We start from the raw sequence: 54,808 nt of genomic DNA, 5'->3' as shown, positions 1-54,808 counted from the left end.
CTTCGAGGGTCGCGCGGCGATCGAGGCGGAGCTGACGGGGCAGACTCTGCTCGGTCGCACGGCGACCCTCGCCGACGTCGGGCACGTGGCGGTCTTCGCCGCCTCGGACTGGGCCCGCACGATGACCGGCGCCGCCCTCAACATGACGTGCGGCGCCGTCCTCGACTAGACCGCCGGACCGCTCCGGTCAGGCCGCCTGGATCAGCGACACCGCGAAGAGGTCCGCCGGGTCGGTCCAGAAGTGCCGCAGGGCGAAGCCGGCCGCGGCCAGCTCGGCGGAGAGCCCGTCCCGGCGGAACTTCGCCGAGATCTCGGTGCGCAGTTCCTCCCCGGCGGCGAACTCCACGGTCAGGTCCAGATCGCGGATGTGCACCCGCTGGGCCGAGCCGGCCCGCAGCCGCATCTCGATCCACTCCTGCTCGGCGTTCCAGAGCGCGACGTGGGCGAACGCGTCCACGTCGAAGTCGGCGCCGAGCCGGTGGTTGACCACCCGCAGCACGTTGCGGTTGAACTCGGCGGTGACCCCGGCCGCGTCGTCGTACGCGGGCACCACGACCGCCGGATCCTTGACCAGGTCGGTGCCGAGCAGCAGCCATTCGCCGGGTTGCAGCACGGCCCGCAACCGGGACAGGAACTCGGCGCGTTCGGCCGGGATCAGGTTGCCGATGGTGCCGCCGAGGAACGCCACCATCCGGTTGTCGCCGTCCGGGATGTGGGCCAGGTGCCGGGTCAGGTCGCCGACCACGCCGCGGACCGCCAGCCCGGGGTAGCGCACGGCGAGCCGGTCGACGGCCTCGCCCAGCGCGGACGCCGACACGTCGAGCGGGACGAAAGCGCCCAGCGTGCCGTGCGCGAGCAGCGCGTCGAGCAGCAGCACTGTCTTCTCCGAGGAGCCCGACCCCAGCTCGACCAGGGTCTTTGCCTCGGTGATGCGGGCGATCGCGGCGGCGTGCTTGGTGAGGATCGCGCGTTCGGTACGGGTCGGGTAGTACTCGGGCAGCCGGGTGATGTCCTCGAACAGCTCGCTGCCCCGGGCGTCGTAGAACCACTTCGGGGGCAGCCACTTCGGGGTCGCGGTCAGCCCGGCGGCCACGTCGCCGCGCAGCGTACGGTCGAGGTCCTGATCGTCGAGATGGATCTCCAGCGCGCTCATGATCTCCCTAAGACGGTGATGTCCAGACCGGACGGGGTGGCGACGAGCAGACTGCCGTCCGGCACGGCTCGCCAGGCCGGGCCGGGATCAAGGGGTTCGGAGCTGACCAGCACCGACGCGGGGCCGGTGCGCACGGACAGGGCGTGGCCGGCCGTGCTGGCGATGATCTGCTGCCCGTCGGTGAGCAGCAGGTTGAGCCGGGAGCCGGGCGCGGCCGCCGAGACCTCCACGACCGTCTCGGCCAGCGCCCGCGCGGCCGGCACCCCGGACCGCAGCCGGTCGCGGACCAGCGCCCAGAGCAGTGCCGCGTCGGTCGGGGCGTCCAGGGTCAGCAGGTCGCGCACCGGCAGCCGGGCGGCCGGCCCGGCCACCGAGTCCGGCCAGCCCCGCACGACCCCGTTGTGGCTGAACAGCCACGGCCCTTCGGCGAACGGCGCGGCGGCCGTCTCGACCACCGGCATGCCGACCGTGGCCGAGCGGACCGCCGCGAGCACACCGCCCGCCACGGTGTGGGTGGCGAGCGCCGGCAGAGCGGCGTCCGACCACAGCGGGGCCGCGCTGCGGTACCGCACCGGCTCGGCGCCGCCGCCCGGATACCAGGCCACGCCGAAGCCGTCGGCGTTGATCGTGCCGCCGCCGCGCATGTCCTGCGGCGCCCACGCCTGCCGGGCCAGGGCGTGCGGCGCCTCGAACAGCAGCTCCGCCAGCGGTACGGGTGATCCGAGATAGGCCAGGTGCCGGCACATCAGTGGGTGCCGGGCCCGGCGTCGCGGGCACAGCGGAAGCCGCTGAAGATCTGCCGCCGGATCGGGTGGTCCCAGTTGCGGAAGGTGCCCCGGCAGGCGGCCCGGTCGGTGCCGAACGAGCCACCGCGCAGCACCCGGTAGTCGCCGCCGAAGAACACCTGCGAATACTCCTCGTACGGGAACACGGCGAAGCCCGGGTACGGGTCGAAACCGGAACTCGTCCACTCCCACACGTCACCGATGAGCTGGTGCACACCCAACGGCGAGGCACCGTCCGGATAGGCACCGACGGGCGCGGGCGACAAATGACGCTGGCCGAGGTTGGCGTGCCGTGCCTCCGGCGCCTCGTCGCCCCACGGGAAGCGCCGGGACCGACCGGTCGCCGGGTCGTGCCGGGCCGCCTTCTCCCACTCGGCCTCGGTGGGCAGCCGGCGCCCGGCCCAGGCCGCGTACGCCTCCGCCTCGAAGAAGCACACGTGCACCACCGGCTCGTCCGGCACGATCCGCTCGGTACGCCCGAACGCCGTGGCCGCCCAGCCGTCCCCGTCACGTTGCCAGTGCAGCGGCGCGGTCAGCCCGGCCGTCTGCCGGTGCGCCCAGCCCCGCTCGCTCCACCAACGTGGATCGTCGTAGCCGCCCGCCTCGATGAACTCCGCGTACCGGCCGTTGGTCACCGGGGCGGCGTCGATGAAGAAGGCGGGCACGTCCACGGTGTGCGCGGGCCGTTCGTTGTCCAGCGCCCACGGCTCGGTGTCGGTGCCCATGGCGAACGGGCCGCCCGGGATCAGCACCTCTCCGGCGACGGGCACCCGGGCCGGTGGCGGCGGATCGGCCGTCAGCACCGGCGCGCCGGTCCGCAGCTGGTGGGTGGCCAGCATCGTCTCGTCGTGCTGCTGCTCGTGCTGCACGATCATGCCGAAGGCGAACCCGTCGGCCAGCAACGGCCGGCTCTCGTCCAGCCGGACCCGGTCCAGCACGTCGAGGGCCTTGTCCCGCACCTGCTCCACGTAGGCGCGGGCCTCGGCCGGACCGAGCAGCGGCAATGCGGGCCGGTCGCTGCGCGGGTGCTTGAACGCGTCGTAGAGCTCGTCGATGTCGCGGCGTACCGGCTCGCGGCCGCCGACGTCGCGGACCAGCCAGAGCTCCTCCTGGTTGCCCACGTGCGCGAGGTCCCAGACGAGCGGCGACATGATCGGTGAGTGCTGCCGTACGAGATCGGCGTCGTCCACGGCGTCGGTCAGCAGCGCCGTGCGGGCGCGGGCGCGCTCCAGCTCGGCGGCGACGGCGAGGCGCAGGTCCTGAGTCATCGGTGCGCGTCCTTCCGGGAGCCGGCGCGGTGCAGGCGCCGGTCGACGATGTCGGTGACCCGGTCCCGCAACGCGGGAGGCAGGCCGGTGCTGTCGAGGTTGCGGCAGGCGAGATCCAGCAGGTCGGTGGCGGTGCGCCGGATGTCGGGGTCGGCCAGCCCGGCGCGGGCGGCGGTCAACCACTGGCCGGCGGTGGCGGCCGCGACGGCCCGCGCGGCGTCGGTGGTCACGTCGTCGGTGAGCAGGGCCGCCACGACCGCGGCCGGGGCGATCCACTCCGTGCCGGGCTGGGTGTCGAGGTAGCGGACCTCGAGATAGCCGCGCGGGCGGACCGGCGGGAACAGCGTGCTGAGGTGATAGTCGAGGTCGTCCACCCGCGGCGGGCCGGGCAGGGCGCCGTCGATCCAGTCGGCGAAGGTCACCCTTGCCGGCACGTCCCACGACTGCTCGCCGCGGCGGACACACAGCAGGGGAGCGGCGAGGGCGTAGTCGGCCCAGCCGGTGGCCAGATCACCGGGGGTGCTGACCGGTCTGGTGCGGCGCGGGTCGATGCCGTACCAGGTGGCCATCCGGGCCGAGGCCCAGCCGGTGTCGCGGCCCGCGTGCCGGCCCGAGGTGGCGAAGGCGGCCAGCAACGCCGGCCCCATCTCGTGCAGGGCTCCCCAGCGGTGCGGTAGTTGTTGCTCGGTGCCGGCGTCGAGACAGATCTGCAGGCCCGCGGTGCTGCACATCATGGTCCGGCCGTGCCGGCCGCGGGCGTCGAAGCTGCGCTGCATGGCGGCGTACCGCGGGGTCTGCAGCATGCGCCGGGGAGCCCGGTGCGGATCGAGGCCGGTGTCGCCCAGGACCAGGCCGGAACGGGCCAGCTGGGCGGTGAGGTGCGCCTGGTCGGCGCTGAGGGATTCGTACAACTCGGTGAGGGAGCCGGCCGGCGCCGAGGAGATCTCGAGCTGGCCGCCGGGCTCGACGGTCACCGCGCCACCGCCGGGTAACAAAGCGCCGGGGTGGGGATTGCCGAGTGCGGGTGGTGCGTACGTGCCTAGGGCTGTGCGGAGGTCCGCGGCTTCCAGATAGGCCGCCGGGGCGTCCGAGCGATGAACGGTCCATTCCAGCTCGACACCGATGCGCCGAGGTGGCCCGGTCTTGAAGCAGATGCCGGAGATGTGGTCGGCGGCCTGGGCGAGCTGCCGCAGGACGCCGTCGGACAACGGACTCTTCGTACCGAAGGTAGCCATGCCCCTCCCCCGAGTAGTCAACCATCCGGACATTACCCACAACGGATCAGTCCGGGTAGGTGGGCTGCGCCACTTTCACCGGAAGTTCAGGGGCGGGTCGCCTGCACCAGAAACCGGTGAGCGATGGCGGTGTAGTGGCCGTGGGTGCGGATCATCGCGTCGATCCGGCGCAGGGCGCGCTCGTACCGCTGGGGAGTGAAATCGCGGATCTGCCACGGCACCGCGCGCAGCTGATAGACCAGTGCGCCGATGTCGTGGAAGGTCAGTGGGGGGCGTTCCTCGCGGACGTCGGTCACGATCAGCCCGGCCGCCTCCAGCGCCGCGACCGCCTCCGTCGCCGTCCAGCTCGTCGCGTACGGCGGCGGCGCGCCCAGCTCGGCGTTCAGATCCCGCAGATCGTCGCTGCCGACCTGCTGGCTCAACAGCGTCCCACCGGGCTTGAGCAGGCGCGCGATGTCCTCGGTGGGCAACCGGCCGTGCCGGCTCAGCACCACGTCGAACTCGTTCTCCCCGCCCGGCAGCTCGGTGACCACCGACACCCCGAACGGCGCCAGCCGGTCCCGGGCAACCGGCACATTCGGCGCCCAGCCTTCCACCGCGACGGTGTGCGCGGGCAGCGGGGCCAGCTCCACGAGCAGCTCACCACCGCCGGTGTCCAGGTCCAGCAGGCTGCCCGCCTGCCGCAGCAGGGGACGGGCCAGCTCCGGATAGGACCAGGACGGATCCGAGCCGACCGCGCGGCCGTCGAGCCAAGCGAACTCCCACCCGGTGATCGGCACCCCGGCGGCCTCGCCGACGAGGTGGTCGTACTCCGCAGAAGAGCGCATGCCCGACGGTAACCGGGTGGCTCCGGCCCGCGCGACCGGGATACGCCCGGTCTACGATCCGGACATGGTGCGCCTCGGCGGTCGGACGGAAGTTGCAGCGATCGATGCGCGACCGTTCCTCGCCGCCCTGCCCGAGCTGCTGGCCGGGTGGCGGGCGCTGGTCTTCGTCGACGGCGTGGTCCGGCACCCGGTCACCGAGCGGGCCCACGGCGGGCTGCGGGTGGTCGACGGCCGGCATCCGTACCCGGGCGTGGCCTACCGGCTGGTGCTGCGCGAGGACGAAGTGCCGGCGCCGACGGCCGAGGAGGCGGCGGTCGCGGCCCGGCTGGTGCACGCCGACGCGATGGCCGCGACCGAGTGGGAGCGCGGGCGGATCGCGGCGGCCCGGGCCACCGGGCGGGTGGCGACAACCTGGCACACGTACGCGATCACGCTCGAAGCCGACGAGCGGGAACGGACCTGCTTCACGGTGCACCACACCGACACGGACACCCGGGCTCGGGTCGAGTTGTCCCCGGGGCCGGTCGGCGTGCTGCTCGAGGTGCCGGACTGGCTCGGGGTCCGGGGGCTGCTCAGTGGGGTGGTGACCGTGCGGATGTCGGTCGATACGAGCCGGCTGCCGCCGTACGGGAACGAGGAGCCGCAGCTGGTCGCGACGGTGACCCACCCCCGGGCCGTGGCGAGCGGCGAGCTGACCGTGGCCGCGGCCGAGCTGGGCCGCTGGTCGGTGACCACCGGGGCGAGTGCTCGCGGGGTGGGGTGGCTGCGGCCGCTCGTCGGGCTGCTCGTGCCGCTGATGAAGGGGCCGGTGCAGCGCGGGCTGGACGACTTCCTGGCCGCGCTGCCGGCGCGGTTCGAGGCATTGAACAGGGAGATCACGGCCCGCTATCCGACGCCGCCGGACCCGCGCACGCTGGCCGGGCAGGTCCTGGCCGACCTCGTCTCCGCCGTCCCGACAACCGTCCCGGCGCCGGCTTGACCGCGCCGTTCTTGACCGCGCCGGCCTGGCCGTGCCGGACTGACCGCCCGGCCTTGCCCGATCGCGGCGGCTCAGGGCAGGGCGGGCTCGATCCGCCGGAGCAGGCCGGGCCAGCCGCTGCCCATGCCCTTGAGCGAGATGCTGCCCGGGACAAAACCGGCATGCCGGAGGAACAGCCGGGTCCCGGAGCCCTCGGGCTCGAGCCGCCACGTGATCGTGGTGTCGAGGCTGCCCTCGGCGAACGTGTACACCAGCAGCCGTTCCGGCTCGACCTCCAGCACCTCGCACGGCTGCTGCCCCCAGCTGCCCATGTCCATGGTGAAGCGATGGCCCACGACCGGCTTGATGTCGCCCGCGGCCCACCAGCGGGCCAGCAGCTCCGGCTCGGTCAGCGCGCGCCAGACGGCGGCCGGCTCCCGGGCGATGAACTGATCCAGCTCGATGTCGGTCTTGTCGGTCACCGGTCGTCTCCCTCTTCCTCGACGAGATCGCGCAGCGCGACCAGGCGGTCCCGCCAGTAGCGCTCGAACGGATGCAGCCACTCCTGGACGTCGGCCAGCGGCTCGGCGGCCAGGTGGTAGTAGCGGTGCCGGCCGCGCGGCTCCTCGCGGACGAGGCCGGCCTGGCGCAGGACCGCGAGGTGCTCGGAGACGGCGGGGCGGCTCAGCGCGAAGTGCCCGGCCAGCTCCCCGGCGGCGCGGGGGCCGTCCCGGAGGGCAACCAGCAGCCGGCGCCGGACCGGGTTGGCCAGCGCTGCGAACACGTCACCGTCAGGCATGCCGCCCATGATGCGTCGGAGATCCCCGACATGTCAACAATCTCCGACGCATTGCTCTTCTGCGGTCGCGCCCCGGCGTCGGTGGCGGCCGAGATCAGCGCCGCCGCGGGGGGTCACTCGCTGATGGTGTCCAGGATTTTGCGGGCGTCGTCGTCCAGGCGGACCCGGCCGGACGTCATGTTGTCGATCAGGTGACCCAGCGACGAGGTGCCGGGGATCAGCAGCACGTTCGGGGCCAGCTCGAGCAGCCAGGCCAGCGCCACCTGGGAGGGCTGGGCCTCCAGTCGTTCCGCGACAGCGATCAGGTCCGGGTGGGTGAGCAGCCGGTTGACCCCGCCGAAGGCCGAGCCGAGCGGGAAGAACGGGACGAACGCGATGCCGAGCTCCTGGCACTCCCGCAGCAGCGGCAGCGAGTCCCGGGCCAGCAGATTCAGCGAGTTCTGCACGCAGACGATCTCGGTGCGCTGGACCGCGTGCACGAGCTGCTCGCGGGTCACGTTGCTCAGCCCGATGCCGGCGATCAGACCCTCGTCCCGCAGGGCGATCATCGCGTCGAGCTGCTCGTCGAACGCGCCGCCGCCGTCCATCAGCCGCAGGTTGACCGCGTCGAGCCGGTCGACGCCCAGCGAGCGCAGGTTGTCCAGCACGCCGGCCCGCAGCTGCTCCGGCTCCATCGCGGGCAGCCAGCGCCCGGTGTCGTCCCGGGCCGCACCGACCTTACTGACCAGAACCAGATCCTCCGGGTACGGCCGCAGCGCCTCCCGGATCAGGTCGTTGACCACGTCCGGCCCGTAGTACTGCGCGGTGTCGATGTGGTTGGCGCCCAGCTCCACAGCCTTGCGGAGCACGTCGAGGGCGGTGTCGCGGTCACGCGGCGGCCCGAAGGCCCCGGGCCCGGCGAGCTGCATCGCGCCGAAGCCGATCCGTCGCACCGAACGGTCGCCGAGCGGAAAGGTGTCGTCAGTCACGACCCTCACTCTACGATTCCCACCCGATTCCGCCAGGCGACGCCGAAATGCCCGACCCGTGCCTCAGCCGCAGAGGCCGGCCAGGATCTCCGTGATCGTCTCGGGCTTGTGCCGCAGGGTCGCCCGCCCGACGGACAGCTCGCAGCGCACCACCTCCGGGTCACCGGTCTCGACCGCGTTCGGCCACAGCCACAGCCCGGTCTCCTCGGAGATCCGCCTGGCGTTCATCCGGAAGCGTTCCGCCGTGGTCGCGAACAGCAGATGCATCATCGGCGTCTGCGGCGGATCCGGCACCACCCGCACCTCGGGCACCCCGGCCAGTGCCGCCGCGATGGCCCGGGCGTGCGCCAGCCGGACCGGCATCTCGGCCAGCGTCGCGTCGAGCAGCCCGAGCGCCGACGACGCCGCCGGCCACATCGCGAACAACGTCCCGCCCAGCCGCCCCCGCCACTCGCGCACCTGGGCGATGTCATCCTCCGGCCCGGCGACGCAGCAGCCCGGCAGCGCCCCGACGCCCTTGTAGAACGAGACGTACACGGTGTCGAACAGCTCGGCGATCTCGGCGGGCGACCGTTCGTACCCGGCCGCGGCCTCCCAGAGGCGGGCCCCGTCGAGGTGCACGGCAGCGCCCCGGTCGCGGGCCCACGAGGTCTGCGCGACCAGCTCGTCCCACGGCGGCAGCGTCCCGCCGAGATCCCGCTGCGGCAACTCCAGCACGAGCGCCGCCACCGGCTCGGCCACGCTCTGCAGGTCGGTACGCCGGATCAGCCGTTCGAAGTCGCCGACCGGCCGCCCGACGAGCTGGTGCAGTCGCGCATAGGCCTGACCCTCGTGCCGTTCGAGGTGCGAGTACGGATGCCAGACGATCGTCCGGCTGGTGCGCTGATCGGCGTGCACCCGTAGGACGGCGCCCTGGGCCATCGTGCCGCTGGGCAGGAACACGGCGGCCGGCTTACCCAGCAGCGCGGCGACGTGCTCCTCGAGCTCGGCCACCACGCCACCCTCGCCGTACAGGTCAGGGCGGGCTTCGGGGTCGATCGAGGCGAGCAGCTCCGGCGGCCGCACCAGCCCGTTGCCGAGCAGGGAGTCGGTGCAGGCGGCACGCCGGGCGCTGATGTCGTCATCCACCGGGCCAGTGTGTCGTGTTCCCGGGCTCGTGTCAGGCGGGTCAGCGGCGCACCGGCATGAGGATCGAGAAGGTGCCGCTGCCGCGCACGGCGAGGGGTTTGATCGGTCCGTCGAGCTCGAGGACCAGCTGGCCCGCGCCGCCGGCGTCGAGGGCCTGGAGCAGGAACTCGCGGTTGACCGCCACGTGCGCCTCCTCGTCGGCGGCCCACTCCGCCTCAGCCGCCACCCGCAGCGAACCGGCCGGGTCCACGGCCAGGACGGTCAGGTCGAACGGCTTGCCGTTGTGCTCACGCGAGACGGCCGGCATCTCTGCCACCGCCGCGCGCAGGGCCGCCACGTCGACCGTGACCTGGCGGCTGCCGGCCGCGCCGAGGTCGACCAGGCGGTGGTGGTCGGGGAAGCCGACGTCCAGCGGCTTGCCCTCGATGCGCCGCCCGCCGGCCTCGGCACCCAGCTGCTCAGGGGTCAGCAACAGCACCACCTCGTCGTCGCGGGTGAGCAGCCGGCGCAGCTCGTCGACGAACGGCAGCGGAGCGACGAGTCTGGCCGGTGGTCCGGAGACGGCGGCGGCAGCCTCGGCGACAGCCAGCCGGTAGCGGTCCGTCGTCACCACGGTCAGCGCGGCGGCCTCGGTCTCGAACAGCACGCCGCCGAGGACGGGCAGCTCGGGGTCGGTGCAGGCGGCGAAGCGGACCGCGTCGAGCGCGGCGGCCAGGGCGGCGGCGGGCAGGGTGATCCGGGTCATGGTGGTCTCCTCGGGATCCAGCAGGGCGTGGACGCGGGAGAGCTCACGACGGGCGTCGGCGAGGCCGTCCTCCAGCCGGCGCAGGTGCTCGTCGAGCAGTTTGCGGACGGCCGGGGGATGGGACAGCTCGGCGACCGCGCGGGTGATCCCGGCGACCGGCATCCCCACCCGGCGCAGACCGGCCACCAGGCGGGCGGCCCGCAGCTGCTCGTCGCTGTAGCGGCGGTAGCCGGTCGCGGCGTCGACCTCGGCCGGCACCAGGACACCGGCGCCGTCGTAGAACCGCAGCGCGCTGATGCTCAGCCCGCTGGCCCGCGAGATCTCCCCGATGCCGTACATGTCGTCGCTCTCCACACCTGGAACCCTGCTGCCTCGACCTGCTCGAGGGTCAAGCGCCTGTGCGATCGTGCAGGCATGGCGCGTGACGTGGTGATGGTGAACGGTCTGCCGGGATCGGGCAAGAGCAGCCTGGCCCCCCGGCTCGCGGCCGCGCTCGACGCCGCCTGCCTCGGCAAGGACCGCATCAAAGAAGCCCTGGCCGACGCGGTGGTGACCGAGGTGCCGCAGCTCGGCGCGGTGGCGATGGACACGGTGTGGACGCTGGCCGCGGCGGTGAGCGGCATGGTCGTCGTGGACTCGTGGTGGTTCCGGCCGCGCGACCTCGAGCAGGCCCGGGCCGGCCTCGCCCGCTCGGGCGCGAAGGCGACGGTCGAGATCTGGTGCGACGTGCCCGCCGAGCTGGCCCGCTCCCGTTACATCGCGCGTAAGCGGCACGTGGTGCACGCCGACGCGGAGAAGCTCGCCACGGAGTGGACCGGCTGGGCGACGACCGCCGGACCGCTGGCCCTGGGCCCGGTCATCCGGGTCGACACCGCTCGTACGGTGGACATCCGCGCCCTGGCCGACGACGTACGGGCGGCCCTGTGGACGAGCTGAGCCGGCTCCGCCGCGCCCGCGACGGTGGCTCACGCCGGCCGCGCCCGGGCAGCCGGTGGAGATCGGGGTCCGTGACTGCGCCTTCCGCTACCCCTCGGGGAACATGGTCAGGTTCTCCGAGGGGTAGCGGAACGGGCGTCAGTCGGTGACTGTTCCGGTCACCGTGCCCAGTTCGGGCGCTTCCTCTTCCCAGCCGAACACCGTCGGGTGCAGCTGCACCACCTCGTCCGGCTCGTCCGCGGAGTCGGTGATAGTCGGGATGGTCAGGTCGGCGGTCAGCTCACCGGCCTGCACCCCGGTCCACGGCAGCAGGTAGGTCTCCGACAGCGGCCGCGACGGCAGCGGGTCCTCGCCCGAGTTGTCGGTGAACCAGGTCGGGTCGACGTCCGTGCTGGACAGCTCGGTCCCGGTGGCCGGCGGCTCGACGTCGGCCTCGACCCAGATCGGGGTCTCGGCCACGGTGGAGAGCCGGATCCGCCAGGCGAGCGTTCCGCCTTCGGCGACCCGGTCGGCGACCGGCTCGACGGTGATCTTCGGGGCCGGGTCGTCGTTGGCGGCGATGACCGCGCCCTGGTAGTCGCCGATCACCGTGCCGCGGACGGCCTTGGCGTTGAGGGTGGTGGCGTCGCCGGTGCCGAAGAGCGTGTCCCCGGTGACCTTGACCGGCACCCGGATCGTGCTGCTGCCGGGACGGACGGTGGCCAGCCAGGACTTCGTCTCGTACGTGGCCGAGTCGGTGAGGAACAGCCGCACCTGACCGTTGCCGCGCCCGGTCACCTTGACCGGCACCTGGTACGTGCGGCTGCCCGAGTCGCCCTCGACGACGTTCAGCTCGCCGATGTCGATCCGGGGCAGGGCGACGGGCCGCGCCGCCGGAGTGCCCGGCCGCCAGCCCCACGCGTCGATCAGCCAGGCCTGGCCGGTGGCACTGCGCGGGACAAGCTCCAGCTTCGTCACGCCGCGGACCTTCTTGAGCGGCACGCGCACCTCCTGGCCCCAGTACGAGGTCGTGTTCTCACTGCCGGGCAGGCCGTCGAGGCTCACCTCGCCGAGTGAGGTGCGGCGGCCGGCGGCGTCGGTGACGGCCACGCCGAACCGGTTGCCGGTGGTGTTGGGCGGCACCACGAGCCGCAGGGCCAGCTCACGTGAGCCGGAGACGCTGACCGGCCGGCTGGGCCGCAGCGTGACCGCCTTGCCGGGGGCGGACCACTTCAGGTCGACGGCGTAGCGGCCCGGCTCCCGGGCGAAGCCGAACGGGACGAAGTGCGGCGACGGGCTGAACCAGCTCTCGGTGGTCAGGCACGCTTTGGTGGCATCGTCGGTGACCTGCTCGCAGAGCCGGCCGCCGGTGACCTTGACGGACTCGTCGGGGATCAGCGCTGCCGTGCGTCCGGCGCCGATGGCGTGGCTGAGCACCCGGGCGGGGTCGGCCGACGGGGCGCGTACGCCGGTGCCGTCGAGCAGTGGCCGGACCCGGTCGTCCCCGCCGACGAAGAGCCGCGCGGCCGCCGCGATGTACGTCGCACCGACCGTCTGCTCCTGCTGGGCCGTGAGCCGCGTGGGCGTGCCGGGCGAGCACACCGGGTCGGGCTGGTCGCCGGTGAAGAAGTCGTCGAAGGACGGTGCCTTCGACTGTCCCGGTGTCCACTCGGTGTTGAAGAAGTTGTGGTTGGCGCCGATCGCGTACAGGGAGCTGTGCAGGGCCTTGCCGCGGCTGACGCCGCGGGTGGCGTCGACGAACATCTGTCCCTGCAGGTCGGAGACGTCACCGTCGCAGCCGGGCAGGATCGTCGCGGACGGCACGTCCGGCACCGGGTTCTGGCCGAAGATCGTCGGGCCGATCAGCAACAGGCCGCGGATCGTCCAGCGGACCTTGCCGTGGTAGCCGTCGGCGGCCGCCGGGGGCGGGGTCAGGCTGTCCATCGCGGCGCGGCTGACGCCCTCGCCGCCCCGGGAGTGACCCATCAGGAACACCTTGGACAGGTCGGCCCGCGGCGCGGACTTCACGACGGCGGGGGCGTTCGCGCGTCCGGCGCCGGCCCAGTCGGCCCAGCGGGCGAGGTGCTGGCGGACCAGTGAGGAGCGGGCCTGGGCGCCGCCGTCGGCGGCGGCGAAGTCCTGGCCGTTGATGCCGTTGGCCGAGATCGAGACGGTGACGTAGCCCTGTGAGGCCAGCAGCTGCTGGGCCTGGAGGTAGCCGCGATGGCTGGGCACCGGCTCGGTGCCCTTGCCGCACGGCCAGTCGCCGGTCAGGGCTTCCTCGTCGGCGCCCTTGAAGCAGGTGTAGTGCCGTCCGTGCAGGAACAGCGCGAGCGGACGCTTGCCGGGCGCTCCCTGCGGGGCGACCACGACGCCCTGCATCTCCACGGGCTCCGGGAAGTCCGGCAGCTTGACCCCGGCCAGCGAGTACTCGCCGGTGACAGTCCGGTACGGCCCCTTGACGCCGGGATCGACCTTGTTCGGGGGCAGCGCCCGGGGTGCCGGCACCGCGGCCGCCCGTTTGCGCGCCGGTGCCGGGGTGTCCCCGTCGAGCCGCCGGCCACCCGCGCGGACCTGCAGGTCACGCAGGTCCTTGGCGTGTTCCAGGGGCAGCCGGAACGTACGGTCGTCGGCCGCCGCGTGCGGCCGGCCCAGCAGCCGGTCGCCGGCGTAGAACTCGACCGCCGCGTCGCCCATCGGGATCCGGTCACCGGACCGCCAGGTCAGCTGGCCGTCGGTCACGGACCAGCCGTCGCCGGCTGCCGGAGCGGGTGGCGCGGCCCAGGCCTGCCCCGCCCCGCTCACCACTAATGCCGCGGCCAGCGCCGCCGATACGAGGAGTCTTCGCATGCCCCGTGTATACCGAATACATGCAAATGGTTCGATTGATGGCTAAACAAGCAGGGTGGTGGCGACGCCGACCATCACCACGGCGATCAGGCCATCCAGCACTCGCCAGGCCGCCGGCCGGGACAGCACCGGGGCCAGCCGGTGGGCGCCCAGGCCCAGCGCGGAGAACCACACCGCGCTGGCCACCGCGGCGCCGATCCCGAACAGCCACCGGTGCGGGTGCTGCTGGGCCACCGAGCCGAGCAGCAGCACGGTGTCGAGGTAGACGTGCGGGTTCAGGTAGGTCAACGCGAGGCAGGTCAGCAGGGTCGCGCGCAGGGTGGCCGGGGCCCGGCCGGTCGGCTTCAGCGTGCCGGGCCGCCACGCCCGCTTCGCGGCCAGGGCGGCGTAGGTGAACAGGAACGCGGCCCCGGCCCAGCGGATGACGGTCACGGCCGTCGGCCGCGCGGTCACCACCGCGCCGAGCCCGGCGATCCCGGCCGCGATCAACATCAGGTCCGAGACGGCACAGGTCAGGACCACCGGGAGTACGTGCTCGCGGCGCAGACCCTGGCGCAGGACGAACGCGTTCTGGGCGCCGATGGCGACGATGAGGACGAGGGAGGCAGCGAAGCCGGCGACGGTGGAGGTGAGCACACCACCGACGCTAGGACGCGAGCGTGATGTACTCCAGCTAAAGATTCTTCACGAAGATAAGGAAATCTGTTCTTGGACGCGGTGCAGCTGGCGACGTTCCAGGCGGTGATCGAGGGCGGCAGCTTCGAGGCCGCCGCCCGTACGCTGCACGTCACCCCGTCCGCGGTCAGCCAGCGGATCAAGGCCCTCGAGCAGGCCGTCGGGCAGGTCCTGGTGCGCCGGGCCAGACCGTGCGAAGCGACCGAGGCGGGACAGGCGCTGGTCCGGCTGGCCGGCCAGATCGCGCTGCTCGAACGCGAAGCGCTGGCGGCGGCCCGGGGCGGGCCGGGCGGCGACGGCCGGACCCGGATCTCGGTGGTGGTCAACGCCGACTCGCTGCACACCTGGTTCCTGCCGGCGCTGGCCGCGCTGCCGGCCGAGCCGGCGCTGAGCTTCGAAGTGCACCAGGACGACCAGGACCACACCGAGGAGCTGCTGCGCGCCGGTACGGCGATGGCCGCGGTGACCGCACAACACGTGGCCGTCCAGGGTTGCCGGGTCGAGAAGCTCGGCGCGATGCGCTACCTGGCGGTGGCCGCTCCCGGCCGCTTCACCAGTTTCGCCACCACGCCGATGCTGGTCTTCAACCGCAAGGACCGCCTCCAGCACCGTTTTCTGGAGGCGCTGGGCCACGGCGACCTGGAACCGCCGATCACCTACATCCCGGCGACGAACGCCTTCGTCGAGGCGATCCGGCTCGGCCTGGGCTGGGGCATGGTCCCGGAGCAGACGGCCCGCGAGGACATCGCGGCGGGCCGGGGCGTGGACCTGGCGCCGGGCCGGCACCTGGACATCCCGCTCTACTGGCAGTACTGGCGGATGGAGTCGACGGTGCTGACGGCCCTGACCACCGCGGTCAAGGCCGTCGCGGCCGGGGCGTTGCGTTAGTCGTTGGCGTGCAGGGCGGCGTTGAGCTCGATGCCCGTGCCCTTGCGCGGCCGGGCCTCCAGGGCGCCGGTCACCGAGTTGCGCCAGAAGAGCAGGCCGTTGACGCCCGACAGCTCGCGGGCCTTGACCACCCGGCCGTCCGGCAGCGTCAGCTTCGACCCCGCGGTGATGTAGCACCCGGCCTCGACCACACAGTCGTCACCGAGCGAGATGCCGATGCCGGCGTTGGCCCCGAGCAGGCTGCGCTCACCGATGGACACCTTGTCCTTGCCGCCGCCGGAGAGCGTCCCCATGATCGACGAGCCGGCGCCGACGTCGGAACTGTCACCGACGACGACACCCTGCACGATGCGGCCCTCGACCATCGAGGTGCCGAGCGTGCCGGCGTTGAAGTTGCAGAAGCCCTCGTGCATGACGGTGGTGCCGTTGGCGAGATGCGCGCCGAGCCGTACCCGGTCGGCGTCGGCGATCCGCACGCCGGAAGGCGTCACGTAGTCGGTCATCCGCGGGAACTTGTCGACCCCGTAGACGGCGAGGTGCCGGCCGGCGGCCCGCTCCAGGAAGCGCAGCTCGTCCACCCGGTCGGGCGGGCACGGCCCGGCCGACGTCCAGGCGACGTTGGCCAGCAGGCCGAAGATGCCGTCGAGATTCTGCTCATTCGGCCGCACCAGCCGGTGCGACAACAGGTGCAACCGCAGGTACGCGTCCGAGGCGTCCTTGATCGGGTCGGCCAGCGAACCGACCTCCACCCGCACCTCGACCGTGGCCAGGCCGGCCAGCGCCTTCAGCCCGGTGAGACCGGCGGGCAGCGTCGGCGCCTCATCGGGAACGGTGCCGAGACCGAGGAAACCGCTCGGGAACCAGGTGTCGAGCACCTGACCCTCGGCGGTGACGGTGGCGAGGCCGATGCCCCAGGCAGGCGAGGTCGAAATCGCGGTACTCACGCAGCGAACCCTACTAGGAGGGGGCAGCGCCCGTGGCGCCGGTTCAGTAGGGTCCGGCCGGTGAGAAGGGTGTTGTCGTGGTCGCTCGCCGTAGCGATTGTGCTGGCCGCCGCCGTCTGGGGCGGCCTGGCCCTGCACGAGCGCGCGACCTTCGGCACCAAGATCACCGAGAAACACCTGACCGTCGAGGTCGACAAGGGCGACCGCTTCTCCCTGGCGGTCCCGGACCGCGGCGCCTCCGTCGGCGACGCGTGGTCGGCGACCGTCACGCCAGACGGTGTCGTGGCTGCCGTCGAGGACCGCAAGGTCATGAGCAACGTCTGGGACCGCGTCTTCGGCCCGCAGGCAGGCGGCGGCGCCGGGACCCGCTACTTCATCTACACCGCCGAGACGCCGGGCACGGTGCGGGTGACGCTGGCGAACTGCTTTCAGGGCTGTCGCGATGGCTATTCGCGGGGCCTCTCCCGCGAGGTGACCTGGACGGTCACGGTCGGCTGAGCCGGGCCGCGATGATCGCCGCGACGGCGTCGAGCCAGCCGGCGAAGAGCTGATCGTCGCCGTGGGCGACCACCAGCCAGGGCCGGACCACCTCGGACTGCGCCGGCGTGGGCATCGGCTCGGGCAGACCGGCGGCGAAGGCGATGCCACCGCGCCGCACGACCTCGGCCAGGAAACGCACGGACGCCGGTTGCCCGCCCGCCCGGGCGACCTGCACGGCGGCCGGAACGGCCGCGCCGATCAGCAGCTGCCGGGCCGGATCGCCCGTGCGCAGGGCCGCGGCCACCGCCTCGGCGACGTCGACGGTCAGCAGGTCGTCATCGGTCCGCACTCCGGCGCGTCTCATCGGCCGGCCGCCGCGGGCAGGCGCACGGCGGTCGGTTCGCGCGGGATCTCGGGGTCGATGGCGTCGACATGACCGTCGGTGAACTCCCGCTCGGTGATCCAGTAGGTGTAGCCCCAGGGGTTGTAGATCTGCAGCTGATTGCCCGAATGCCCGATGACCAGCAGCTGGTGGCCCTCCGGCCCCTCGTCGACCGACAGCGGCACCGGGCGGCCCTCGTCGACCGCGCGCTCGATCTGCGGCAGGACGCTCGCCCGGGACTCGGCATCCCGGGTCTGCACGTCCTCGTAGCGAGTGCCTGTGCGCGGCGCGATCTCCTCGTTGGCGATCGTCTCGGACTGCTCGTCGGTCATGCCCTCGCTGTGGAACGTCTCCTGCCACCAGCCGCGGCCTTCGTCGTAGACCTGAACCTGTTCGGCGCGCAGCCGGTCCGCGAACGCGGCGGGATTGTCGAACTGCGGGTCGCCGGGATGACCACCGGTGGTGAGCTGCAGGGCGTAGAGCGGGTCGACCTGGGCCCGGGCCGTCACCGTCGACGAGGCCACGCAGGTCGGCAGCGGACCCTGTTGCCATTCCGCGGCACCGAAGCGGTTGGCCTGCGTTCCGGGGGTCGGGTTCTCGACGTCCAGGGACAGCGGACTCAGATGCTCCCGCAGCCACCCCGGGTCGTGACCGTGCCCGGCGATCAACTGGTCGAATCCCGCCACTTCAGCCACCGAATACCCCGCCGCCAACGTCTTCAGCAGGTACGCCCGGTGCTCCGGCGAGTAGGCCGTCGCCAGCAGCCCGGTCATCCGTTCCCGGTCCTCGTCGTTCAGCGCGGCCAGGGCCTCGGCCGCCCGCTGGTCCATCGCCGGGGTCAGCACCGGCGTCAGCGGCACCATGGTCCGGGTCCAGCCGGCGCCCGCGATCACCACCTCGTCGACCGCCGACAGCGGGGAGTCGCTGAGCCGGCCGGTGCGGGCCTGCGTCTCGATCTCGTGCATGGCCGTCGCGAAGTCCTCCGCGGCGTTGCGCATCGCGATGTGCTTGTCGACCCGGCCGTCGATGTGCGCGATCGCCTGCGCGTGCTGGTCGCGCATGATGTCGCCCTCGTACTCGAGGTTGGGCACCGGGCCCCAGCTCATCGCCCCGACCGTGGTGGCGATCTCGGCCAGCGCGGCGGCGTTGCCACGGTCGCCGGGCTCCTGCTGGACCAGGTCGGCGTGCTGGCGTACCTGATCGCTGATCTGCCGGAACGCCGTCAGCGCGCGGAACATGTCGTCGGCGAGGGCCCGCAGCGCGTCGTTCGCGGTGACGTGGGTGTCGCCGGCCCACACGTCGCTGATGCCCTGCTCGCGCAGCACGTCGGCCGCGTCCAGCGCCTTCTCCACCGACTGCGTCACCGTCCGGCAGTCGTCCGCGATCAGGCCCAGCGCGTCGGCGTCGCCACCGAAGGTCGGCACGGCCGCGGCGGCGGCGCAGGCCTCCGCGAGCTCGTTCGCACCCCACACGCCGTGCGCGTCGTGGATGTCGTCCTGGAGGTCCTGCAGCCGGTCCAGCTCGTCGCTCATCGGCTGCCGGCCAGCCGGCCGGCGCCGCGGGCGTCCGACGCGTCGTAGTCGGCGGCGGCCGCGTCGAGCGCGTCGGCCAGCTGCCGGGCCGCCTCGGCCAGGACTTCCGTCTCCTTCTCCCAGGCGGCGATCGCCGACCGGTACGGGGCCGCCGTCGTGTACGTGTCGAAGGCCCCGGCGACCCGGAAGTCGCGTTCGGGTCCGCCGGCCTGGATCCCGGCCCGGCGCAGGTGCTCGGCCACCTCGTCCCGCAGCTTCGTCGCGGCTGCCCGTAGCTGTGTCGTGTCGACCTGCATCGTCCGTGCGCCTCCCCAGGTTCCGGACCCGAAAGCCTAGTGGGAAAACACCGCCCGTGTCCGTCCGGTCTCGCTCCGCGCATCGGCGTACGGCTTCATCTCCGGGCGGTAATGTGCCGCTCATGGCGAACCCGCTCACCCCTGACGTGCTCGTCGACCCCGTGGTGCTCACCCGCACCCTGGTCGACATCGAGTCCGTCTCCCGCGACGAGAAGGCCATCGCCGACTGCGTCGAGGACGTCCTGCGGCAGTCGCCGCACCTGCACACCGAGCGGTACGGCAACACGGTCATGGCCCGCACCGGGCTGGGCCGCGACCAGCGGGTCATCCTGGCCGGCCACCTGGACACCGTGCCGATCAACGGCAACTTCCCGTCCACCGTGGTCGACGACCTGATCTACGGCTGCGGCACCTCCGACATGAAGTCCGGCGTGGCCCTGGCCCTGCACCTGGCGGCGACCCTGCCCGAGCCCGGCTACGACGTCACCTACCTCTTCTACGAGGCGGAGGAGATCGAGTCGCAGTTCAACGGCCTGCACCTGGTCTCGCAGGAGCATCCGGAGTGGCTGCGGGCCGACTTCGCGGTGCTGCTGGAGCCCACGTACGGCGTGGTCGAGGCCGGCTGCCAGGGCACGATGCGGGCGCGGATTCGCACCCACGGCCGGCGGGCGCACACCGCGCGGGCGTGGCGCGGAGTGAACGCCATCCACGCGGCCGGAGAAGTGCTGCGCCGGCTCGACGACTACCGGCCGCGCACGGTGACCATCGACGGATGCACATACCGTGAGGGGCTGAACGCCGTACGGATCTCCGGCGGCGTGGCCGGCAACGTGGTCCCGGACGAGTGTGAGGTCGAGGTCAACCTGCGCTTCGCGCCGGACCGTTCCGAGCAGCAGGCGCTCGATCACGTGCATGAGGTCTTCGCGGATTTCGACATCGAGGTGACCGACTCGGCGCCCGGGGCCCTGCCGGGGCTCGATGCGGCGCCGGCGCGGGAATTCCTCACCGCCGTCGGTGCGGAGCCGGCCGCGAAGCTGGGCTGGACCGACGTGTCCCGGTTCGCCGCGCTGGGCATCCCGGCGCTGAACTACGGGCCCGGTGACCCGGCGCTGGCCCATGCGCCGGACGAGCATGTCGAGATCGGCAGGATCCGCGACGGTGCGGCCACGCTGCACCGATGGCTGACCGCGTATGAGTAGGGGTCAGGCCGGGTCGGCGGCGGGCCGGGGTATCTCCACGGTGGTCTCCGGGTCGAAAGCCGGGTCCGCCCCCGGCGGGGGCAGGGCGAGAGCCATCCGGCGCTCCTCGACCACCAGCCGGATGCGCCGCTGCATGCGGCGCTGCATCTTCATACGCTCGTAACGGGTCATCACGGTGGCTCCTCTGCCCAGATGCCCGGCGGTCAGCCGGGCGCCGTGCCTGCGCCGTGCGGGGTTCGGTAACTGTACAGACGCTCCAGAGCTACCGTCCGTTGCTTCAATCTGGCAAAAAGGCCGCCTCGTCGCAATCCTCTTGCCGAAACCCAACCGGTTATTCACCGGTTACGGACCGTCCGCACTACCGTGGTTGCCATGACGGACAGCACCAACGGTCGCAGGCGCGTACCCCCGGAGCGTCATCGCGGCGCCGTCACGCTCCGGCGTGAATCGATGCCCTTGAGCACCGCCGACGAGAAACTGCTCGACTCCCATCATCGCGGTGAGTGGAAGACCAAGGACGCGTGGCGGGCGCTGCGCATCCTGTCGGAGTTCGTCGAGGGCTTCGACACCCTCGCCGATCTGCCGCCGGCGGTGAGCGTGTTCGGCTCGGCCCGCAGCACCCCGGACAGCCCCGAGTGTGAGCTGGCCGCGGACCTGGGCACGGCCCTGGCCGAGGCGGGTTACGCGGTGATCACCGGCGGCGGGCCGGGCGTGATGGAGGCGGCGAACCGCGGCGCGACCGAGGCCGGTGGCATGTCGGTCGGGCTCGGCATCGAGCTGCCGTTCGAGCAGGGCCTGAACGACTGGGTGGACATCGGCATCGATTTCCGTTACTTCTTCGTGCGCAAGACGATGTTTGTCAAGTACGCGCAGGCGTTCGTCGTGCTGCCCGGCGGCTTCGGCACGCTCGACGAGCTGTTCGAGGCGATCACGCTGGTGCAGACCAAGAAGGTCACCCGCTTCCCGGTGATCCTGATCGGCACCGAGTACTGGGGCGGCCTGCTCGACTGGATCAAGGGCCGACTGCTCGTCGACGGCAAGGTCAGCCCGGAGGACATGGACCTGATCATGCTGACCGACGACGTGGAGGAGGCCGTGCGGTTCATCGTGGACGCCGACGCCGCCCTGGCCGAGAACGGGAACAGGTGACGTGGCGGCGATCTGCGTCTTCTGCGCCTCGTCCAGCACCCTCGACCAGCAGTGGCTCGACCTCGCCACCCAGCTCGGCAAGTCCCTCGGCCCGCGCGGCCACAGCCTGGTCTCCGGCGGTGGCTGCGTCGGCATGATGGGCGCTGTCGCCGACGGCGCCCGGGCCGGGGGAGCCCACACGCTGGGCATCATCCCGCAGACGCTGGTCGACCTGGAGGTCGCCGACACGCGGTCGGACGAGCTCGTCGTCACCGCGGACATGGGCGCCCGCAAGAACATCATGATCGAACGGTCGGACGCGTTCATCACCCTGCCCGGTGGCCTGGGCACGCTCGACGAGCTCTTCGAGGTCTGGACGACCGCGACCCTCGACCTGCACCGTAAACCGATCGTCCTGCTCGACCCGGCCGGCTTCTACGACGGTCTGTGGAGCTGGCTGTCCGGCCTGGCCGACACGGAGTTCGTCCGCCGCCCGGCCCTGGCCCAGGTGACCGTGGTGAGCTCGATCGAAGCCGCGCTGGACACGATCGAAACAACCGCCCGGTCGTGACCGGCCGGTCCCGGTGAGACGTCACGCCGGGGCAGGAAGACCCGCCCCGGCGTGACCAGGACCTCGGCAGCCCGCCGGGCGACTCGGGGGCACACGCCGAGGCACGCCGCTCGCGCGCGGCGCCCGCGCATCGCCCCGGGGTCCGCGCGGCGACTTCGATGCTGCCAAGGCAGGCCCGGTGATCCGGCCCTGCCGGACCGGTGCGACACGGGCTGCCGGTCCGGCAGGGGGTCCGGGTGGAACCAGTGCTAGATGGGTTTAGCGTGACGTTGCTCCTCCGGCCGCCGCCCGTCAAGGGTCCCGATTTCGCCAAAGGCGCGCATCGGCGGCCGTCAGTTGGCCGGCGCGTGGAAGACTTCGGTCATGCCGCCGCAACGGGCGACCCTGCTGCAGGTCGCACAACGGGCCGGCGTGTCCCGCAGCACGGCGTCGTTCGTCCTCGCCGGACGCCACGTGGACATGCGCATCTCCGAGGACGCCCGGCAACGGGTCCTCCGCGCGGCCCAGGAGCTGGACTACCGGCCCAACCTGATGGCCCGCAGCCTGCGCACCAAGGTCACCAAGACCATCGCGCTGGTCTCCGACACGCTCGCCTCCGACCCGTACGCGGGCCGGGCCATCCACGGCGCCCTCGCCGCCGCCGTCGCCCACGGCCACCTGCTGTTCATCGGCGAGACCGAGGGCGAGTCCATGATCGAGGAGAGGCTGATCTCCGACTTCCTGGACCGGCAGGTCGACGCCTTCGTGTACGCGAGCATGTTCACCCGCTACGTGCGCGTGCCCAAGCTGCTCAAGGGCCGGCCGGTGGTGCTGCTCAACTGCCTGACCCGGGCCGCGAAACCGGCGTACCACTCGATCATCCCGGACGAGGTCGGAGCCGGCTGGAGCGCCGCCAAGGTGGTCATCGAGTCCGGTCACCGCGAGGGCATCCACCTCGTCGGCAACCTGGCCCACCACGTCTTCGCCGGTCGCGAGCGGCTGGCCGGGATCCGCGAGGGCTTCGGCGCGGCCGGCATCAAGCTGGCCGGGACGATCGACTGCGAATGGTGGCCGGACTCGGCGTACGAGGCGGTCAGCGCGGCGCTGGCCGGGGGACCGCCGCCGAAGGTGCTGATCTGCCTCAACGACCGGGTGGCGCTGGGCGCGTACCAGGCGCTGCGCGAGGCGGGCCTGAGCATCCCCGGTGACGTCTCGGTGCTCTCGTTCGACGACTCCGACCTGGCCGCCTGGCTGCGCCCCCAGCTGACCAGCATCTCGCTGCCGCACTACCAGCTGGGCTGGCAGGCGGTGGAGACCCTGCTGGACGCGGCGGGCCGGACCGAGCCCGAGGTGCGCCGGGTGCCGATGCCGGTGCGGTTCCGGGCGTCGACGGGTCAGCCCTGAGGGGATTCCGTCGTACCCCCGTGGTCTCATTGGTGCCGTGACCTCGACCCCCGCGGCGGTGCGCCGGCCGGCGTACCGGCTCGTCCGCCGCGCCGCCACCCCGGCGGAAACGCTGCGCGACGACCCCCTGCAGCGGTATGTCGTCGGCCACACCGACGGCCCGCTGCTGGTGGTCGGCGGCCCCGGCACGGGCAAGACCACGGTGCTGGTCGAGGCGGTCGCGGCCCGCATCGCCGAGGGCGTGGACCCGGAACGCATCCTGGTGCTGACCTTCGGCCGCCGCGGCGCGGGCGCGCTCCGGGACCGGATCGAGGCCCGCATCGCGGGCCCGACCTACCACGAGCCACTGGTACGCACCTTCCACGCGTACGCCTTCGGTCTGCTCCGCCGCGCCGCCGCCGAGCGCGGAGAGCCGTCACCACGCCTGCTCACCGGCCCCGAGCAGGACCTCATCATCCGCGAGCTGCTCGCCGTGGTCGGCGAGGCGGACGCCGAGGACACGGTCCGCTGGCCCGACGCGCTGCGCCCGGCCCTGCCCACCCGCGCCTTCGCCCAGCAGCTCCGCGACCTGATGCAGCGCGCGGCGGAGCGCGGCGTCGGCCCGGTCGAGCTCGCCCGCCTGGGTGAACGCCTGGGCCGCGACGACTGGCCGGCGGCGGCCCGGTTCATCCGGGAGTACGTCGCGGTGCTGGCCCTGCGCGACGTGACCACCCGCGGCTCGACGGCCTACGACCCGGCCGAGCTGGTCCGGGCGGCATCCGGCCTGCTGACCGACGACCCGCAGCTGCTGGCCGCGGAACGCCGCCGCCTGGCCCACGTGTACGTGGACGAGCTGGCCGACACCGACCCGGCCCAGATAGAACTGCTGTCCCTGGTCGCGGGCGGCGGCACCCCACTGGTGGCATTCGGCGACCCGGACTCGTCCGTGTACGGCTTCCGCGGCGCCGACCCGGAGGCGGTGAGCTCGTTCCCGCAGCGCTTCCGAACAGCATCGGGAGCGCTGGCCGAGGTCATCACGCTGCACACGAGCTACCGGGCCGAGCCGGCGGTGCTGGCGGCGACGGCCCGCGTCTCGCGGCGTATGCGGGGTGCGTCCCGCCACCGTTTCCTGCACCCGCCGCCGCCTACCGCGCCGGCCGAGCCCGATGCGGAGCGGCCCGAGCCGAACCGGAATGAGTTGTCGACCGACGACGCGGCCGACTCGGGCGCTGCGGCGGGAAGCGAGCCGACCGGCCCGGGTGTGGCGGGAAGCGGGCCGACCAAGCCGGGTGTGCCGGGAAGTGGGCCGACCGAGCCGGGTGTGCCGGGAAGTGGGCCGACCGGGCCGGGTGTGCCGGGAAGTGGGCCGACCGGCCCTGGCTCGGCCGAGATCGGGCCGACCGGGATCGAGCCGACCGAGATCGGGCCGACCGAAATCGGACCGACCGAGATCGGGCCGGCTGGGACCGGGCCTGCTGGGACCGGGCCTGCCCGGATTGGGCCGGCTGCGATCGAGCCGGCCGGGATCGGGCCGGCCGGTGTGGCAGGCACTGGGCCGGTCGGCGAGGCTGGAGTCGGGCTCGCCAGTGTCGATCCGACCGCCCGTGAAGCGGCGGATTCCGCGCCCAGCAGCTCCCCGGCCGGGAGCGAGCCGACGAGCCCGGCCGGTGATCGGCAGCCGAGCACCGACGACGCTCCGGAGGAGTCCGGGCAGCTCATCGAGGGTGCTGTCGTGCGGACGTTCCGGTCGCCGACCAGCGAGACCGCGTATGTCGCTCATGCGCTGCGAGAGGCACACCTGCTGCACGGTGTTCCGTGGTCCCGGATGGCTGTCGTGCTGCGTTCGACGACCTTGCAGCTGCCGTCCATCCAGCGCGCCCTCGCCGCCTCCGGCGTTCCGACCGTCACCCATTCCGAAGACCTTCCGCTGCACCTGCAGCCCGCTGTGGCGCCGTTCCTGCTGCTCCTGCGCTGTGCGCTCGAGCCGGACGTTCTCGATGAGGAAGCGGCCGTCGCGCTGCTGCACTCGCCGCTCGGTGGCGCCGATCCACTCGCCGAACGCCGGTTGCGGCAGGGTCTGCGGGCGCTGGCGCTCGCCGCCGGCGACCGCCGGCCGTCCGGTGAGCTGCTGGTCGACGCGCTGCGCGACCAGGCCGGGCTGGACGTCGTGGAACGCCGCTGGGCCGTGCCCGCGCAGACCGTGGCCCGGCTGATCGCCGTCGCGCGGGAGGCCGCCGCCGCCCCGGGGGCCACCGCCGAGCAGGTGCTGTGGGCGGTCTGGCGAGCGAGCGGCCTCGCCGAACGCTGGTACGCCCTCAGCACCCGCGGAGCCCCGGTGGAGCCCGGCGGCGAGGGCGGCCGGGCCCGGCAGTGGCGGGCGGAGGCAGCCGACCGTGACCTGGACGCGATCGTGGTCCTCTTCGACGCGGCGGCCCGGTTCGTCGACCGGCTGCCCGGAGCGCGCACCGAGGTCTTCCTGGACCATGTCCTCGGCCAGGACCTGCCCGCCGACTCGATCGCGCCGAGCGCCGACCGCGGTGAGGCGGTACGGCTGCTCACCGCCCACGCGGCCAAGGGCCTGGAGTGGGACGTGGTGGTCCTGGCCGGCGTCCAGGAAGGCATCTGGCCGGACCTGCGCCTGCGGGGCAGCCTGCTCGGCTCGGAACGACTGGTGGACTTCCTGGCCGGCCGCGCCGCCGCGGGGGCAGCAGCAGTGGTCGGCCAGACCTCCGCACTGCTCGACGAGGAACGCCGCCTGTTCTATGTGGCCGCCACCCGGGCCCGGCGGCAACTGATCGTGACGGCGGTGGCCTCGGCCAGCGTCGGCGGTTCGGACGGCGAGGAGCAGCCGAGCCGCTTCCTGGCCGAACTGGCCCTGCCGGACCGCCGCAGCGGCCCCGACCCCGACCAGCCCCCCGACCCCGGCCCGACCGACCCCGACGACCCCGGCCCCGACGACCCCGGCCCCGACGACCCCGGCCCCGACGACCCCGGCCCGGACGACCCGGGCCCGGCTGACTTCGGCCCGGCTGATCAAGGCCCAGCCGACCCGGGCCCGGCTGACTTCGGCCCGGCTGATCAAGGCCCAGCCGACCCCGGCCCAGCCGACCCCGGCCCGGCTGACTTCGGCCTGGCCGATCCCGGCCTGGCTGATCCAGGCCCGGCTGACCTTGGCCCGGCCGGTAACGGCCGGGGCAGCGGAAACCCGGACGGTGACGGCCGGGGCCACGGAGACCCGGACGGCAACGGCCGAGCCAGCGCCGGCCAGGACATCAGCGGCCGGGCAGACGCCGGCCCGGAGAGCCTGGACCTCGACGATCCCGGTCCGGACTACCCCGGCGAGGACGGCACGCCGACGGAAAACATCGGGACCGTAGCCGACGAGCACGACGTCGAGGTCCCGGTGGGCCGCCCGCCCCGCGCCCTCACCCTGTCCGCGCTCGTGGCTGAGCTCCGTACCGCTGTCGTCGCTCCCGGCTCCTCGCCGGCCCGGCGGCATGCCGCCGCGGCCGAGCTGGCCCGCCTCGCCGCCGCCGGCGTCCCCGGCGCGCATCCCGACGAGTGGTGGGGTCTCCGCTCGCTCTCCGACGACCGGCCGCTGGTCGACGAGGGCGAGCCGGTCAAGGTCACCCCGTCCTCGATGGAGAGCGCGCTGCGCTGCAGCCTGCGCTGGCTGCTGGAACGCCACGGCGGTGCCGCCCCGGCCGGCCCCGCCCAGGGTGTCGGCAATCTGGTGCACGCCGCCGCGATGCTCGCCGAGGATGCCAACGCCGACCGGGAGCGGCTGGTCGAGTACGTCTCGGCCCGGTTCGACGCGATCGAGCTGGCCGCCCGCTGGCTGGCCGGCCCCGAGCAGGAACGCGCCCAGGGCATGGTGGACAAGCTGCTGCGCTGGCTGGCCAAGAATCCGCGCCGGTTGCTCGCCATCGAGCACGAGTTCACCGTGCGGCTGGACGATCCGAGCCGGCCGATCCAGCTCACCGGGCGGGTCGACCGGCTGGAGGTCGACGAGCAGGGCCGGCTGGTCGTCATCGACCTCAAGACCGGCAAGAGCACCACCGTCACCACCGGCGACGTCGAGGAGCATGCCCAGCTCGCGGGCTATCAGGCCGCCGTCGACGCGGGTGCTTTCGACCAGTTCGGGGATGAGAGCGGCGGGGCCGCCCTGGTCCAGCTCGGCCCGACCAAGGAGGCCCGCGAGCAGATGCAGCTGCCGCTGGCCGAGGCCACCGACCCGAACTGGGCATACGCGATGGTCCGGCGTACCGCCGACACCATGGCCGCCGCCACCTTCTCGGCCGTCGCCAACAACAAGTGCCGGGTCTGCCCGGTCAAGACCAGCTGTCCCATCTCCGGTCAGGGCCGGCAGGTCGTCGAGCCGTGACCCAGCCCAGCCTCTTCACCGACCTTCCCGCCCGCCCGCGCCGCCGGGCTGATTCCGGGCCGCGTTACACCCCGGTCGAGCTGGCCAAACTCCTGCGGCTGCATGCGCCGACCCCGGAGCAGGCCGCGATCATCGCGGCGCCGGTCGAGCCGGTCCTGGTCGTCGCCGGCGCCGGTTCCGGCAAGACCGAGACGATGGCGTCGCGGGTGGTCTGGCTGGTCGCCAACGGGTACGCCCACCCGGACGAGATCCTCGGCCTCACCTTCACCCGCAAGGCCGCCGGTGAGCTGGCGCACCGCGTCCGGACCCGGCTCGGGCAGCTGGTCCGGCGCCTCGGCCAGCAGGACGCCCTGGCCGGCGAGCCGACCGTCTCGACCTACCACTCGTACGCGGCCCGCGTGGTCACCGAGCACGGCCTGCGCGCCGGGTACGAGCCGTCGGCCCGGCTGCTCACCGAGGCCGCCCGCTGGCAGATCGTGGACTCGCTGGTGCGCTCGTACACGGGCGAGATGACCGGGCTGAACCGCGCGCCCGGCACCGTCACCGATGACGTGCTGGCGCTCTCCGGCGAGCTGGCCGAGCATCTGGTCACGCCGGATGATCTCGCCGCGTGGACCGGCCGGTTCTTCGCCGAGGTGCAGGCGCTGCCCGGCCGGGTCTACAAGGACGTCAACGACATGCTGCTGCGCCAGCGGCACCGGCTCACCCTGCTGCCCCTGGTACGCCTCTACGACCAGCGCAAACTCGACATCGAGGCGATGGACTTCGGCGATCAGATGGCCCGCGCGGCCCGGGTCGCCCGGGACCACCCCGAGGTCGGGGCGATCGAGCGCGGCCGGTTCAAGATCGTGCTGCTGGACGAGTACCAGGACACCAGCCACGCCCAGGTGGTGCTGCTCAACGCGCTCTTCGGCGGCGGTCACCCGGTCACCGCGGTGGGCGACCCGTGCCAGTCGATCTACGGCTGGCGGGGCGCCTCGGCCGGCACGCTGGACCGGTTCCCCACCGAGTTCACCGGACCGGGCGGGCGCGAGGCGTGGGTGCTCAACCTGACCCGGAGCTGGCGCAACCGCCCCGAGATCCTCCAGGTCGCGAACGCGTTGTCCCGGCCGCTGCGGGCCGCCGGCGCCCGGGTCGCCGAGCTGATCCCGGCCCAGCGGGTGGCCGACCGGGTGGGTGGGCGCACGGTCGCGTGTGCGCTGCTGCCCACGTACGCGGAGGAGGCCGCCTGGATCGCCGACTCCATGCTGGCCGCCTGGCGGGCCGCGGCCCGGCTGCCGGACGCCCTGCCCGGTGACATCCCGCTGGAGAAACGTCCGACCAGCGCGGTGCTGGTCCGGGTCCGCAGCCAGATCGCCGCGATCGAGGAGGCGCTGCGCGCCCGCGGCCTGCCGGTCGAGGTGGTCGGCCTGGGCGGCCTGCTGGACACCCCGGAGGTACGCGACGTCGTCTGCACGCTGCGGGTGCTGGCCGACCCGACGGACGGCGCCGCCCTGTTGCGCCTGCTGACCGGGGCCCGCTGGCGGATCGGCCCGCGTGACCTGGTCGCGTTGCATCGCCGCGCCCGGGCCATCGCCGCAGCCCGGGTGTCCGCGACGACCGGCGACGAGCCTGAGGACATCGTCGCGGACCGGCTCGACGACGCCACCCTGGTCGAGGCAATGGCGGACCTCGGTGCACCTCAGCAGTACTCGCAGGAGGGGTATGCGCGGCTGCGGACGTACAGCAGGGAACTGGCCGAGTTGCGGCACCGCCTGGACCAGCCGCTGCCGGACCTGGTCGCCGACATCGAACGCACCATCGGCCTCGACGTCGAGGTGGCCGTCCGCGGCTGGGGCGCAGGCGACGCGGGCCTGGCCCGAGGCCACCTCGACGCCCTCGGTGACGTGGCCGCCCGGTATGCGGGGGACACGGACGGCGGCACTCTGGCGGGCTTCCTGGCCTTCCTGGCCGCGGCCGAGGAGGAGGAGCGCGGCCTCACCCCGGGCCAGGTCGACGTGGTCGAGGGCGCGGTGCAGATCCTGACCGCGCACGCGGCGAAGGGCCTGGAGTGGGACGTGGTGGCGGTCGCGGGCCTGACCAAGGGCGTGTGGCCGGGGATGACCCGGGGCTCCGATCACTTCCTGATGGGCATCGGGGTGCTGCCGTTCCCGCTGCGGGGTGACGCCGACGGCCTGCCGGCGCTGGACCTGTCCGGGGCGGCGGACCAGAAGGACGTGGCTGGGGCGCTGACAACGTTCAGCAAGGCCTGGCGTGAGCACGACGAGCGGGAGGAGCGCCGGCTGGCGTACGTGGCGGTGACCCGGCCCCGGCGGTTACTGCTCTGCTCCGGCTACTGGTGGGGCGACGGTGTGAAGAAGCCGCGCGGTCCGTCCGTCTTCCTGCAGGAGATCCGGGCGACCTGCCTCGACGGTGCCGGCGTGGTCGAGGAGTGGACCCCGGAGCCGGCGGCCGACGCGACCAACCCGAGCGCTGAGCTGGTGGCCACCGCGGAGTGGCCGTCGGATCCGCTGGGGGCCCGGCGGCCGGCGATGGCGGCGGCCGCGGATCTGATCCGCCGGATGATGGTGAGCCCGGACCCGGCGGCGGCCGAGGCCTTCGTGGAGCTGGCCGAGGGCGACCCCGAGATCGCCGCACGAGCCGGCCTGGCCGCCGACCTGATCGGCCTCCCGGCCCCCGGCACCCTGCCGGAGGCCACCCCGACCGACGACCCGGAGGCCGCGCCCAGTGCCGGGCCCAAAGCCGCGCCCAGCGCCGGGCCGGCCGGCGGAGAAGGCGGCCCCGGGCCGGACCCGGCCTGGGAGGATCCGGACATCGCCCGCTGGCGGCGTGAGGCCAGGATCCTGCTCGCCGAACGCGACGAGCGGGCCCGCCACGACGGCCCCCTCGAAGTCGCCCTGCCGCCGCACATCTCGGTCTCCCAGCTGGTCGTGCTGCGCCGCGACCCGCAGGCCCTGGCGCGGTCGCTGCGGCGCCCCTTGCCGCAGAGACCCACTCCCTACGCCCGGCGGGGCACCGCCTTCCACGCCTGGCTGGAGCAGCGGTTCGGCTCGGCGCGCCTGCTGGACGTCGACGAGCTGCCCGGCGCGGCGGACGACGACGCGGCCGCCGACGAGGAGCTGACCGCGTTGCAGGAGGCGTTCCTGGCCGGGGAGTGGGCCGAGCGCACCCCGGTCGAGGTCGAGGTGCCGTTCGCGACCACGGTCGCCGGGGTCGTGGTGCGGGGGCGGATGGACGCGGTCTTCGCCGATCCGGGCGGCCGGTTCGACGTCATCGACTGGAAGACCGGTCGCCGGCCCACTGCCGCCGACGCGGCTGCCGCGGCGGTGCAGCTGGCGGCGTACCGGATCGCCTGGGCCGCCCTGGCCGGGGTGCCGGTGGCGCGGGTCCGGGCCGGCTTCCACTACGTCCGCGACGGGGTGACCGTCCGGCCGGTCGACCTGCTGGACGCGGAGGGCCTGGCCGCGTTGATCGAAGAGGTCCCTGAGCAGGGAAGCTGAACGGAGACTCAGGTCGTGGCGGCGGCCAGCAGGTGCAGCAGGGCGGCCGCGTAGGCCTCCTCCGGAGTGGGCGCGGTGAACGTCCGTTCCTCACCCAGCAGGGTGATGTCCACATCCCAGCCGCGGTCCGTGCGGCGCAGGGCCCGCATTGTCCCGCCGAGCAGCTCCCGGAGCTGGTCCTCGCGGGGCAGCCACAGTGCTTCGTCCAGCTCCACGTCGTCCATCGCCCACTCCGTGGTGCCGTTGAAACCGATCACCCGGCCCTCCGGCAGCGAGTACACCTCGATGGTCATGTTGCTCAGCACGAACACGTCTTCGTCCAGGTCACGGTCGGGGATCGCGAAGCGGTCACCCGGCCCCGGCTTCCAGATCAGGCCGGCTTCCCTGAGCTCCTGTGCCACTTGCACGCCGATCACCGGTGCGCTCCCTTCGTCGTGCTAGGCTCCATCGCGTTGTCAGTTTGGTTCCCAAGTACCTAGGAGCGCCTGTGGGGATTCTGCCCCAGGCGCTCTTTGTCGTAACCCGGGTTTCTCCGGTACGGGCGATCAGTACGGCGACACGAGTCCCGCGAAGTGCGGGTCTTACTACCTCGTTCCTGGCCATAATGGACGGGAACGATCGACCGTCGAGGAGACGAGCATGGTTACCGGCGTAGTGAAGTGGTTTAACGCGGACAAGGGCTTCGGGTTCATCACCCCGGACGACGGCGGTGCCGACGTCTTCGCCCACTTCTCCGCCATCCAGACTTCCGGCTACCGCAGCCTGGACGAGAACCAGCGGGTTGAGTTCGAGGTGACCCAGGGCCAGAAGGGCCCGCAGGCCGCGAACATCCGCCCGCTCTGATCTCAGCCACACGCTGACCACCGGCGCCGGTCCCCTCGGGGGTCGGCGCCGGTGACGTTTCCGCCCCGGCGCGGTGGTGGTCTTCAGGCCCCCGCCGGGGTCGCGTCACCGACGCCCTCGGGCCGCGGCGCGGTGCCACCCAGGTGGGCCGGCAGCCACCAGCGGTCGTCCGGCCCGGACGGCTGCTCCGGATATTCCCGCTGGGCCGCGTCCAGCAGCGCGCTCAGCCGCTGCCGCAGGACCACCGTCGTCGCCTCCGCGGTGGCGTCGACCGCCGCCCGGATCGGCTCACCGATCTTGATGATCACCGGCACGTGCCGCTTGGTCAGATCTTTCGGGTGCCCCTTGGTCCAGAGCCGGTGCGGTCCCCATACCGCCATCGGGATCAGCGGCACCCCGGCCGCCTGGGCCAGCCGGGCCGCCCCCGACTTGAGCGCCTTCACCGTGAACGACTCGCTGATTGTGGCCTCCGGGAAGACGCCGACCACCTCGCCGTTCTTGAGGGCCTTCTCCGCCTCGTTGAAGGCCGCGGTGCCGGCGCGGCGGTCCACCGGGATGTGGTGCATGCCGCGCATCAGCGGCCCACTGACCTTGTGGGTGAAGACCGACTTCTTGGCCATGAACCGGACCAGCCGCTTGGCCGGCTGGGCGCCCAGGCCGCAGAAGATGAAATCGAGGTAACTGGCGTGGTTGCTGGCCAGCACCGCCCCGCCCATGGCGGGGATGTGCTCCGCCCCTTCGATCTGAATCCGCAGGTCAAGGACACGGAACATCGTCTTGGCGAGGCCTATGACGGGGGGATAAACGATTTCCATCCGATTACGGTACCGGGGTGGGGTGAAGGTTGCCTGGCAGGAATGCAACCGATCGGGCCTCAGCGGCGTCTTAGAGATGACTGTGCCGGATCCCGGGAGGGGTCCGACTTCGCTGGGGAGGCTTTCGCATGCAGACCGTGTCCGCCCGCCGGGAGCTGGGCCTCGTGCTGGCGTTGGCCGTCTTCGGGATCGCTCTGGTGCTCGTCGTCGCATTCGCCCCCTGGTACGGACCGGTCGTGCCGGGCGATGCCGGGGCCTCCGTGGTGCAGACCCTCCCGCCGGATGCCACTGCCGCGCTCGGCCGGTAACCCATGACGCGTCCCGGTGGTGTTCACTGGGATGATGTCCGAGAGCACACAGACCCCCGCCGTCTGGTCACGGCCGGGTGGTGCGTGGGGTTCGGGCACCGTGACCGGTCCGGGCGTACCCCCGCTGGTGCCGCCGCCCGCCCCGCCGGAGTCGCCGCCCGCTGATGGGCCGCAGCGGCGCCGGCGCCAGATGTTGATCTTCGGCGGCATCGCCGGCGCGATCCTCGCGGTCGGCCTGGCGGTGATCCTGATCGTGGCCCTGAGCTCGGAGGGCAACCCGTTCGACCGGAAAGCCTCCGCCCCCACCGACCTGCGCCCACCGCTGGCGCAGATGTGCCCGGCGCCGACCGTGGCGCCCAGCGCGGACCCGACCGGGCGGCCCAGTGCCCCGCCGCCGGCGGCTCCGGGGGAACGGACGACCGACCCCGACGCGGGCATCTCCTACAAGAAGTACGGCGCCCCGTGGGTCCCGTGGGACACCACCTGGCGGGCCGGCACGCTGGAGGTGCCGTACCGGGTCGGCCAGCACTTCGTGACGGAGCAGTACAGCGGCGGCTCGTACCACGCCTCGATCCTGTCGGCCGCGGTCCCGGCGGCCGACAACGACGCGGTGACGGTTGATCTCAAGTGCGTGGGCCGGCAGGTCGCCGCGGACGTGCGTGCGGAGTACTACCCGCAGCCGAACACGGTCGAGCCGTTACGGGACGAGATGACCACGCTGGGCGGGCGGCCGGCCTGGGTGAGCGAGTTCCGGCTGCACTTCAAGGCGGTCGGGCTGACCGCCACCGACGAGCTGTCGGCGGTGGCGGTCATCGACGTCGGCAAGCCGACCGCGGCCGTGCTGTACGTCTCGATCCCCGGCACGCACAAGCAGTTCGACTCGGTGATCGACGAAGTGCTGGAGTCGGTCCGGCCGCTCTAATTGCCGGTCAGGCCCCAGCGCTTGCGCAGTGCGTTGTCGGCCGCGTTGAAGAGCACGTCGATCAGGATGCCGATCACCAGCACCACGATGATGAACGAGATGACCAGGCTGGACTCGCTCAGGTCGCGCGCCTGCTGCATCCGTACGCCGATGGACAGCGCGCCGGGCACGATCACCAGCAGCTCACCGGCCATCAGGCTGCGCCAGGAGAACGCCCAGCCCTGCTTGAGCCCGGAGATGAACGAGGGCAGCGACGCCGGCAGGATCAGGTGGCGGTACTTGGCGAAGCCCTTCATGCCGAGCACCTGGCCGACCCGCAGCCACGTACGCGGCACGTAGTCGATGCCGCTGATCAGCCCGTTCGCCACTGAGGGGGCGGCGCCGATGATGACCACGAACATGATCGCGCTCTCGCTGATCTGGAACAGCAGGATGGCCAGCGGGAACCACATGATCGACGGCATCGTCTGCAGGCCGGTGATCAGCGAGCCGATGGCCGCCCGCAGCGGCGCGAAGCGGGACACCGCGGCGCCCACGACGGTGCCGATCAGCACGGCCAGCGCGAAGCCGGTCACCGCCCGCAGCATGGTCAGCCGGACGCCGTCCCAGAAGTCGCCGGTGGTGATCAGCGTGCCCAGGTCACCGAAGACGGTGGCCGGGCCGGGCAGCACGTACTCGGGCTTCCACTGCGCCCAGACGACGACCTGCCAGGCCAGGATGACGATCGCGACGGCCAGCAGCTTGGGCCAGGCGCTGCGCCAGATGCGGCCGCCCAGGGCCGCCTTGCTGCGCCGGGGGCCGAGCTCGAGCGCGTCGAGCCCGGTGAGACGGTCCGCGGCCGCGGTGTCGGAGGCCGTGCGGTTGTCCTGGACGGGAACCTCAGCCTGCATGGCGGGCCACCTCCGCGCGGAGCCGGTCGGTGATCTCGGCGGCCTGGCCGGAGACCTCGGGGGAGTCGATGCGCCGGGGGCGCTCGTGAATGATCTTGTAGTCCTCGATGACCCGGCCCGGGCGGCTGCTCAGCAGTACGACCCGGTCGCCCAGGCGGACGGCCTCGCGCACGTTGTGGGTCACGAACAGCACGGTCAGGTCCTGCTCGCGCCAGATCCGCTCCAGCTCGTCGTGCAGGATGTCGCGGGTCATCGCGTCCAGGGCGCCGAACGGCTCGTCCATGAGCAGGACGTCGGCGTTCTGGGCCAGCGACCGGGCGAGGGCGACGCGCTGGCGCATGCCGCCGGAGAGCTCGTGCGGGCGCTTGTGGCCGAAGCCGCCGAGCCGGACGACCTCGAGCAGCTCCTCGGCCCGTTGCCGGCGCTCGGCGCGACCCATGCCGCGCAGGCGCATCGGCAGCTCCACGTTGCCCAGGACGGACAGCCACGGGAACAGGGCCGCCTCCTGGAACATCAGGGAGACGTGCCGGCCGCCGATGTCGAGGGTGCCGCCGCTGATCTCGTCCAGCCCGGCGACCAGCGAGAGCAGGGTGCTCTTGCCGCAGCCGGACGCGCCCAGCAGACACACGAATTCGCCCTTCGCCACGGTCAGGGAGACCCGGTCGAGGGCGAGCAGGGTGTTGCTGCCGGTGCCGTACTGCTTGGAGACGCTGTCCAGGCGGACCACCACGTCGCGGTCGGTCCGGGCTTGCGGGGCTTGCAGGATGCTCATGGGAACTCCCAGGTCGAGGCCGGCCGGGCCCGCGTCGGCGGACCCGGCCGGAGGCGGATCAGGAGGCTGCGGCGTCACTGACCGCGGGCTGGCCGTCGGCCTTGAGCAGTTCGTTGAGCGGGCCGAGGTCGTAGATGCCCTTGAGGTCGACCGGCTTGAGCAGGCCGACGTCCTGGGCGTGCTGCGCACTGGTGTAGAGCGACGAGGCGACCGGGTCGTTGGTGAACGTCAGGTTCTTGAACGCCGACGCCAGGATCTCGTCCTTGAGCGGCTTGCCGGACAGGGCGCCGAGCTGCTCGTTGGCGGCCTTCTGGGCGCCGGCGTTGTCGGTCGCGATGAGCTTCTCCGCGGCGAGGTGACCCTGCAGCAGCTTCTTGACCGTCTCGGGGTACTTCTTCAGGAACTCCTGCTTGACGATCAGGTGGGTGGTCACGAACTGACCGTTCGGCCACAGGTCCTTCTCGTTGACCAGCAGCTTGCCCTTGGACTCCAGGATCATCCGGCTCAGGTTGGGCTCGGGCACCCAGGCGCCGTCGATCGCGCCCTGGGCGAAGGCCTGCAGCGCCGTCGCGTTGTCCTGCGGGAGCACGGAGACGTCGCCGCCGCCCTGCTGGTCGGCGTTGAGGCCGTTGGACTTCAGCCAGGCGCGCAGCGCGACGTCCTGGGTGTTGCCCAGCTGCGGGGTGGCGATCTTCTTGCCCTTGAGGTCGGCCGGGGCGTTGATGCCCTCCTTGACCACCAGGCCGGCGCCGCCGGAGGTGCTGCCAGCGATGATCTTGATCGCGGTGCCCTTGGAGGTGGCCCAGGCGTTGATGGCCGGGTTCGGGCCGATGTAGGTGGCGTCGATCGCCCCGGAGAACAGCGCCTCGACCGCGGCCGGGCCGGCGTTGAAGGTCTTCGGTTCCAGCTTCGTGCTGCCCAGCGACTGCTGGAACAGGCCGTTCTTCACCCCGATCAGGGCGGGCGCGTGGGTGATGTTCGGGAAGTAGCCGAGCCGCAGCGTCGCGGCCTCGCCCGACGCGGAGCCGGCGTCGTCGCTCTTGCCGCAGGCGGCCAGGGCGGTGGCGGACAGCAGGGCGGTGGCGGCCAGGGCAAGCGCACGGACTGTGCGGGAGCTCATGCTCACTCCTAGTTCGTTCTCAAGGTGGTGGGAATCGCGGAAACAGTGAGTTCGGCGAGCGTGCGGTGGTTGACGACACCCTCGATGGCTTCTTCCACCGCGAGCCAGACGTCCTTGAGCCCGGTGGCGACACCGTGGTAGGTCGTGGTCGTGGTGGGCAGGCCGCGCACCGTGGTGAGGGCGCCGCCGACGGAGCGGACCACGTCCCCGACCGTGATGTCCTCGGCCGGGCGGGCCAGGGAATAGCCGCCGTCGACACCGCGGTGGCTGTGCAGCAGGCCGGCGCGGCGCAGGTCGAGCAGGATGCCCTGGAGAAAGCTGAGCGGGATGTCCTGGGCCGCGGCCAGCGCGGCCGCCTTGACCAGGTGGGGGTGGTCGGCGGCGATCGCCAGCATGGCCCGGACGGCGTAGTCGGTGCGTGCCGAGACGTACACGGATCATGTCCTCTCGGTCCGGCGGAGTCCAAACTCTGCTTTCTCTATCTGATGGATGGGAATAGTGGACGAGGTAGGGGACGGTCGTCAAGCCCCATCCGTATGGTGAGAAGCCGCCGCCGGCGAATCAGAAGGTGACGGTCGAGCGGGTGCCGGCCGCCCGGTGGCGGCTCCGGCCGCGCTCGTCCGTGACGGTGCGGCGAAACATGAACGACTACTGAGTGTGGCAATATCGCCCCGTGTTCGCCCTGTCCGAGCGCCGCCGAACGTCCACGACCGTCCGCCTGGCGCCCGGCGTACGGGTGCGGGACTCCATCGCGTACGTGCCCCGCCGCGACCATTTCTTCGCGCTCGACCCGGCCCATCTGCAGGCCCTGCGCCGGGTCCGGGCCGGCCGGGCCGGCGACGACGCCGAGACCCGGGCGCTGGCCGAGCTGGGTATCTGCGAGACCGACCCGGACACCCCGCGGCGCGCGTTCTTCGGCCGGTCGGTCGTCGGGCAGCTCGACGCCCTCCCGCGGATCACCGCGCCGCTGGTGGTGAACTGTTTCGCCACCGCGCACTGTCCGCTGCGCTGCCTCTACTGCCACGCCGACGATCTCATGACCGGCTATCGCGAGCAGGAGAACGAGGCCTGGTTCGCCCGGGTGCTGCGAGCTGCCGCCGCCACCCCGGCGATGGTCGGGGTGGTCACCGGCGGGGAGCCGCTGGCCCGGGTCGAGCGGGCCGAACGGCTCATCGCCCGGCTGGCCGAGACCGGCAAGGCGGTGGTGCTGGACACCTCCGGCGTCGGCGACTTCAGCCGGCTGGTGCCCGCCCTGCGCCGCCACCAGGTGCACGTCCGGGTGTCACTGGACAGCTCCGACCCGGCCGGCAACGACGCCCTGCGCCCGGCCAACCGGCAGCACCTGCCCCCGGGCGCCAGCTCGGCCGTCTACGCCGTGGACGCGATCCGGCGCGCGGTCCGCGCGGACGTGCCGTGCAGCGTCCAGACAGTCGTCACCGCGCGCAACGGCGATCTCGCGACGTTGCTTGCGCTGCGTGATCGCCTCGTGGGTCTCGGGGTCACCACCTGGGTTCTGCACGTCGTTGTGCCGGTCGGCAAAGCGGCGCACCCGCAACGGGCCGCTCTGCTCGCACCGGCCGGTGTGCAGAACGTTTTGGACGAGCTGGTCCGGCGGACCGCCGCCGAGGGCGTGGCGATCGACATCCGGCTGACCAGCACCCACCGGGCGCCGAACTCGACGCTGTTGATCAGCGCCAAGGGCGAGCTCGCGGTGGAGAACGTGGCGGACGGCGGGAAGAGGCTCTTCGCGTTGCCCCGGATCGGGGTCCGCGGTGCCGTGCTCAGGCACTTCCGGGCGCACGTGGACCTGGCCGGGCACGCCGGCCGCTACCTCAACGGATCGCAGGCGCCGTGGGCCGAGGCGGTCGGGGCTACTCTGCCGCGGGCGTGAGGGCCCAGATGGCGGCCGCTTCGAGCAGGGACTTCACACTCGCCTCGTCGCCGGAGGAGATCCTCAGCACCCGGGCCGGGACGTACCCGGTCGGGTCCAGCTCGCGCAACCAGGCCGCGGCCAGCGCGCTCTGGTTGGCGGCCTCGAAGACGTTGACCAGCTCGGCGGCGGCGGCCAGCCGGCGCCGGACGGGCCAGGCCGGGCGCTGCCCACCGGCGAACCAGGACTCGAACTCCGCGACGGAGTCCGCCCCGGCGACGTAGGCCGTCAGCTCCACGCCCAGAGCGGTGACGCACAGTGCGGCGTCGTCCTGGACGGACGGCGAGACGGAAGTGTGCCCGACGCGCTCCACAACTGTGGCAGTCATACCTGAGACGCTAACTCGGCCGCGCCAAGACCGCGACCTCCGAACGGGCAACCGTGCTCATGGCCGCAGAAACAGCTCGGTCACCCGGGCCGCCAGCAGGTCCAGCACCGGGCGCCCGTCCTCGATCGCCGCGACGAACGCCGCCCACGAGTCCAGCGGGAAGTCCTCGGTCTCCGGGACCGGCTCGTTGTTGAGGTAGCCGGGCAGCAGCAACGCGTTCTGGAACAGCCACGGCACATAGCTGCCCTCCGCGTCCCAGCCCGGCAGCTCCCGGGTCCGGTGCAAGTGCCGGCGCAGCTCCTCCTCGGACGACCAGCGCAGCATGTGCGCGTCGTGCTTCAGGCTCTTGATGTACGGGTTGTAGAGATGCCCCGGCCCGAAGCCGAACGTCTGCCGCCACTGCGCCCACAGGATCGCCTCGTCGCGCCCGCCGAGCGTCATGACGTCGTTGGTCGCGCTCTCCAGCAGCATGCTGTTCAGGTACGGCCACAGCGTCAACGGCGTGAGCAGCCTGTTCGCGTCCGTCCGCAGCACCGACTGCACGATCGGCCAGGCGTTCTTCTCCAGCTCGTCCCACGAGGTCAGGTTGGGCACCGCCTTGACCGCCGCCAGCAGGCTGTACAGCGACGGGTTGTGCTCGCCGTAGAAGGTGCGCGCCACCGACCACGGGTCCGTCGGGCGCAGCAGGGACTCCGGCGAGGTGTCCGCCGGCTGCCGCTGCACCTGATCGAGGAATTCCGACAGGCTGACGAACTCGCGGACCGCGCCGTGCCCGGTGTGATCGATCCAGCGGTCCAGGTCGGCCCGGAACGCGGCCGCCGCGTCGATGTCCCGCGAGCCCACGTCGTCGATGCAGACCCGGACCTCCACTCCGAGCCGGGCCAGCGCGCCCGCCACGAACGCCTGGACCATGTGGATCACCGAGGCGCGCGGGCGCAGCCGTACCGGCCAGAGCAGCCGGATCGGGCCGACCGTGCCGCGCTGCTGGTTGATCCAGCCGAACCTCCGTTCGAGCTGCAGCAGCAGGCCGGGAACGTCGCGCGGCGGCTGGGTGCCGGGCTGGGAGACGAGCTGGCGTTCCCAGCTGTGGTGCCGGACCCGGTGCCGCAGGCCGGTCGCCCGCGGCGGCACCGGCACCTGCGCGCGTTCGGCCAGGGCCGGGAAGAGCCGCTCGGAGTCGACGCCGGGGAAGCATTCGACCGGCAGGCCGGTCGCCTCGCGCAGGCGCTCGGCGGTGCTCAGCGCGCCGGCGGCGTCGGGGTCGTTGAGGGCCCAGAGCACGCGTACGGGCCGGGTGCGGGCAGCCGCGGCGATGGCGGCGGTCAGCGTGCCGGACCAGTCGCTGCTGCCGATCACGCAGACGGTGTCGCCGCGGATCAGGTCGGCGGTCGCGGCGATGAGCAGTTTGTTCTCCGCGATGCGGGCCGGGTCGTGCAGCAGTTGCGGGCCCCGGACGTGCAGCGTGGGGCGCCAGAAGCCGTGCAGGTGGAAGACCCGGACCGCGCCGTCGGCACCGCGGGTCGTCCCGGTCGTGCCGCGCGGGTCCATCGGCAGGCTCACCGACCGGCCGCCCGCCGAGCGGATCGCGATCTCCAGCAGCGGGTCGAAGTTCGTGGTCAGCACCCGGTGGTCGAAGGCCTCCGGCACCTGGGCGAGCAGGTGACCGAGTGCCTCGACGCCGCGGGGCAGCTGCCACGAGAACCGGTCGTTCTCCACCCCCTCGCCGACGCCACGTTCGAGCCGCTGGCCCAGGCCGTGGGTGGCCAGCGGGGACTCCATCGGGTCCGGTGCCGCGTACGCCTTCAGCACCGCCTGCTGCGCGATCACGTCGAACGCCCCGGCCGACACCCAGTCGGTGAAGACCCGCCGGTAGGCGCGGTACACGTCGATCGGGCGGGCCCCGACGAGCTCCGAGCGCGCCTGCTCCAGGGCCCGTTCCAGGGCGCCGTCGTCGTTGCGCCCGGCCGCGAAGCTGTCCGCGATGTCCAGGACGCCCTGCACCCGCGGGATGACGCCGGCCGTCACGCCGGAGCCGAGCAGCAGGGTGATCTGGTCGACGTCGCGCAGCCCGGCGGTGAGCCGGTCCAGCAGCAGCACCTCACCCGCGCTGAGTCCTTCGCCCGGGTCGGTCATCGGGCCGCCTGCAGGGACTGCCACAGCTCGCCGGGCCGTTCGGTGAAGACCTGCCGGGCGGTGTGCCGGCTGGCGATCAGCGCCCCGCGGTCGAGGAACTCCTCCAGCTCACCGGCGCGCCAGCCGAGGTATCCGACGAAGACGCGCATCGTGTCGACCGTGTCGGCGACGTCCTCCGGGACCGCCGACAACGCCAGCGTGCCGAGCCGCTCGCGGATGGGGGTGAAGCGCAGGGGCTTGGCTGCGCCGGTCCGCAGCAGCGTCACCACGATGTAGCCGTCGCGGGCCACCGGACCGCCGTGGAACAGCATCGCCGGGTTGCGCAGCAGCGGGCGCCAGGCCTCCGGGAACTCCTCCGGGATGTCGCCGGCGGGCTGGGTGATGCACACGCCGAGCGCACCGGTCTGGTTGTGCCGCAGCACCAGGATCGCGCGCTGGCCGAGGTCCTCGTCGACGAACCAGGGGGCCGCGTACAGCACGCCGCCGGCCAGGTTGTGCCGGGGCGCGGCCGGGTTGTGCACCAGGGCGATCTCGCCGCCGGAGTCCCGGGCCCGCAGCTCGGGACGCTCGAAGCCGCGGCGCAGCATCGCCCGGCGGATCGTGCGCCAGACGGTGTGGACAGTCAGCGTGGCCGGCACGGCCTCCGGCGGCGGAGGCCGCAGACCGTCGCGCAGCAGCCGGATCAGCTCGCCGGTGAACGCGGTGTGCACCTCGCCGCGCGGCGCCATGGCCGGGCGGTTGGCCGGCGCGGAGACCAGCAGGCAGGTGCCCTCGGTCTCGGCCTTGTCGGCGACCGCGTCCGTGCCGCTGCCGTCGCCGCCGAGCTCGGACCCGGCTCGGCCCGAGTAGCAGCAGTCGAGGATCACGACCCGGCGGCGGGCCCGGGTGTCGGCGACGGCCCGGCGGATCCAGTCGTACGGGACGCCCCGCTCGTAGGGCGCCTCGGGGTCACAGCCGGGCAGCCCGAGGATCAGGTTGTCGTCGTCCACGTCGACCAGCCCGTGGCCGGCGAAGTAGACCAGCAGCAACCCGTCGCTGCCGGCCGCCGCCGCGGCCCGCCGGATCGCGCGGCTCACCTCGGCCGGGGACTCCGGGTCGAGCAGCACGTGACAGTTCTCCGGCGGCACTCCCCACAGGTCCTCGTGCTGGAAGAGGTCGCGCAGATCCGTCACGTTGCGCCGGGCGGCGGGCAGCTCGAAGAGCCGCCGGTAGGCCGAGACCCCGATGAGGACGAGCTGGGCCGCGGCCGGGTCTGTGACGTCCGTCATGCGACTACTTCTGCTCGCGCTGCTCGAGCTCGGTCAGCGCGACGGCCAGCGACGTGTGGTCGGCCACGTCGATCCGGGTGACCGTGCCGTCGGCCGCGGTGTGGGTGATCGTCACCGTGGGCGCCGGCCGCCGGGAGTCGCGCCAGCTGGCCACGGCCAGGGCCAGCTGGCCGGCGGACAGCCCGCTGCCGATGATCAGGGTCAGCACGTCGAGCAGCGTGCCCATCAACTCGGGATCGTCGCCGCCGCCCAGGGCCAGACCGCCGTCGACGCGGACCGCCTGCTCCCGGCGCAACCAGCGATGCAGCGACTCCGCGTCGGCGGTCGAATCGCACTCCAGGCGCAGCCGTACCGGCACTGGTCAGTCTCCCCGTCGTGGTGGTGGATCGGACGCGACAGGATATCGAAGCATTTACCTCGCGTCACGGACTCACTACGCGAAAGCTAGCACCGCCGATCGAGAGCGCCGGACCACGGATCGGACACGCGCCGCTCCGGGGGGTTAGATTCTCTGGTGTGGCGCGCAAAATGAAGATTCCCGCGACGAAGTATCCGGTGGAACGCTTCACCCTCGACAACGGTCTGCGGGTGGTCCTCACACCCGACCGCAGCGCTCCCGTGGTCGGTGTGGCGGTCGTCTACGACGTCGGCATCCGCTCCGAACCGGAGGGACGCACCGGCTTCGCCCATCTCTTCGAGCACCTGATGTTCCAGGGCTCGGAGAATCTGGAGAAGCTGGCGCACTTCCGGCACGTGCAGGGAGCCGGCGGCAGCTTCAACGGCTCGACCCATCTCGACTACACCGACTACTTCGAGGTGCTGCCCTCCGGCGCCCTCGAACGGGCGCTGTTCCTGGAGGCCGACCGCATGCGCGGCCCCCGCCTGACCGAGGAGAACCTGCGCAACCAGGTCGACGTGGTCAAGGAGGAGATCCGGGTCAACGTCATGAACCGCCCGTACGGCGGTTTCCCGTGGTTGCGACTGCCCCCGGTGATGTTCGAGACCTTCGCCAACGCCCATGACGGGTACGGCTCGTTCGGCGACCTGGACCATGCGACCGTGGCCGACGCCGAGGAGTTCTTCGACAAGTACTACGCCAGCGGCAACGCCGTGCTCGCGGTGGCCGGTGACTTCGACGTGGCCCAGGCGACCACGCTGATCGAGCGGCACTTCGGCGACGTGCCGGCCCGGGGCAAGCCCGACCTGCCGGACTTCGCCGAGCCCGACATCGACGGCGAGCGCCGGGAGGCGTACACCGACCGGCTCGCCCCGCTGCCCGCGGTGGCCAGCGGCTGGCGGCTGCCCGACCCGATCGCCGAGTTCGAGGCCTACCTGCCGTACGTGGTGCTGGCCGAGGTGCTGACCGACGGCGACGCGTCCCGGCTGGTCGAGCGGCTGGTGCAGCGCGACCGGACGGTGACCAGCGTCGGCGGCTACATCGGCTTCATGGGCGACGAGTACCAGGTCCGCAACCCCACGGCGATGCTGCTGCAGGCGCACATGCCGCCCGGCGGCGACGCGGACAAGGTGCTGCGCACCATCGACGAGGAGCTGGACCGGCTCGCCACCGGCGGCATGGCTCCGGGCGAGCTCGCCCGCACCCAGGCCCGGATGGCCACCCACCTGCTGCGCGACACCGACGCCGTGCTCGGCCGGGCGCTGCCGATGGCCGTCCTGGAAACCCAGCGCGGCCGCCCGCAGCTGCTCAACGAGCTGCCCCGGCTGGTCGGTGAGGTCACCGAGGCGCAGATCGTCGCCGCCGCGGCCACCCTGCGGCCGGAGCGCCGTTCCACCATCGAGGTCCTCCCGGGAGCCAACCAGTGACTGCGCGACAACTGCCGGAGCTGATTCCGGACTCCAAGCTCAAGCTGCCCAAGCAGGCCGAGCGCAAGCTCAGCAGCGGCCTGACGGTCATCGCGATCCGGCGCCAGGCGGTGCCGCTGATCGAGATGCGGCTGCGGGTGCCGTTCGGCCGGGCGCCGCTGGCCCGGGCCACCCTGTTGTCCCAGGCGCTGTTCACCGGTACGGCCACGATGTCCAGCATCGACATCGCGGCCGAGCTCCAGGCCGTCGGCGGTGGGCTGTCGGCCGGGCTGGACCCGGACCGGCTGCTCGTCACCGGCAACTCGCTGGCTGCCGGCCTCGACCGGATGCTGGAGATCCTGGCGGCGGTGCTGACCGACCCGACGTACCCGGCCGAGGAGGTGGCCACCGAGCGGGACCGCCTGGTCGACCACATCCAGGTCGCCCAGAGCCAGCCGGCCCACCTGGCCCGTACGGCGCTGCTGCACCGGATGTACGGCCGGCACCCGTACGCGGTGCAGACGCCGGAGCCGGAGCAGGTCAAGGGTGTCCGCCCAGCACAGCTGCGGGCCTTGCACGCCGACCGGGTCCGCCCGGACGGCGCGGTGCTGGTGCTGGTAGGCGACCTCAACCCGGAGAAGGCGATCGACGCCGCCGAGAAGGCGCTGGGTGGCTGGATCGGCCCGAGCCGCGACGGCAACGTGCCGCCCACGCCGGAGCTGGAGCCCGGCCCGCTGCTGCTGGTCGACCGGCCCGGCGCCGTGCAGTCGTCGCTGCGGATGGCGCTGCCGGCGGTGTCGTGCACCGACCCGGAGTATGCGGCGCTGCAGCTGGCGAACATGGTCTTCGGCGGCTACTTCTCGTCGCGCTGGGTGGAGAACATCCGCGAGGACAAGGGCTACACGTACGGCCCGCACAGCTCGATCGAGCATTTCGTCGCCGGTTCCGCGCTGGTGGTGGCGGCCGAGGTGGCCACCGAGGTGACCGGCCCGGCGATGCTCGAGACCCTGTACGAGCTGGGCCGGGTGGCCAGCCTGCCGCCGGGCGAGGAGGAGCTGGAGCAGGCCCGCCGCTATGCCCTGGGCACCCTGCGGCTGGGCATGTCCACCCAGGCCGGACTGGCCGGGCTGGCCAGCATCTACGCGAGCTTCGGCCTGCGGCTGGACTACCTGAGCGAGCACTCGGCGGCACTGGCCGCGGCCACCCGTGAGCAGGTCACCGAGGCGGCGGCCAAGTATCTGGCGCCCTCGCAGGCGGTCACGGTGGTGCTCGGCGACGCCGACAAGGTCGAGGCACCGCTGGCCGCCCTGACCCCGGTGGAACGCGGGGCCGCGTGAGCGAGTCCGTGGCAGCGTCCGGCACCGGTGAGCAACCCGACGTGGGGGAGCAGCCGGGGCCGGCCGTCCCGCCGCTCGCCCGGACCAGCCTGGACCGGGCGGCGCACCACCGCACCGACGACGACTGGCTGGCCCAGGCCTGGAAGACCGGCCTGGTGCTGGTCATCGACATCGCCAAGGGCGGCCGGGCGCTGGTCACCGAGCGCCCGGACGGCACCCCGACGCTGGTGCTCGTCGGCGCTGACGCGGCGCCCGAGGGTGAGCGCCTGTTCCTCGGGGTCGACCCGGCCGGGGTGCCGATCTTCGCGATCGACGCCCCGTTGCCCACGGCCGACGACGCCGAGGCGCATACCCTGCGCGACATCGGTGACCGCCTCGACCCCCGGGACGCCGGCATCCTGACCACCGCCGCGGCCCTGGGCAACTGGCATGCCAGCCACCGGTTCTCTCCGCGCAACGGCCAGCCCACCACGGTCATCGAGGCGGGTTGGTCCCGGGTGGACGCCGAGGGCCGGGCCATGTGGCCGCGCACCGACCCGGCGATGATCGTGCTGGTGCACGACGGCGTGCCGGGTGCGCAGGGCCGCTGCCTGCTGGGCCACAACGCGGCCTGGCCCGAGACCGGAGGCGTCCGCCGGTTCTCCTGCCTGGCCGGTTACGTCGAGCCGGGCGAGTCGGCGGAGGCCGCCGTGGTGCGTGAGGTCCAGGAGGAGGTCGGCGTCCGGCTGCGCTCCTGGCAGTACGAGGGCAGCCAGTCCTGGCCGTACCCGGGCTCGCTGATGCTGGGCTACACCGCGGTCGCGGACCGGGATCAGCCCATCACGGTCGATCCCGACGAGATCGACGAGGCGCGCTGGTTCACCCGGGAGGACATCACCCGGATGATCGCCGGCGACTACGTGGAGCCGGAGAGCGGCGTACGGATGAATCTGCCCATGCGGTCGTCCATCGCCTTTTATCTCGTTGAGCGATGGTTGGGCGATTTCCCCCGATAAGAGATTCACATTTCTCTAATCAAAGAATTCTTCACACCCACTTAGCAACGGACGGGGGACACTCCAGCGTCTGGTAGAGCAGACACGGAGGAAGAGGTAGATAGATGTCCCTGCTTGCTGAGCAGACCTGGACGCCGATGACGGCCGAGGAACGCGAGCGGTTCGACCGCGACGGCTTCCTGGTCATCCCGGCGGTGCTGACCGAGGACGAGGTCGCGATCGCGCGCACCGCGATCCTGCGCACCAAGGAGAAGGTGGCCCGCGAGGGCGGCCTCGGCGCCAACGGCGCGCTGCACCAGCTCTCCGCGGTCACCAACAACCCGGAGCTGGCGTTCCTGCTGGATCACCCCAAGGCGTTCAAGTACATCTGGTCGATCCTCGGCTGGAACGTGCACGTCTACCACTCGCACGTGGATGTGCACCCGCAGATCCACGAGCAGCAGAAGGAATGGTGGCACTGGCACCAGGACGGCGGCCGTCAGAACCGTGAGCTGGAGACCGACCCGCGCCCGCGGATGTCGGTGAAGCTGGCCTACTGGCTGTCCGACGTGAGCGAGACCGGCCGGGGCAACTTCACCGTCCTGCCGGGTAGCCACCTGACCAACTGGCTGCCGGGCCCGCCCTCGCGTGGCGTCCCGTGGCCGCAGCCCGAGGGTGCGCTGCAGATCACCGCCAACCCGGGCGACCTGGTCGTCTTCGACCGGCGGCTGTGGCACGCGCGTTCGGACAACTACTCGCCGATCACCCGGGTGGGCGCCTTCTTCGGCTACACCTACCGCTGGGTGGCCGGCCGCGACGAGGTCGCGGACCTGCCCAACACGCCCGAGTGGGCTTCGTTCACGCCGGTGCAGAAGCAGCTGCTCGGCGGGGCCGGCGACGGCAGCGGCGACCACGCCTGGGGTCACTACCCCGAGACCACGCCGCTCTACGGCGAGCTCAAGCGCCAGGGCCTTCTCGACTCGAGCATCCCCGCGCTGATCCCGTGACGCGGACGGGGCCGGCCGCACTGCGACCGGCCCCCGCCGCGACCCGGCTCCGCTAGGCGGAGATGGCGGCCAAATGCTCCTTGACCTGCACGATCGACGGGTTCGTCAGCGCGGACCCGTCGTCGAAGCGCAGGGTCGGCACGGTCTGGTTGCCGCCGTTGACGCCCATCACGAACTCGGCCGAGGCCGGGTCCTGCTCGATGTCGATGACGTCGTACTGGATGCCCTCCCGGTCGAGCTGCGACTTGAGCCGGTGACAGTAGCCACACCAGGACGTCGAGTACATGGTCAACATCGCACGGGATCCTTTCGGAGACATCACATGGCGGTACGCCATCACGTGAAACGTCGGACCGGGGTGCCATGATTCCCGGTTGTGACAGCCGAACGCGTGCTTGCCGGGCTCGACCCCGATCAGCGGCGGGCCGTGACCGCTCCCGCCGGGCCGGTCTGCATCCTCGCCGGGGCCGGCACGGGTAAGACCCGGGCCATCACCCACCGGATCGCCTACCGCACCCTCAACGGCGAGATCAGCCCGCGGCACATCCTCGCTGTCACGTTCACCGCCCGGGCCGCCGCCGAGATGCGGGCCCGGCTCACCGCGCTCGGGGCAGGCCGGGTGCAGGCCCGCACGTTCCACGCGGCGGCGCTGCGCCAGGTGCGCTACTTCGCCCCCCGGCTGCTCGAGGGCCGGGCGATGCCCGAGCTGGTCGAGAGCAAGGCCCGCCTCGTCGCCCTCGCGGCCAACCGGGTCGGCATCCGCGCCGACCGCACGGCGGCCCGGGACCTGGCCGGCGAGATCGAGTGGGCCAAGTCGTCCCTGGTCGAGCCGGGGGAGTACGTCGTCGCCGCGGCCAAGGCGCTGCGCGAGCCGCCGTACGAGGCCGCCAAGGTCGCCGAGGTCTTCACGGCGTACGAGGCCCTCAAGCGCCGGCAGGGCGTCATCGACTTCGAGGACATGCTGCGCGCCGCCGTCTGGGGCATCGAGGAGCACTCCGACGTCGCCGAGCAGGTCCGCTCGCAGTACCGGCACTTCGTCGTCGACGAATACCAGGACGTCAACCCGCTCCAGCAGCGGCTGCTCGACGCCTGGCTGGGCGGCCGCGACGACATCACCGTGGTCGGCGACGCCAGCCAGACCATCTACTCGTTCACCGGCGCCACCTCGGCGTACCTGGTCGATTTCCCCCGCCAGCGCCGCGACGCGGTGGTCGTCCGCCTGGTCCGCGACTACCGCTCGACGCCCCAGGTCGTCGGCCTGGCCAACGCGGTGATCAAGCAGGCCCGCGGCACCGAGGCCAAACTGCGCCTCGAACTGGTCGGCCAGCGCCCGCCCGGCGCCGAGCCGGACCTCAAGATCTTCCCGGACGAGCCGGCCGAGGCCGTCGCGGTCGCCCGCCGCTGCCGCGACCTCATCGGCGCGGGCACCCCGGCCAGCGAGATCGCGGTGCTGTTCCGCACCAACGCGCAGTCCGAGGCCTACGAGAAGGCGCTCGCCGAGCTGGAGGTGCCCTACGTCGTGCGCGGCGCCGAGCGCTTCTTCGAGCGCACCGAGGTGCGCCAGGCGATGATCGCGCTGCGCTCGGCCGTGCGGTCCACCCCGGGGGAGACCCCGCTGGTCCAGGCCGTCGTCGAGGCGCTCTCGGCGACCGGCTGGGCCCCCGACCAGCCCCCGCCGGGCGGGGCGCAGCGTGAGCAGTGGGAGGCCCTGGCGGCGCTGGTCGCCCTGGCCGAGGAGTACGCCCGTACGCCCGACCTGCTGCCACTGGGCCAGGCCGGCGCCGTGCAGCACGACGTGTCCTTGTCGGCGTTCTGTGCCGAGCTGGCCCACCGGGCCGAGCAGCAGCACGCCCCCACGGTCGAGGGCGTGACGCTGGCCTCGCTGCATTCCGCCAAGGGCCTGGAGTGGGACGCCGTGTTCCTCGTAGGGCTGGCGGAGGGCACGCTGCCGACGACGTACGCGAAAACCCCCGAGCAGCTGGAGGAGGAGCGCCGCCTGCTCTATGTCGGGGTGACCCGGGCCCGGCAGTGGCTCTGGCTGTCCTACGGCCAGAGCCGCTCGCCGGGCGGCCGGGCGCGGCGACCGTGCCGGTTCCTGCCGCAGCTGGGCAGCACCCGCACCGGGCTGGAAAAAGCAAGCGTCGCGGGCGGCAGTCGGAAACCCGTCAATCGCCGCAGCACGGTGGTCTCCTGCCGGATCTGCGGGGCGACGCTGATGGCCGGCGCCGACCGCAAGCTGGGCCGCTGCCCCACCTGCCCGTCGGACCTCGACGAGGAGCTGTACGAGCGCCTGCTGGCCTGGCGCGCGAGCACCGCGGCGGAGCAGAAAGTTCCTGCTTACGTGGTGTTCACAGATGCCACGATCGTGGCGATCGCCGAGCGCAAGCCGGCCACCCCGCCGGAGCTGCTGGCCATCGCCGGGATCGGCCCCCGCAAGCTGGGCCAGTACGGCGCCGCGGTGTTCGCTCTGGTGGGTGGCGAGAGCCTCGCGGAGCCCGCGTCAGAAAACTTTGAAAACTAGTCCGTTAATTCGTTTGCCCTCGCCCCGCGGCCGGGCTTAGCCTCAGTGCACACCTTGATGAGCACGGGTTAAAACCATGCTCATCAAAGGTCTGAAGAGCACGACTCGAGCGCAAGGCGATGGAGGAGGTGGCACCGGTGAAGCTCAACTACACGATCGAGCGACCGTCGACGCTGCTTGCTGCTGTCTGCGCTCCGTCCGTCTCGTGGCTGCCGGCATCCGCCCCCGTGGCGCTGCTGACCGCTGAGCGGGCTCCCGTTTCGCAGGCGCACCAGGTCCAGATCCAGGCCGAGCTGGTCCGGATCCTGGTTGATGTCGACGGAAGCAACGGGACCAGTGGGTTCGTGGGCAGCAACGGCGTCGCCAAGCGCATGACGGCTGGTGCCAGCGGTGTCCCGCCTCGAGGAAGGCCGGTCTGAAAAGACCATCCGGCTCACCTCGAGGCCGCGGAACCCGTAACCGGGATCCGCGGCCTAATTTTTTGCCGGCTCACCGGCCGGTGCACGACCTGTATCGCGATCCAGAAGATCGAGAAGAAGAGAGAGGTGACCGGGCTTTATGAGTCTGGCGCTGGCCCCACTCGACGTGAGCGTCGAGCTCGAGGCAAACCTGCCCTGTCGGAAGTTCGACCCGGACCTTTGGTTCTCGGACTCCCCGGCCCAGCTGGAACTGGCCAAGTCGCTCTGCGGGGACTGCCCGCTGCGCGTCGAGTGCCTCGCCGGCGCGGTCGAGCGGAACGAGCCCTGGGGTGTCTGGGGCGGCGAGATCTTTGAGCGTGGCGCCGTCGTGCCGCGCAAGCGGCCCCGTGGCCGTCCCCGCAAGGTCGACGTCGCCCGCGACGCCGAGCTCCAGGTCGAGGTCGACGAGCGGCTCGCCGCGAACGGCCTCGAGTCCCGCAACTCGGTCCGCCTCGCGGCCTGAGACTTCCACCCGCCATCCACTGACCAGAGACGGAAAAACACAGTCGTGAACACGAATGGAACCCCGAAGGTGAAACTCATCCACGAAGCGCTCTCACGCGCACGAATGCGTCGGCCTCAGGCCGACCTTCACCCTGAGGCACACCGACCCGCCCGTCAGATCGCGATGGAGGCCCGGCACCGGGCTGCTCGTGAACTGGGTGGACGCCTCTGAGCGATGAACCCGATGGGCCCGTCCGCGCACTCCGCGGGCGGGCCCCCTTTCTTGTACGCGCTTGTCCTCCGCGGACTTCGAGATCAAGATCAGATATTGCCTTGCCACGGTCCGTCGGGGTTCGGACCGTCGCTCCCGCGGGGACCGGTCGCTTCGCTCCCTGCCAGGTGGTTGCCAGGTCGCGCTCACCGGGCTACGCCCGGCACCCCTTACCGAAGCTTCCGGCGCAAAACGTCCACGATGACGCCGTCGGCGGCCGAAACGCCAGATCCACCAGCTGTCGACGGACCCCGCGACCACGCACAGCAGAGCGGCCGGAAGGACGCGGCGGCGGGCCGGCTTCGGGGGTGGTATTTCGAGGAGGTCGACAAGCCTGCGGTGCCCGGGCTCGGTGCCGATCGTGGCGCGTTCGGCCGGATGGGTCACGTAGTGGCGGATGGCCGCCGCGGCGAATGCTGGTCGGGTGCCTGCGAAGGCGATCCGGTCACCAGGCCGGGATCGGTGACGGTGAGGTCGAGGTGGTAATCGTCGGGCGGCGCGGCCGGGGCGGGTTGTTCCGGGACAGGGCGATCCGCGGGATGAAGGCACTGCCGGTCTCGCGCCTGGCGTGGATGCCTTCGGCGGTGAGCGTGATGCCGATGCCCCGCCAGACCAGCACCGTGAAGCTCAGCACAAGCAAGCCGATCGGGGCCACGACCGCTATTCAGCCGCCGTCGCGGTCGCCGGGCGCCCGGGACCAGCCGACAGCTTCGGCGATGAACGCCACACCGGCGAGCGTGAAGACCACTACGAAGACCGCGGCGGCACCGGCTTTTGGGCCGCACGGATCGCATCCGTCACCGCGATCGCGCCGAGCACCACCGCGGTGATCAGCGCCGCGCGGCGCTGGCGTGCCATCGCCGCGGTCCAGCTCATGATCCCGGGTGGGGCGTCAGGAGCTGGAACATGGCGTGGTCCTGCCATTCGCCGGCGATCTTGAGGTATTTCGGGGCTGTGCCGAAGCGGACGAAGCCGTTGCGGGCGAGGACCTTCTGGGAGGCCGCGTTGTGCAGCAGGGTGCCCGCTTCGATGCGGTGCAGCTTCAGCCCGGTGAAGGCGAGGCGAGCGATCTCGCGTACGGCATCGGTCGCCAGCCCTCGGCCGTTCGCGGCCGCTCCCACCCAGTAGCCCAGGTTGGCCGACTGGAACGGGCCGCGGGCGATGCCGCTGAGCGTGATCCGGCCGACCACCTGACGCCCGTCGAGGATGACGTGCGGCAAGCTCGTGCCCTCGGCGAAGCCGCGCAGCAGGATGGTGATCACTTCGCGCTGGCCCGCCTCGGTGAAGTAGTTCTCGTCGCGCGCCGGCTCCCACGGGGCGAGGAAGTCCCGGTTGTCCCGCACCGCAGCGCTCAGCGCGGGCGCGTCACCGAGCTCGATCAGGCGCGTGGACATCGGAACGCGTCAGGCGACCGGGGCGAAGCCGGGCAGCCACTTCTGCAGGATCGACCGGTACGGCGCCTGGGCCTCCAGCTGGCACAGCACGCCGATCGAGCCCAGCGTCACCCGGTGGATCAGCAGGTACGACGGCGGGAGGTTGAGCTTGCGGCTGAGCTGGAAGGCCGGCGACTTCGGGCTGGACAGCCGGGTCGCCTCGCCACGGATCCAGGCGCGGGTGAAGCGGAACTCGTCGACCGCCACCGGCTCGATCATCGGGCGCAGGAAGGCGAGCACCGCCTCGGCGTCCAGCTCGTCGTCGGGCTTGATGAAACCCTCGTCCCGCAGCCCCTCGGCCACCCCGTGGGCGTCGCCGTCGAGGGCGAGCCGGACCAGCCGGCCGATCGGCTCCGGGTGGCCGCCGGGCAGCCGGGCCACCGCGCCGAAGTCGATGACGCCGAGCCGGCCGTCGGGCAGGATCCGGAAGTTGCCGGGGTGCGGGTCGGCGTGCAGCAGACCGGTCCGGGCCGGCGCCGAGAAGTGCAGCGTCGCCATCAACCGGCCGGCCTCGTCGCGTTCCGCCTCGGTGCCCTCGCTGATCACCTTCGACAGCGGGATGCCCTCGACCCACTGGGTCACCAGAACCCGGGGTGCCGAGGCGACCACCCGTGGCACGAAAATCTCCGGGTCGTCGGCATAACCGGCGGCGAACGCGGTCTGGGCCTCCGCCTCCAGGGCGTAGTCGAGCTCCTCGGTGATCCGCTCGCGCAACTCGGCGAGCAGCGGCTTCATGTCCATGCCGGGCTGAATGATCTTGAACATGCCGGCCAGCCGGCTGAGCTGCTTGAGATCGGCCAGCAACGCCTCGCCGGCGCCCGGATACTGCACCTTCACCGCGACGTCGAGCGTCTTGGGCTTGGCGCCCTTGCGGCTGGGCGGCAGCTTCCACACCGCCCGGTGCACCTGGCCGATGCTGGCCGCGGCGGCCGGACTGTCGTCGAACTCGGCGAACTTGTCCCGCCAGTCGGCACCGAGCTGCTCGGCCAGCGCCTTGTGCACGTTGGCCACCGGCATCGGCGGGGCGGCCTCCTGCAGCTTGGTGAGCGCCTGCCGGTACGGCCCGGCCATCTCCTCGGGCATCGCGGCCTCGAAGACCGACAGCGCCTGCCCGAACTTCATCGCCCCGCCCTTGAGCTGACCGAGAACGCTGAACAGCTGCTCGGCGGTGCGCTGCTGGATGTCGGCGGAGATGACGTCCGTCGCGATGCCCGTCACCCGCTTGCCGAGGCCGAGCACGGTGCGCCCGGCGAAGCCGAGAGGCAGTGCGGCGAGCTTGGCGGTGCGGGACGCTGCACGACGCGGAATGTCGGTCACCAGATCATTGTGACCGACGCGGCGCGGATCAACCGCTCCCGCGGCTCTTGTTCGAGCCGGGACGTGCCAAAAGTCCGATCATCGCCCATCAATGACGTCTCGGTGTGACCCACGCCTCCTTTTCGGCGCTGGCCGGGCCGGTCGTGCCGGTTGCCGCGGGGCGGGCAGAGCCGGACGCGGCGGTGGGGGTGGCCCCGGGGCGGTGATGGCCTCTCGGCGCCGGTCGTGCCGGTTGCCCGGGAGGGGGCGGACGGCTGGGGCGCGGCGGTAGGGATGGCCACTCCGCGCCCATCGGGCTGGCCGTGCCTGCTGAGCGGAAGGGCGGGAGGGCTGGGGGCGCGGCGGTGGTGATGGCCACTCAGCGCGCATCGGGCTGGTCGTGCCGGCTGCGCAGGAGGGGTGGGATGGCTGGGCGGTGGGGTGGCCGGAGGCGGTGATAGCGGCTCCGCGCCGATTGGGCCGGTCGTGCCGGCCGCACGGGTGGGTGGCTGGGCGTGGCGGTGGGGACATGAGGTGGTGATGGCGACGTCGCGCCGATTGGGCTGGTCGTGCCTGCTGCGGGGGTGGGGTGGCTGGCGCGCGGTAGGGCCTGGGCGGTGATGGCGACGTCGCGCCGATCGGGCAGTCGTGCCGGCTGCCCGGGAGGGGCGGTGGTGGCGGCAGGTGGAGCGGATTGGTCGGGGTCATCGGGGACGGGTGCATGGGCAGGAGGGGTGGGGTGGCCAGGTGCGGCGGCGGAAGTGGCCCGGGGCGGTGATGGCCACCTCCGCGCCGAGGGTTTGGGGGGTGCCTTCGTCCAGGTGGGTCAGGGCTTCTGCGGTGAGGTAGCCGACCGCTGCGAGCAGGGTGGCGACGCTGCAGGGCTCGATGGTGACCGGCGTCGGGTCGGGGGCGGTGCGGGGCCAGGTGGAGGCGCGGTCGGCGCGGTGCAGGGCGATGCAG

The 54,808-nt window shown here is 72.4% G+C and carries 55 protein-coding genes (2 of these 55 only partly in view); 22 read left to right on the top strand and 33 right to left on the bottom strand.

The annotated features are described in order from the left end of the window. Positions 1-169: the 3' end of an SDR family oxidoreductase gene (locus tag ACWEOZ_RS08915; protein WP_451910145.1), read on the top strand. Its footprint begins 578 nt before the window's first position; the window shows 169 of its 747 coding nt (coding positions 579-747); its start codon lies off the left edge, out of view; its stop codon occupies positions 167-169. An 18-nt stretch (positions 170-187) separates the two neighbouring features. On the opposite strand, the gene egtD is transcribed toward ACWEOZ_RS08915, so the two are convergent. From egtD to ACWEOZ_RS08890, 5 genes are all read right to left on the bottom strand, one after another. Next, positions 188-1,153, bottom strand: a complete 966-nt coding sequence (egtD, locus tag ACWEOZ_RS08910) for an L-histidine N(alpha)-methyltransferase (protein WP_451910144.1) — start codon at positions 1,151-1,153, stop codon at positions 188-190. Then, entirely contained in the window at positions 1,150-1,899 is a 750-nt protein-coding gene (gene egtC, locus ACWEOZ_RS08905) for an ergothioneine biosynthesis protein EgtC (protein ID WP_451910143.1), read from the bottom strand. Before egtC ends, egtD begins: the two co-directional genes overlap by 4 nt. Continuing rightward, complete coding sequence (gene egtB / locus ACWEOZ_RS08900) at positions 1,899-3,206, bottom strand: ergothioneine biosynthesis protein EgtB (RefSeq protein WP_451910142.1); 1,308 nt, start codon at positions 3,204-3,206, stop codon at positions 1,899-1,901. The genes egtC and egtB overlap by 1 nt, the downstream gene beginning before the upstream one ends. Continuing rightward, positions 3,203-4,441 (bottom strand): ergothioneine biosynthesis glutamate--cysteine ligase EgtA, encoded by a 1,239-nt coding sequence (gene egtA, locus ACWEOZ_RS08895; protein WP_451910141.1) that lies wholly within the window; start codon positions 4,439-4,441, stop codon positions 3,203-3,205. The genes egtB and egtA overlap by 4 nt, the downstream gene beginning before the upstream one ends. Positions 4,442-4,527: 86 nt before the next feature. After that, a complete protein-coding gene (locus tag ACWEOZ_RS08890; protein ID WP_451910140.1) occupies positions 4,528-5,268 on the bottom strand; it encodes a class I SAM-dependent methyltransferase in 741 nt (246 codons plus the stop codon). On the opposite strand from ACWEOZ_RS08890, the gene ACWEOZ_RS08885 reads away from it, so the two are divergent. Then, complete coding sequence (locus ACWEOZ_RS08885) at positions 5,267-6,247, top strand: hypothetical protein (protein ID WP_451910139.1); 981 nt, start codon at positions 5,267-5,269, stop codon at positions 6,245-6,247. The two genes, ACWEOZ_RS08890 and ACWEOZ_RS08885, sit on opposite strands and share 2 nt — an antisense overlap. A 71-nt stretch (positions 6,248-6,318) precedes the next feature. On the opposite strand, the gene ACWEOZ_RS08880 is transcribed toward ACWEOZ_RS08885, so the two are convergent. The 5 genes from ACWEOZ_RS08880 to ACWEOZ_RS08860 form a co-directional block, all read right to left on the bottom strand. Continuing rightward, complete coding sequence (locus ACWEOZ_RS08880; RefSeq protein ID WP_451910138.1) at positions 6,319-6,708, bottom strand: SRPBCC family protein; 390 nt, start codon at positions 6,706-6,708, stop codon at positions 6,319-6,321. Then, positions 6,705-7,025 carry a metalloregulator ArsR/SmtB family transcription factor gene (locus tag ACWEOZ_RS08875; protein ID WP_451910137.1) on the bottom strand — a complete coding sequence of 107 codons (321 nt, stop codon included), beginning with the start codon at positions 7,023-7,025 and terminating at the stop codon, positions 6,705-6,707. The genes ACWEOZ_RS08880 and ACWEOZ_RS08875 overlap by 4 nt, the downstream gene beginning before the upstream one ends. A gap of 113 nt (positions 7,026-7,138) precedes the next feature. Further along, positions 7,139-7,993 (bottom strand): oxidoreductase, encoded by an 855-nt coding sequence (locus ACWEOZ_RS08870; RefSeq protein ID WP_451910136.1) that lies wholly within the window; start codon positions 7,991-7,993, stop codon positions 7,139-7,141. 63 nt (positions 7,994-8,056) lie between these two features. Next, a complete protein-coding gene (locus ACWEOZ_RS08865) occupies positions 8,057-9,121 on the bottom strand; it encodes a threonine aldolase family protein (RefSeq protein WP_451910135.1) in 1,065 nt (354 codons plus the stop codon). Between the two features lie 40 nt (positions 9,122-9,161). Further along, on the bottom strand, positions 9,162-10,205 hold the full coding sequence (locus ACWEOZ_RS08860; protein WP_451910182.1) for a DNA polymerase III subunit beta family protein: 1,044 nt from the start codon (positions 10,203-10,205) through the stop codon (positions 9,162-9,164). 75 nt (positions 10,206-10,280) lie between these two features. On the opposite strand from ACWEOZ_RS08860, the gene ACWEOZ_RS08855 reads away from it, so the two are divergent. Then, a complete protein-coding gene (locus ACWEOZ_RS08855) occupies positions 10,281-10,802 on the top strand; it encodes an AAA family ATPase (RefSeq protein WP_451910134.1) in 522 nt (173 codons plus the stop codon). Positions 10,803-10,940: 138 nt separating this feature from the next. On the opposite strand, the gene ACWEOZ_RS08850 is transcribed toward ACWEOZ_RS08855, so the two are convergent. Together ACWEOZ_RS08850 and ACWEOZ_RS08845 are read right to left on the bottom strand one after the other, a co-directional pair. Next, on the bottom strand, positions 10,941-13,631 hold the full coding sequence (locus tag ACWEOZ_RS08850) for an alpha/beta hydrolase family protein (RefSeq protein WP_451910133.1): 2,691 nt from the start codon (positions 13,629-13,631) through the stop codon (positions 10,941-10,943). Positions 13,632-13,673: 42 nt separating this feature from the next. Beyond that, positions 13,674-14,267 carry a LysE/ArgO family amino acid transporter gene (locus tag ACWEOZ_RS08845; RefSeq protein ID WP_451910132.1) on the bottom strand — a complete coding sequence of 198 codons (594 nt, stop codon included), beginning with the start codon at positions 14,265-14,267 and terminating at the stop codon, positions 13,674-13,676. Positions 14,268-14,339: 72 nt separating this feature from the next. Between ACWEOZ_RS08845 and ACWEOZ_RS08840 the strand changes: the two genes are divergently transcribed. Next, entirely contained in the window at positions 14,340-15,194 is an 855-nt protein-coding gene (locus ACWEOZ_RS08840) for a LysR family transcriptional regulator ArgP (protein ID WP_451910131.1), read from the top strand. Here the strand turns inward: ACWEOZ_RS08840 and dapD are convergent. Then, positions 15,191-16,138 carry a 2,3,4,5-tetrahydropyridine-2,6-dicarboxylate N-succinyltransferase gene (dapD, locus tag ACWEOZ_RS08835; RefSeq protein WP_451910130.1) on the bottom strand — a complete coding sequence of 316 codons (948 nt, stop codon included), beginning with the start codon at positions 16,136-16,138 and terminating at the stop codon, positions 15,191-15,193. The two genes, ACWEOZ_RS08840 and dapD, sit on opposite strands and share 4 nt — an antisense overlap. A gap of 60 nt (positions 16,139-16,198) precedes the next feature. On the opposite strand from dapD, the gene ACWEOZ_RS08830 reads away from it, so the two are divergent. Next, positions 16,199-16,636, top strand: coding sequence for a hypothetical protein (locus tag ACWEOZ_RS08830; RefSeq protein ID WP_451910129.1), 438 nt, complete (start codon positions 16,199-16,201; stop codon positions 16,634-16,636). Here ACWEOZ_RS08830 and ACWEOZ_RS08825 read toward each other — a convergent pair. From ACWEOZ_RS08825 to ACWEOZ_RS08815, 3 genes are read right to left on the bottom strand one after another with little or no spacing between them, the layout of a single operon-like run. Then, positions 16,623-16,967: a hypothetical protein gene (locus tag ACWEOZ_RS08825; protein ID WP_451910128.1), complete on the bottom strand. Its 345-nt coding sequence runs from the start codon at positions 16,965-16,967 to the stop codon at positions 16,623-16,625. The two genes, ACWEOZ_RS08830 and ACWEOZ_RS08825, sit on opposite strands and share 14 nt — an antisense overlap. A gap of 11 nt (positions 16,968-16,978) precedes the next feature. After that, entirely contained in the window at positions 16,979-18,532 is a 1,554-nt protein-coding gene (locus ACWEOZ_RS08820; RefSeq protein ID WP_451910127.1) for a hypothetical protein, read from the bottom strand. After that, positions 18,529-18,828 carry a type VII secretion target gene (locus ACWEOZ_RS08815; protein ID WP_451910126.1) on the bottom strand — a complete coding sequence of 100 codons (300 nt, stop codon included), beginning with the start codon at positions 18,826-18,828 and terminating at the stop codon, positions 18,529-18,531. The genes ACWEOZ_RS08820 and ACWEOZ_RS08815 overlap by 4 nt, the downstream gene beginning before the upstream one ends. Positions 18,829-18,950: 122 nt before the next feature. Between ACWEOZ_RS08815 and dapE the strand changes: the two genes are divergently transcribed. Next, on the top strand, positions 18,951-20,027 hold the full coding sequence (gene dapE / locus ACWEOZ_RS08810; protein ID WP_451910125.1) for a succinyl-diaminopimelate desuccinylase: 1,077 nt from the start codon (positions 18,951-18,953) through the stop codon (positions 20,025-20,027). 3 nt (positions 20,028-20,030) lie between these two features. Here dapE and ACWEOZ_RS08805 read toward each other — a convergent pair whose 3' ends face one another. Continuing rightward, positions 20,031-20,198 carry a hypothetical protein gene (locus ACWEOZ_RS08805; RefSeq protein ID WP_212991198.1) on the bottom strand — a complete coding sequence of 56 codons (168 nt, stop codon included), beginning with the start codon at positions 20,196-20,198 and terminating at the stop codon, positions 20,031-20,033. Positions 20,199-20,399: 201 nt separating this feature from the next. On the opposite strand from ACWEOZ_RS08805, the gene ACWEOZ_RS08800 reads away from it, so the two are divergent. The 5 genes from ACWEOZ_RS08800 to ACWEOZ_RS08780 all read left to right on the top strand — a co-directional run bounded on the left by ACWEOZ_RS08800 (position 20,400) and on the right by ACWEOZ_RS08780 (position 30,972). Beyond that, positions 20,400-21,176 (top strand): LOG family protein, encoded by a 777-nt coding sequence (locus ACWEOZ_RS08800; protein WP_451910124.1) that lies wholly within the window; start codon positions 20,400-20,402, stop codon positions 21,174-21,176. A 1-nt stretch (position 21,177) separates the two neighbouring features. Then, a complete protein-coding gene (locus tag ACWEOZ_RS08795; protein WP_451910123.1) occupies positions 21,178-21,726 on the top strand; it encodes an LOG family protein in 549 nt (182 codons plus the stop codon). Between the two features lie 363 nt (positions 21,727-22,089). Next, complete coding sequence (locus ACWEOZ_RS08790; RefSeq protein ID WP_451910122.1) at positions 22,090-23,109, top strand: LacI family DNA-binding transcriptional regulator; 1,020 nt, start codon at positions 22,090-22,092, stop codon at positions 23,107-23,109. Between the two features lie 37 nt (positions 23,110-23,146). Continuing rightward, positions 23,147-27,472, top strand: coding sequence for a UvrD-helicase domain-containing protein (locus ACWEOZ_RS08785; RefSeq protein WP_451910121.1), 4,326 nt, complete (start codon positions 23,147-23,149; stop codon positions 27,470-27,472). Beyond that, positions 27,469-30,972, top strand: coding sequence for an ATP-dependent helicase (locus tag ACWEOZ_RS08780; RefSeq protein WP_451910120.1), 3,504 nt, complete (start codon positions 27,469-27,471; stop codon positions 30,970-30,972). Before ACWEOZ_RS08785 ends, ACWEOZ_RS08780 begins: the two co-directional genes overlap by 4 nt. A gap of 8 nt (positions 30,973-30,980) precedes the next feature. Here ACWEOZ_RS08780 and ACWEOZ_RS08775 read toward each other — a convergent pair whose 3' ends face one another. After that, entirely contained in the window at positions 30,981-31,388 is a 408-nt protein-coding gene (locus ACWEOZ_RS08775; protein WP_451910119.1) for a pilus assembly protein CpaE, read from the bottom strand. Between the two features lie 223 nt (positions 31,389-31,611). Between ACWEOZ_RS08775 and cspE the strand changes: the two genes are divergently transcribed. Then, complete coding sequence (cspE, locus tag ACWEOZ_RS08770; protein WP_015625344.1) at positions 31,612-31,815, top strand: transcription antiterminator/RNA stability regulator CspE; 204 nt, start codon at positions 31,612-31,614, stop codon at positions 31,813-31,815. An 83-nt stretch (positions 31,816-31,898) separates the two neighbouring features. On the opposite strand, the gene ACWEOZ_RS08765 is transcribed toward cspE, so the two are convergent. After that, the gene (locus ACWEOZ_RS08765) at positions 31,899-32,630 is read right to left on the bottom strand and encodes a lysophospholipid acyltransferase family protein (protein WP_451910118.1); all 732 of its coding nucleotides are present in this window, start codon (positions 32,628-32,630) and stop codon (positions 31,899-31,901) included. A gap of 128 nt (positions 32,631-32,758) precedes the next feature. On the opposite strand from ACWEOZ_RS08765, the gene ACWEOZ_RS08760 reads away from it, so the two are divergent. Together ACWEOZ_RS08760 and ACWEOZ_RS08755 are read left to right on the top strand one after the other, a co-directional pair. Next, on the top strand, positions 32,759-32,938 hold the full coding sequence (locus ACWEOZ_RS08760; protein WP_451910117.1) for a hypothetical protein: 180 nt from the start codon (positions 32,759-32,761) through the stop codon (positions 32,936-32,938). Between the two features lie 34 nt (positions 32,939-32,972). Continuing rightward, on the top strand, positions 32,973-33,860 hold the full coding sequence (locus tag ACWEOZ_RS08755; RefSeq protein WP_451910116.1) for a hypothetical protein: 888 nt from the start codon (positions 32,973-32,975) through the stop codon (positions 33,858-33,860). Here the strand turns inward: ACWEOZ_RS08755 and ACWEOZ_RS08750 are convergent. From ACWEOZ_RS08750 to ACWEOZ_RS08735, 4 genes are read right to left on the bottom strand one after another with little or no spacing between them, the layout of a single operon-like run. Continuing rightward, positions 33,857-34,750: an ABC transporter permease gene (locus tag ACWEOZ_RS08750; RefSeq protein WP_451910115.1), complete on the bottom strand. Its 894-nt coding sequence runs from the start codon at positions 34,748-34,750 to the stop codon at positions 33,857-33,859. The genes ACWEOZ_RS08755 and ACWEOZ_RS08750 overlap by 4 nt on opposite strands. Continuing rightward, positions 34,740-35,522, bottom strand: a complete 783-nt coding sequence (locus ACWEOZ_RS08745) for an ABC transporter ATP-binding protein (RefSeq protein ID WP_451910114.1) — start codon at positions 35,520-35,522, stop codon at positions 34,740-34,742. Before ACWEOZ_RS08745 ends, ACWEOZ_RS08750 begins: the two co-directional genes overlap by 11 nt. A 58-nt stretch (positions 35,523-35,580) precedes the next feature. Then, a complete protein-coding gene (locus ACWEOZ_RS08740) occupies positions 35,581-36,642 on the bottom strand; it encodes an ABC transporter substrate-binding protein (RefSeq protein WP_451910113.1) in 1,062 nt (353 codons plus the stop codon). An 8-nt stretch (positions 36,643-36,650) separates the two neighbouring features. Beyond that, on the bottom strand, positions 36,651-37,076 hold the full coding sequence (locus ACWEOZ_RS08735; protein ID WP_360545049.1) for an RrF2 family transcriptional regulator: 426 nt from the start codon (positions 37,074-37,076) through the stop codon (positions 36,651-36,653). Positions 37,077-37,315: 239 nt separating this feature from the next. Here ACWEOZ_RS08735 and ACWEOZ_RS08730 point away from each other — a divergent pair, with 239 nt between their 5' ends. Beyond that, the gene (locus tag ACWEOZ_RS08730) at positions 37,316-38,533 is read left to right on the top strand and encodes a radical SAM protein (protein WP_451910112.1); all 1,218 of its coding nucleotides are present in this window, start codon (positions 37,316-37,318) and stop codon (positions 38,531-38,533) included. Here ACWEOZ_RS08730 and ACWEOZ_RS08725 read toward each other — a convergent pair. Genes ACWEOZ_RS08725 through ACWEOZ_RS08710 form a run of 4 tightly spaced genes read right to left on the bottom strand, consistent with a single transcriptional unit; the run spans position 38,514 to position 42,659 of the window. After that, the gene (locus ACWEOZ_RS08725; protein WP_451910111.1) at positions 38,514-38,900 is read right to left on the bottom strand and encodes a hypothetical protein; all 387 of its coding nucleotides are present in this window, start codon (positions 38,898-38,900) and stop codon (positions 38,514-38,516) included. The two genes, ACWEOZ_RS08730 and ACWEOZ_RS08725, sit on opposite strands and share 20 nt — an antisense overlap. Before the next feature lie 57 nt (positions 38,901-38,957). Then, on the bottom strand, positions 38,958-41,033 hold the full coding sequence (locus ACWEOZ_RS08720) for an SIR2 family protein (RefSeq protein ID WP_451910110.1): 2,076 nt from the start codon (positions 41,031-41,033) through the stop codon (positions 38,958-38,960). Next, positions 41,030-42,301: a YqgE/AlgH family protein gene (locus ACWEOZ_RS08715; RefSeq protein WP_451910109.1), complete on the bottom strand. Its 1,272-nt coding sequence runs from the start codon at positions 42,299-42,301 to the stop codon at positions 41,030-41,032. The genes ACWEOZ_RS08720 and ACWEOZ_RS08715 overlap by 4 nt, the downstream gene beginning before the upstream one ends. 4 nt (positions 42,302-42,305) lie before the next feature. After that, complete coding sequence (locus ACWEOZ_RS08710; protein WP_451910108.1) at positions 42,306-42,659, bottom strand: effector-associated constant component EACC1; 354 nt, start codon at positions 42,657-42,659, stop codon at positions 42,306-42,308. A 170-nt stretch (positions 42,660-42,829) separates the two neighbouring features. On the opposite strand from ACWEOZ_RS08710, the gene ACWEOZ_RS08705 reads away from it, so the two are divergent. From ACWEOZ_RS08705 to ACWEOZ_RS08690, 4 genes are all read left to right on the top strand, one after another. Continuing rightward, positions 42,830-44,125, top strand: a complete 1,296-nt coding sequence (locus ACWEOZ_RS08705; RefSeq protein ID WP_451910181.1) for a M16 family metallopeptidase — start codon at positions 42,830-42,832, stop codon at positions 44,123-44,125. Beyond that, positions 44,122-45,441 carry a M16 family metallopeptidase gene (locus ACWEOZ_RS08700; RefSeq protein ID WP_451910107.1) on the top strand — a complete coding sequence of 440 codons (1,320 nt, stop codon included), beginning with the start codon at positions 44,122-44,124 and terminating at the stop codon, positions 45,439-45,441. The genes ACWEOZ_RS08705 and ACWEOZ_RS08700 overlap by 4 nt, the downstream gene beginning before the upstream one ends. Further along, positions 45,438-46,436 carry an NAD(+) diphosphatase gene (gene nudC, locus ACWEOZ_RS08695; protein WP_451910106.1) on the top strand — a complete coding sequence of 333 codons (999 nt, stop codon included), beginning with the start codon at positions 45,438-45,440 and terminating at the stop codon, positions 46,434-46,436. The genes ACWEOZ_RS08700 and nudC overlap by 4 nt, the downstream gene beginning before the upstream one ends. Before the next feature lie 104 nt (positions 46,437-46,540). Beyond that, positions 46,541-47,422, top strand: coding sequence for a phytanoyl-CoA dioxygenase family protein (locus ACWEOZ_RS08690; protein WP_451910105.1), 882 nt, complete (start codon positions 46,541-46,543; stop codon positions 47,420-47,422). 52 nt (positions 47,423-47,474) lie between these two features. On the opposite strand, the gene ACWEOZ_RS08685 is transcribed toward ACWEOZ_RS08690, so the two are convergent. Further along, positions 47,475-47,717, bottom strand: coding sequence for a mycoredoxin (locus tag ACWEOZ_RS08685; protein ID WP_360545033.1), 243 nt, complete (start codon positions 47,715-47,717; stop codon positions 47,475-47,477). Positions 47,718-47,798: 81 nt separating this feature from the next. Here ACWEOZ_RS08685 and ACWEOZ_RS08680 point away from each other — a divergent pair, with 81 nt between their 5' ends. From ACWEOZ_RS08680 to ACWEOZ_RS08670, 3 genes are all read left to right on the top strand, one after another. After that, positions 47,799-49,943 carry an ATP-dependent DNA helicase UvrD2 gene (locus ACWEOZ_RS08680; RefSeq protein ID WP_451910104.1) on the top strand — a complete coding sequence of 715 codons (2,145 nt, stop codon included), beginning with the start codon at positions 47,799-47,801 and terminating at the stop codon, positions 49,941-49,943. A gap of 137 nt (positions 49,944-50,080) precedes the next feature. After that, positions 50,081-50,362 (top strand): hypothetical protein, encoded by a 282-nt coding sequence (locus tag ACWEOZ_RS08675; protein WP_451910103.1) that lies wholly within the window; start codon positions 50,081-50,083, stop codon positions 50,360-50,362. Between the two features lie 139 nt (positions 50,363-50,501). Next, positions 50,502-50,864: a WhiB family transcriptional regulator gene (locus ACWEOZ_RS08670; protein ID WP_360545029.1), complete on the top strand. Its 363-nt coding sequence runs from the start codon at positions 50,502-50,504 to the stop codon at positions 50,862-50,864. A 697-nt stretch (positions 50,865-51,561) separates the two neighbouring features. Here the strand turns inward: ACWEOZ_RS08670 and ACWEOZ_RS08665 are convergent. From ACWEOZ_RS08665 to ACWEOZ_RS08645, 5 genes are all read right to left on the bottom strand, one after another. Further along, a complete protein-coding gene (locus ACWEOZ_RS08665; protein WP_451910102.1) occupies positions 51,562-51,771 on the bottom strand; it encodes a hypothetical protein in 210 nt (69 codons plus the stop codon). Between the two features lie 92 nt (positions 51,772-51,863). Beyond that, positions 51,864-51,992, bottom strand: coding sequence for a hypothetical protein (locus tag ACWEOZ_RS08660; protein ID WP_451910101.1), 129 nt, complete (start codon positions 51,990-51,992; stop codon positions 51,864-51,866). Continuing rightward, the gene (locus ACWEOZ_RS08655) at positions 51,989-52,510 is read right to left on the bottom strand and encodes a GNAT family N-acetyltransferase (protein ID WP_451910100.1); all 522 of its coding nucleotides are present in this window, start codon (positions 52,508-52,510) and stop codon (positions 51,989-51,991) included. Before ACWEOZ_RS08655 ends, ACWEOZ_RS08660 begins: the two co-directional genes overlap by 4 nt. 9 nt (positions 52,511-52,519) lie before the next feature. Then, complete coding sequence (locus ACWEOZ_RS08650; RefSeq protein WP_451910099.1) at positions 52,520-53,866, bottom strand: ABC1 kinase family protein; 1,347 nt, start codon at positions 53,864-53,866, stop codon at positions 52,520-52,522. 683 nt (positions 53,867-54,549) lie between these two features. Next, a protein-coding gene (locus ACWEOZ_RS08645; RefSeq protein WP_451910098.1) for a hypothetical protein crosses the window boundary here: on the bottom strand, positions 54,550-54,808 show its 3' end. It continues 770 nt past the right edge of the window; the window shows 259 of its 1,029 coding nt (coding positions 771-1,029); its start codon lies off the right edge, out of view; its stop codon occupies positions 54,550-54,552.

The sequence above is a fragment of the Actinoplanes sp. NPDC004185 genome (assembly GCF_053603475.1).
This window is presented reverse-complemented; position numbering and strand designations above follow the sequence as displayed.

What these genes read in the sequence shown, in the direction of transcription:
- ACWEOZ_RS08820 (WP_451910127.1), bottom strand. Translation starts at nt 18,532, where the DNA reads ATGAGCGACGAGCTGGACCGGCTGCAGGACCTCCAGGACGACATCCAC.
- ACWEOZ_RS08805 (WP_212991198.1), bottom strand. Translation starts at nt 20,198, where the DNA reads ATGACCCGTTACGAGCGTATGAAGATGCAGCGCCGCATGCAGCGGCGC.
- ACWEOZ_RS08850 (WP_451910133.1), bottom strand. Translation starts at nt 13,631, where the DNA reads ATGCGAAGACTCCTCGTATCGGCGGCGCTGGCCGCGGCATTAGTGGTG.
- ACWEOZ_RS08705 (WP_451910181.1), top strand. Translation starts at nt 42,830, where the DNA reads ATGAAGATTCCCGCGACGAAGTATCCGGTGGAACGCTTCACCCTCGAC.
- ACWEOZ_RS08890 (WP_451910140.1), bottom strand. Translation starts at nt 5,268, where the DNA reads ATGCGCTCTTCTGCGGAGTACGACCACCTCGTCGGCGAGGCCGCCGGG.
- ACWEOZ_RS08740 (WP_451910113.1), bottom strand. Translation starts at nt 36,642, where the DNA reads ATGAGCTCCCGCACAGTCCGTGCGCTTGCCCTGGCCGCCACCGCCCTG.
- dapE (WP_451910125.1), top strand. Translation starts at nt 18,951, where the DNA reads ATGGCGAACCCGCTCACCCCTGACGTGCTCGTCGACCCCGTGGTGCTC.
- egtB (WP_451910142.1), bottom strand. Translation starts at nt 3,206, where the DNA reads ATGACTCAGGACCTGCGCCTCGCCGTCGCCGCCGAGCTGGAGCGCGCC.
- egtC (WP_451910143.1), bottom strand. Translation starts at nt 1,899, where the DNA reads ATGTGCCGGCACCTGGCCTATCTCGGATCACCCGTACCGCTGGCGGAG.
- ACWEOZ_RS08855 (WP_451910134.1), top strand. Translation starts at nt 10,281, where the DNA reads ATGGCGCGTGACGTGGTGATGGTGAACGGTCTGCCGGGATCGGGCAAG.
- ACWEOZ_RS08860 (WP_451910182.1), bottom strand. Translation starts at nt 10,205, where the DNA reads ATGTACGGCATCGGGGAGATCTCGCGGGCCAGCGGGCTGAGCATCAGC.
- ACWEOZ_RS08815 (WP_451910126.1), bottom strand. Translation starts at nt 18,828, where the DNA reads ATGCAGGTCGACACGACACAGCTACGGGCAGCCGCGACGAAGCTGCGG.
- ACWEOZ_RS08755 (WP_451910116.1), top strand. Translation starts at nt 32,973, where the DNA reads ATGTCCGAGAGCACACAGACCCCCGCCGTCTGGTCACGGCCGGGTGGT.
- cspE (WP_015625344.1), top strand. Translation starts at nt 31,612, where the DNA reads ATGGTTACCGGCGTAGTGAAGTGGTTTAACGCGGACAAGGGCTTCGGG.
- ACWEOZ_RS08885 (WP_451910139.1), top strand. Translation starts at nt 5,267, where the DNA reads ATGCCCGACGGTAACCGGGTGGCTCCGGCCCGCGCGACCGGGATACGC.
- ACWEOZ_RS08655 (WP_451910100.1), bottom strand. Translation starts at nt 52,510, where the DNA reads ATGTCCACGCGCCTGATCGAGCTCGGTGACGCGCCCGCGCTGAGCGCT.
- ACWEOZ_RS08750 (WP_451910115.1), bottom strand. Translation starts at nt 34,750, where the DNA reads ATGCAGGCTGAGGTTCCCGTCCAGGACAACCGCACGGCCTCCGACACC.
- egtA (WP_451910141.1), bottom strand. Translation starts at nt 4,441, where the DNA reads ATGGCTACCTTCGGTACGAAGAGTCCGTTGTCCGACGGCGTCCTGCGG.
- ACWEOZ_RS08800 (WP_451910124.1), top strand. Translation starts at nt 20,400, where the DNA reads ATGACGGACAGCACCAACGGTCGCAGGCGCGTACCCCCGGAGCGTCAT.
- ACWEOZ_RS08745 (WP_451910114.1), bottom strand. Translation starts at nt 35,522, where the DNA reads ATGAGCATCCTGCAAGCCCCGCAAGCCCGGACCGACCGCGACGTGGTG.
- ACWEOZ_RS08725 (WP_451910111.1), bottom strand. Translation starts at nt 38,900, where the DNA reads ATGACTGCCACAGTTGTGGAGCGCGTCGGGCACACTTCCGTCTCGCCG.
- ACWEOZ_RS08685 (WP_360545033.1), bottom strand. Translation starts at nt 47,717, where the DNA reads ATGTTGACCATGTACTCGACGTCCTGGTGTGGCTACTGTCACCGGCTC.
- ACWEOZ_RS08875 (WP_451910137.1), bottom strand. Translation starts at nt 7,025, where the DNA reads ATGCCTGACGGTGACGTGTTCGCAGCGCTGGCCAACCCGGTCCGGCGC.
- ACWEOZ_RS08790 (WP_451910122.1), top strand. Translation starts at nt 22,090, where the DNA reads ATGCCGCCGCAACGGGCGACCCTGCTGCAGGTCGCACAACGGGCCGGC.
- egtD (WP_451910144.1), bottom strand. Translation starts at nt 1,153, where the DNA reads ATGAGCGCGCTGGAGATCCATCTCGACGATCAGGACCTCGACCGTACG.
- ACWEOZ_RS08670 (WP_360545029.1), top strand. Translation starts at nt 50,502, where the DNA reads ATGAGTCTGGCGCTGGCCCCACTCGACGTGAGCGTCGAGCTCGAGGCA.
- ACWEOZ_RS08715 (WP_451910109.1), bottom strand. Translation starts at nt 42,301, where the DNA reads ATGACGGACGTCACAGACCCGGCCGCGGCCCAGCTCGTCCTCATCGGG.
- ACWEOZ_RS08760 (WP_451910117.1), top strand. Translation starts at nt 32,759, where the DNA reads ATGCAGACCGTGTCCGCCCGCCGGGAGCTGGGCCTCGTGCTGGCGTTG.
- ACWEOZ_RS08660 (WP_451910101.1), bottom strand. Translation starts at nt 51,992, where the DNA reads ATGAGCTGGACCGCGGCGATGGCACGCCAGCGCCGCGCGGCGCTGATC.
- ACWEOZ_RS08690 (WP_451910105.1), top strand. Translation starts at nt 46,541, where the DNA reads ATGTCCCTGCTTGCTGAGCAGACCTGGACGCCGATGACGGCCGAGGAA.
- ACWEOZ_RS08720 (WP_451910110.1), bottom strand. Translation starts at nt 41,033, where the DNA reads ATGACCGACCCGGGCGAAGGACTCAGCGCGGGTGAGGTGCTGCTGCTG.
- ACWEOZ_RS08765 (WP_451910118.1), bottom strand. Translation starts at nt 32,630, where the DNA reads ATGGAAATCGTTTATCCCCCCGTCATAGGCCTCGCCAAGACGATGTTC.